The organism is Ruegeria sp. BG3 (assembly GCF_056538485.1).
The window spans coordinates 230687-288357 of record NZ_JBQFTE010000003.1; the positions used below are offsets into that span (position 1 = coordinate 230687).

42 protein-coding genes (2 of these 42 running past the window's edge) are annotated in these 57671 nt (G+C 55.6%); 25 read left to right on the top strand and 17 right to left on the bottom strand.

Annotated elements, in window-relative coordinates; all coding sequences use genetic code 11:
* On the top strand, positions 1-459 hold the 3' portion of the coding sequence (locus tag ACR0AI_RS07010; RefSeq protein WP_480672713.1) for a hypothetical protein. 15 nt of this gene lie to the left of the window's left edge; 459 of the gene's 474 nt are visible here — the last part of the coding sequence; its start codon lies beyond the left edge, outside the window; it ends in the stop codon at positions 457-459.
* 12 nt (positions 460-471) lie between these two features.
* Positions 472-1530, top strand: a complete 1059-nt coding sequence (locus tag ACR0AI_RS07015) for a 2Fe-2S iron-sulfur cluster-binding protein (protein WP_480672715.1) — start codon at positions 472-474, stop codon at positions 1528-1530.
* A 396-nt stretch (positions 1531-1926) separates the two neighbouring features.
* Here ACR0AI_RS07015 and guaD read toward each other — a convergent pair whose 3' ends face one another.
* The 5 genes from guaD to xdhA form a co-directional block, all read right to left on the bottom strand.
* Complete coding sequence (guaD, locus tag ACR0AI_RS07020; protein WP_480672717.1) at positions 1927-3255, bottom strand: guanine deaminase; 1329 nt, start codon at positions 3253-3255, stop codon at positions 1927-1929.
* A gap of 64 nt (positions 3256-3319) precedes the next feature.
* Positions 3320-4921: a xanthine/uracil/vitamin C permease gene (locus ACR0AI_RS07025; protein WP_480672719.1), complete on the bottom strand. Its 1602-nt coding sequence runs from the start codon at positions 4919-4921 to the stop codon at positions 3320-3322.
* 43 nt (positions 4922-4964) lie between these two features.
* Entirely contained in the window at positions 4965-5843 is an 879-nt protein-coding gene (gene xdhC, locus ACR0AI_RS07030) for a xanthine dehydrogenase accessory protein XdhC (protein WP_480672721.1), read from the bottom strand.
* 3 nt (positions 5844-5846) lie between these two features.
* Positions 5847-8165, bottom strand: a complete 2319-nt coding sequence (xdhB, locus tag ACR0AI_RS07035) for a xanthine dehydrogenase molybdopterin binding subunit (RefSeq protein WP_480672723.1) — start codon at positions 8163-8165, stop codon at positions 5847-5849.
* A 15-nt stretch (positions 8166-8180) separates the two neighbouring features.
* Complete coding sequence (gene xdhA, locus ACR0AI_RS07040; RefSeq protein WP_480672725.1) at positions 8181-9644, bottom strand: xanthine dehydrogenase small subunit; 1464 nt, start codon at positions 9642-9644, stop codon at positions 8181-8183.
* Between the two features lie 154 nt (positions 9645-9798).
* On the opposite strand from xdhA, the gene ACR0AI_RS07045 reads away from it, so the two are divergent.
* Positions 9799-10701, top strand: coding sequence for a LysR family transcriptional regulator (locus ACR0AI_RS07045; protein ID WP_480672727.1), 903 nt, complete (start codon positions 9799-9801; stop codon positions 10699-10701).
* A gap of 41 nt (positions 10702-10742) precedes the next feature.
* Here ACR0AI_RS07045 and ACR0AI_RS07050 read toward each other — a convergent pair whose 3' ends face one another.
* Positions 10743-11975: a urate hydroxylase PuuD gene (locus tag ACR0AI_RS07050; protein WP_480672729.1), complete on the bottom strand. Its 1233-nt coding sequence runs from the start codon at positions 11973-11975 to the stop codon at positions 10743-10745.
* Positions 11976-12076: 101 nt separating this feature from the next.
* Here ACR0AI_RS07050 and ACR0AI_RS07055 point away from each other — a divergent pair, with 101 nt between their 5' ends.
* Positions 12077-12988: a LysR family transcriptional regulator gene (locus ACR0AI_RS07055; protein ID WP_480672731.1), complete on the top strand. Its 912-nt coding sequence runs from the start codon at positions 12077-12079 to the stop codon at positions 12986-12988.
* A gap of 10 nt (positions 12989-12998) precedes the next feature.
* Here ACR0AI_RS07055 and uraH read toward each other — a convergent pair whose 3' ends face one another.
* Positions 12999-13352, bottom strand: coding sequence for a hydroxyisourate hydrolase (gene uraH / locus ACR0AI_RS07060; RefSeq protein WP_170378283.1), 354 nt, complete (start codon positions 13350-13352; stop codon positions 12999-13001).
* Between the two features lie 146 nt (positions 13353-13498).
* Between uraH and puuE the strand changes: the two genes are divergently transcribed.
* Genes puuE through ACR0AI_RS07075 form a run of 3 tightly spaced genes read left to right on the top strand, consistent with a single transcriptional unit; the run spans position 13499 to position 16872 of the window.
* On the top strand, positions 13499-14911 hold the full coding sequence (puuE, locus tag ACR0AI_RS07065) for an allantoinase PuuE (protein WP_480672733.1): 1413 nt from the start codon (positions 13499-13501) through the stop codon (positions 14909-14911).
* Positions 14908-15393, top strand: coding sequence for an ureidoglycolate lyase (locus tag ACR0AI_RS07070; RefSeq protein WP_480672735.1), 486 nt, complete (start codon positions 14908-14910; stop codon positions 15391-15393). Before puuE ends, ACR0AI_RS07070 begins: the two co-directional genes overlap by 4 nt.
* A gap of 54 nt (positions 15394-15447) precedes the next feature.
* On the top strand, positions 15448-16872 hold the full coding sequence (locus ACR0AI_RS07075) for a uracil-xanthine permease family protein (RefSeq protein ID WP_480672737.1): 1425 nt from the start codon (positions 15448-15450) through the stop codon (positions 16870-16872).
* 196 nt (positions 16873-17068) lie between these two features.
* On the opposite strand, the gene bhcD is transcribed toward ACR0AI_RS07075, so the two are convergent.
* The 4 genes from bhcD to bhcA all read right to left on the bottom strand — a co-directional run bounded on the left by bhcD (position 17069) and on the right by bhcA (position 21509).
* Complete coding sequence (bhcD, locus tag ACR0AI_RS07080; protein WP_480672739.1) at positions 17069-18034, bottom strand: iminosuccinate reductase BhcD; 966 nt, start codon at positions 18032-18034, stop codon at positions 17069-17071.
* Between the two features lie 110 nt (positions 18035-18144).
* The gene (bhcC, locus tag ACR0AI_RS07085) at positions 18145-19308 is read right to left on the bottom strand and encodes a 3-hydroxy-D-aspartate aldolase BhcC (RefSeq protein WP_480672741.1); all 1164 of its coding nucleotides are present in this window, start codon (positions 19306-19308) and stop codon (positions 18145-18147) included.
* Between the two features lie 42 nt (positions 19309-19350).
* Positions 19351-20319: a beta-hydroxyaspartate dehydratase BhcB gene (gene bhcB / locus ACR0AI_RS07090; RefSeq protein WP_480672743.1), complete on the bottom strand. Its 969-nt coding sequence runs from the start codon at positions 20317-20319 to the stop codon at positions 19351-19353.
* Positions 20319-21509 (bottom strand): L-aspartate--glyoxylate aminotransferase BhcA, encoded by a 1191-nt coding sequence (gene bhcA / locus ACR0AI_RS07095; protein WP_480672745.1) that lies wholly within the window; start codon positions 21507-21509, stop codon positions 20319-20321. The genes bhcB and bhcA overlap by 1 nt, the downstream gene beginning before the upstream one ends.
* Positions 21510-21677: 168 nt before the next feature.
* Here bhcA and bhcR point away from each other — a divergent pair, with 168 nt between their 5' ends.
* Positions 21678-22514 carry an HTH-type transcriptional regulator BhcR gene (gene bhcR, locus ACR0AI_RS07100; protein ID WP_480672747.1) on the top strand — a complete coding sequence of 279 codons (837 nt, stop codon included), beginning with the start codon at positions 21678-21680 and terminating at the stop codon, positions 22512-22514.
* A gap of 7 nt (positions 22515-22521) precedes the next feature.
* Here bhcR and ACR0AI_RS07105 read toward each other — a convergent pair whose 3' ends face one another.
* Complete coding sequence (locus ACR0AI_RS07105) at positions 22522-23364, bottom strand: bifunctional allantoicase/(S)-ureidoglycine aminohydrolase (RefSeq protein WP_480672749.1); 843 nt, start codon at positions 23362-23364, stop codon at positions 22522-22524.
* A 1101-nt stretch (positions 23365-24465) separates the two neighbouring features.
* Complete coding sequence (locus ACR0AI_RS07110; protein ID WP_480672751.1) at positions 24466-26061, bottom strand: GMC family oxidoreductase; 1596 nt, start codon at positions 26059-26061, stop codon at positions 24466-24468.
* A gap of 108 nt (positions 26062-26169) precedes the next feature.
* On the opposite strand from ACR0AI_RS07110, the gene ACR0AI_RS07115 reads away from it, so the two are divergent.
* The 4 genes from ACR0AI_RS07115 to ACR0AI_RS07130 all read left to right on the top strand — a co-directional run bounded on the left by ACR0AI_RS07115 (position 26170) and on the right by ACR0AI_RS07130 (position 30292).
* The gene (locus ACR0AI_RS07115) at positions 26170-27408 is read left to right on the top strand and encodes a TRAP transporter substrate-binding protein (protein ID WP_170380876.1); all 1239 of its coding nucleotides are present in this window, start codon (positions 26170-26172) and stop codon (positions 27406-27408) included.
* 69 nt (positions 27409-27477) lie between these two features.
* Complete coding sequence (locus ACR0AI_RS07120) at positions 27478-28143, top strand: TRAP transporter small permease subunit (RefSeq protein ID WP_170689707.1); 666 nt, start codon at positions 27478-27480, stop codon at positions 28141-28143.
* Positions 28143-29501: a TRAP transporter large permease gene (locus tag ACR0AI_RS07125; RefSeq protein WP_170380872.1), complete on the top strand. Its 1359-nt coding sequence runs from the start codon at positions 28143-28145 to the stop codon at positions 29499-29501. Before ACR0AI_RS07120 ends, ACR0AI_RS07125 begins: the two co-directional genes overlap by 1 nt.
* Before the next feature lie 11 nt (positions 29502-29512).
* A complete protein-coding gene (locus tag ACR0AI_RS07130; protein WP_480672753.1) occupies positions 29513-30292 on the top strand; it encodes an IclR family transcriptional regulator in 780 nt (259 codons plus the stop codon).
* A gap of 403 nt (positions 30293-30695) precedes the next feature.
* Here ACR0AI_RS07130 and ACR0AI_RS07135 read toward each other — a convergent pair whose 3' ends face one another.
* The 4 genes from ACR0AI_RS07135 to ACR0AI_RS07150 form a co-directional block, all read right to left on the bottom strand.
* A complete protein-coding gene (locus tag ACR0AI_RS07135) occupies positions 30696-31541 on the bottom strand; it encodes an enoyl-CoA hydratase/isomerase family protein (protein WP_480672755.1) in 846 nt (281 codons plus the stop codon).
* A gap of 92 nt (positions 31542-31633) precedes the next feature.
* Positions 31634-32422 carry an SDR family NAD(P)-dependent oxidoreductase gene (locus ACR0AI_RS07140; protein ID WP_480672757.1) on the bottom strand — a complete coding sequence of 263 codons (789 nt, stop codon included), beginning with the start codon at positions 32420-32422 and terminating at the stop codon, positions 31634-31636.
* A gap of 12 nt (positions 32423-32434) precedes the next feature.
* The gene (locus ACR0AI_RS07145; RefSeq protein ID WP_480672759.1) at positions 32435-33400 is read right to left on the bottom strand and encodes an LLM class oxidoreductase; all 966 of its coding nucleotides are present in this window, start codon (positions 33398-33400) and stop codon (positions 32435-32437) included.
* A gap of 13 nt (positions 33401-33413) precedes the next feature.
* Positions 33414-34190, bottom strand: a complete 777-nt coding sequence (locus ACR0AI_RS07150) for a CmcJ/NvfI family oxidoreductase (RefSeq protein WP_480672761.1) — start codon at positions 34188-34190, stop codon at positions 33414-33416.
* A gap of 107 nt (positions 34191-34297) precedes the next feature.
* On the opposite strand from ACR0AI_RS07150, the gene ACR0AI_RS07155 reads away from it, so the two are divergent.
* The 13 genes from ACR0AI_RS07155 to ACR0AI_RS07215 form a co-directional block, all read left to right on the top strand.
* Positions 34298-35209, top strand: a complete 912-nt coding sequence (locus ACR0AI_RS07155) for a LysR family transcriptional regulator (RefSeq protein ID WP_480672763.1) — start codon at positions 34298-34300, stop codon at positions 35207-35209.
* A gap of 950 nt (positions 35210-36159) precedes the next feature.
* Positions 36160-41304, top strand: coding sequence for a RecQ family ATP-dependent DNA helicase (locus ACR0AI_RS07160; protein ID WP_480672765.1), 5145 nt, complete (start codon positions 36160-36162; stop codon positions 41302-41304).
* Between the two features lie 966 nt (positions 41305-42270).
* Positions 42271-43617 (top strand): substrate-binding protein, encoded by a 1347-nt coding sequence (locus ACR0AI_RS07165; RefSeq protein ID WP_170659324.1) that lies wholly within the window; start codon positions 42271-42273, stop codon positions 43615-43617.
* A gap of 106 nt (positions 43618-43723) precedes the next feature.
* Complete coding sequence (locus tag ACR0AI_RS07170) at positions 43724-44755, top strand: branched-chain amino acid ABC transporter permease (RefSeq protein WP_170764849.1); 1032 nt, start codon at positions 43724-43726, stop codon at positions 44753-44755.
* A 3-nt stretch (positions 44756-44758) separates the two neighbouring features.
* Complete coding sequence (locus tag ACR0AI_RS07175) at positions 44759-45964, top strand: branched-chain amino acid ABC transporter permease (RefSeq protein ID WP_480672767.1); 1206 nt, start codon at positions 44759-44761, stop codon at positions 45962-45964.
* A 10-nt stretch (positions 45965-45974) separates the two neighbouring features.
* Entirely contained in the window at positions 45975-46730 is a 756-nt protein-coding gene (locus tag ACR0AI_RS07180) for an ABC transporter ATP-binding protein (RefSeq protein WP_480672769.1), read from the top strand.
* Between the two features lie 9 nt (positions 46731-46739).
* Positions 46740-47495, top strand: coding sequence for an ABC transporter ATP-binding protein (locus tag ACR0AI_RS07185; protein WP_425084939.1), 756 nt, complete (start codon positions 46740-46742; stop codon positions 47493-47495).
* Between the two features lie 698 nt (positions 47496-48193).
* Positions 48194-51964, top strand: a complete 3771-nt coding sequence (locus tag ACR0AI_RS07190; protein ID WP_480701284.1) for an autotransporter domain-containing protein — start codon at positions 48194-48196, stop codon at positions 51962-51964.
* 8 nt (positions 51965-51972) lie between these two features.
* Positions 51973-52566 carry a TniQ family protein gene (locus tag ACR0AI_RS07195; protein WP_480672774.1) on the top strand — a complete coding sequence of 198 codons (594 nt, stop codon included), beginning with the start codon at positions 51973-51975 and terminating at the stop codon, positions 52564-52566.
* Between the two features lie 1074 nt (positions 52567-53640).
* Positions 53641-54690, top strand: coding sequence for a hypothetical protein (locus ACR0AI_RS07200; RefSeq protein WP_480672776.1), 1050 nt, complete (start codon positions 53641-53643; stop codon positions 54688-54690).
* Positions 54691-55516: 826 nt separating this feature from the next.
* The gene (locus ACR0AI_RS07205) at positions 55517-55969 is read left to right on the top strand and encodes a hypothetical protein (RefSeq protein ID WP_480672778.1); all 453 of its coding nucleotides are present in this window, start codon (positions 55517-55519) and stop codon (positions 55967-55969) included.
* Between the two features lie 21 nt (positions 55970-55990).
* Positions 55991-57292 (top strand): hypothetical protein, encoded by a 1302-nt coding sequence (locus ACR0AI_RS07210; protein ID WP_480672780.1) that lies wholly within the window; start codon positions 55991-55993, stop codon positions 57290-57292.
* A protein-coding gene (locus ACR0AI_RS07215) for a Dyp-type peroxidase (protein ID WP_480701286.1) crosses the window boundary here: on the top strand, positions 57274-57671 show its 5' portion. Its footprint extends 1087 nt past the window's final position; only the first 398 of its 1485 coding nucleotides appear in the window; it begins with the start codon at positions 57274-57276; its stop codon lies beyond the right edge, outside the window. Before ACR0AI_RS07210 ends, ACR0AI_RS07215 begins: the two co-directional genes overlap by 19 nt.

A 57671-nucleotide genomic window follows, 5' to 3' on the forward strand; every position in this document is an offset into this window, starting at 1 on the left:
GCCACCCTAATTGGCGTGGCTATCGCGTCGGCTTTGGTGCTGACAGCGCAAGCAGAAACGCCTGAGGAGATCTCTGCCCGTGTCCTAGCGGCTCAAGACGAAGATAGCCTTCTGGCTACGTGGGAAATCTGGCATCCCGAAGCTACTCATCGGATCGTTCTCAAATACGGTGCCGGGCAGGAAGATGATGTCTTCACTTACCGTGTGGGGGACGTTACCGCCGCTACCGATGCTGAACTCCCCAAGGATCTGGCGGACTACAAGGAAACTGAGCGATCCAAGCCTAAAATGACCACCCGCACTGAAGATGAGGTCCACCACGTAACCGCGGTTACGGATGTTGAATATGATTGGCAGGGATATGAAGGAAAAATGCGTCAAACAGATGAGTTTGCCTTTGAACCTTACCTTGGCGGGATGGTGATCCGCTCATTGACCACCACATATGACTACCGATGATTGGGTGTTTTAATGCGACGCGACTTCTATCCATTGACCGTATCTGACATCCGCACAGAGATCGGCGGTGTAGCCACAAGTGTCACTTTAGATGTCCCTGCCAGACTGGCTGATCTGTTTAAATGGACGGCAGGACAACATCTGACGGTCAGATTTCTGATCGAAGGACAGGAGCATAGGCGCAGCTACACGATCTCCAACCCTCCTGGATCCGCACTGCGCATGACTGTGAAACGTGTGAAAGACGGGATCGTGTCGAACCATATCGGTGATGCTCTGTCGGTAGGGGATACCATCGAAGTCATGCGCCCCTTTGGACAGTTCACCTTAACGCCGGGAGCCTTGAAACGCCGCACGCACTATTTCTTTGGCGCGGGCAGTGGCATCACGCCTCTATACGCGATGATCAATGCCGTTTTGACGGACGAGCCGCATTCCGTCGCCCATTTGATCTTTGGCAATACCAACGCGAACAACATCCTTTTTCGGGACGAGTTGGAGCATTTTCAAGCGCGATACCCGAAACGTTTTTCTGTGCGACATGTTCTGTCACACCCGTCATTGCTCAGTTGGTTCAGCCCTTGGCGCACGGGTCGGTTGGATGCAAACGCTGTTCAGGCCGCTATTGCCGAGACCCCACCGGTGGCGCAGGACACGCAATACTGGATTTGCGGTCCGGGCAGCATGAACTCGGACCTGCGGGCGGCGCTTAAGAATTTGGACGTGCCAGACGATCGTATTCACACGGAAAGCTTTGGCGGCGATGTCAAACCCGATCTCAGCGCGTCGGGGGTCGCGGCGACAGCACGCATAAATCTGTATGGTGCATGGCATGACGTACCGGTGGCTGCGGGTCAAACCATACTGGAAGCTGCCCAATTGAAAGGCTTAGATCCACCATACAGTTGCCAGTCCGGTGTCTGTGGTGCCTGTGTTGCCCGCCTTACCGAAGGGGCCGTCCATATGCGGAACCGCGTTGCACTCGAAGACGGAGATATCTCGAAAGGGCTCATCCTCTGCTGTCAAAGCGTTGCGACGCAAAAAAGCATCGCCTTGAAGTTTGAGGCGTAGATTTGGGATCACGAAAAACGCAGGCAGAAGCCAAGCAAACAAATCGAAACTCCACACCGCAAGTTGAAGGATTGGAAGTGGTGGCTGCGAGAAGATCAAATCTCCTTGCAGACCCGCGTTTTAACCTAAAACACTGGTACTCGCAGCCAAGTCAGAGGATTTTGCCGTCACCTGCCTTGTTACTCGAAGTGCGTAAGGACGGATTACAGACCAATTTGTAGTCGAACCCGAAGGATCTTTTGGAGACCAGAAGCATCCTGCGCTCTTTGCCTTGCGCGGCAACGGGCTTGGACGTGTTGTTTTGAAGGGTCTAGCCCGGATCGAGAATGTCGACTGATCGGGGCTTTCAATCAAAGACCGTTGCGGGCTGGAAATAGGCCCGTGTTCCAGGTGCCGCTAGGCAGGGACTTTGGCTCGTTCAAGTTGCGGCCCTGCAACCTTGCTGGGTGTCCCCGACACATAGACTTCCTCGACCGCGCGGTCGTCTCCCATCATCTGCAGAACGAAAAGCTCTTGCGCTAGGCTTTCCACGCGGTCCATGCGAAGAGCCATGGCCGGGGTGCTGCGTGCGTTCAGAATAACGACATCCGCTTCACTTCCCGGGGCGAGCGTGCCGATTTTGTCTTCGAGACCCAGAACGCAGGCATTGCCACGTGTTGCCCAATGGAACGCTTGCAAAGGGTGCAGGGCTGTCCCTTGCAATTGCAAGATTTTGTAACCTTCGTTTAGGGTTTGCAGCATTGAATAGCTGGTGCCTGCACCGACATCCGTTGCGATCCCATTGGCGATTCCGCGCGCGCTCAGCCCGGCATGATCAAACAGTCCGCTGCCTAGAAACAGGTTCGAGGTCGGGCAGAACACGGGATGTGCGCCGGTTTCAGCAAGTGCGTCGATCTCGCGCGGTTCAAGATGGATGGAGTGCCCGAGCAGGGTTTTTCGTCCCAGCAGACCGTAAGACTGATAGACATCCAGATAGTCACGGGCTTGCGGGTAGAGTTGTCTGGTGAAGGCGATCTCGTCCTTGTTTTCCGACAGGTGTGTCTGGATGTGGCAGTCGGGATGCTCTTGCGCCAGCGCTTGGGCCATGGCCATCTGGTCCGGGGTCGAGGTGATCGCAAACCGGGGCGTAATGACATAGCCGTTGCGACCCTTCCCATGCCAGTCAGCGATCAGAGCTTTGGTGTCGTCATATCCGGATTGCGGCGTATCCTGCAGCGCCTCGGGCGCGTTGCGGTCCATTAGGACCTTTCCTCCGAGCATACGCATGTTGCGTCTGGTTGCCTCGGTAAAGAACGCGTCAGCCGAGGTTTTGTGGACCGAGCAATAGGCGACCGCCGTCGTTGTGCCATGCGCGATCAGCTGGTCGTAGAACGCCCGCGCCATGGTCGCGCTATGTCCGTCCGAGGCAAAGCGGGTTTCTTCTGGGAATGTGTAGGTGTTGAGCCAGTCCAAGAGTTGTGCGCCCCACGAGGCAATGACCTGCACTTGCGGAAAGTGAATGTGGGTGTCGATAAAACCCGCCATCATCAGATGAGGGCGATGGTCTGCTACAGGCACATCTCCGGCCTTTGCGCTAATCGCCGAGAATGGGCCGGTGTCCTGAATGATCCCGTCCCGGATCAGCAGCGCGCCGTCCTCAAGATAGGTATAGGCGCCGGTATCTTCGCCGTTCTGGGGCTCACGATGAAAGGTCAGCAGACGACCGCGCAGCAATCTCTGTGTCATGGGAAGTCTCGTATGTCATGGGAAAACGGGGAGAGGGGCAGCCCCGAGGCTGCCCCGCCATGGGTCAGGCCTGTTGCGCAGGTGTGTCGTCGTCGATGAGATCGGGCTCATCTGGAACGATCACGCGATGCTCAAGATCCTCTTTCGGGGCTAGCATTGGGTAGAGGTAGAGGAACCCGCCGACGATCAGATAGCCGATGGTAATCCCGTCGAACTGTGGCATCTGCAGCGTGTAAGAGTGGATGATCCCCACCGCCGACATCAGCCCGCCTGCGACGGCAAACGCCCCTGCCATGCGGAACCGGCCGTCAATCACGTCGGCAACAATTGCCCCCCAGATCAGACCGGTGATGATCGCACCCTGGCTTAGCGCTAAGTGTCCTTCGTAATGAGCACCCTCCATCAACAGCGCCGCGGTCAGGCCTTCGTCACCCAGCGCAGGCAGGCCTTCGACACCGCTACTGCGCAGCGCGTTCATCAGCGACCCCCATTTGACCATCAGGAAGGCCGAGATATGTGGCAGGATCGCGAAGGAGACCGCAGCCATGTGCATCGGCTTCACCGCCCAGGCCGTATTGGTGATCAGGCTGACCGAGACAAAGACCAGAACAGGCGCCGCAGCCGCAATCGGGACAAGACCCGCAAGGAAGGACAGGAAGCCCAAGAAAGCGGCAGCCGCGATTACGACGGCCACACCCACGATGTAGCCCGCATGTGCATCAAGCCGCTTGTAGGCCGGATGACCGATATAGACTGTCGTCGGGAATGGAGAGCCAAACAGCGCGCCCAGCATCGTGCCCGCGCCATCCGTTACCTGGCACAGCCCGACGGGGTAGTGATCGCCCGCGGCCTCGGCGGATTCCACGTTGTTCATGGTTTCGATGAAGTTGTAGATCTGGACCGGGATTAGCACCAGAAACAGCTCAGGGTTGGCGAACAGGTACTGAACACCGGCGATTAGGTCACCGAAATAGGGGATTGGTGGGTAGAAGCCGATGCCGCTTGTGTCGATTTTCGATTCACCAAGGATGATGGCAATCACCGTGCCCGCCGCAATCGCGACCAGACCGGCAGGCACGTTGCCCGGCAGGCGGAACCGCCCGATCAGACCCCAAAGGATGAACAGCAACGAGGTAAAACCGATGATCGGGTTCTCAAACACCTCGGCCAGCGGGACGGAGCCGATAAAGACCAGCGCGATACCGCACAGCGTGCCGAGCATCCCGGCGCGCGGTGTAATCCGCTTGAGGCAGGGGCCTACAAACGCGCCAAGGGCCGCAACGATCCCTCCCATGAAGCCCGCGCCGATACCTACCTGCCAGGCCAGCATCGGGTCGTTGGTGGCCCAGTAAATGGGTCCAATCACGCCAAAAAGATAGACGAACATGACCGGCGTCGAGATGCCGTAGGGCAAGGCGGTGACATCTTCGCCCTTCCTGGTGGCCGCCCATTTGGCGAGAAACGTATACACTCCGACACCGGCCAGGATTGCTATGGCGGCACCGGGTACGATGCGGCCAAAGACGATCTCGGCTGGCATCTGGAACACGAACTGACAGACCCCGGACAGGATCAGCAGGTTCACAAGATTATCCGTAAAAAGCGCCCAGAAAGCGCTGAAGTCGCTGCGGGTAAACAGCTTGTATTCGTAGGTCCTCCCGTCCATGACGGTCTCCTCCTCTGATAGGACCGGAATTGCCTGGTGGATGTCAGGCGGATCTCCCTCTCCGGTCGTGATGTTGGCCCGCATGGGGCGCCTTGGTTGCCCCGGTTGGGGCGGTCGCGGCAGTTTCAGAGGTCAGTTCAGCCATCACCTCGGCCACCACGAAGGCGGCGATGACGCTGGGCCGCTTGTCGCGGCTACCGCTTGCCCCGATGGGGCATCTCAAATGTTCGATGGATTGTCCGTCACACTGTTTATGTGCCCAGTTCCTCAGCTTGATCCGCTTGGTCGCGGATCCGATCATGCCAACATAGGCCGCGTCCTGACGTTCAAGCGCGGCGGTGGTCAGCAGGAAATCAAGCCCGTGATCATGGGTCAGAACGATAAAGGCGCTGCCCGCAGGCGCGCTGTAGATTTCGGCTTCGGGGATTGCACTCAGCCGGGTTTCAACATCCGCAGTGCAGAGGTCGATCTCCTCGGCCCGTGTGTCGACAAGGATGCAGCGCACAGGCAAGTGCTGAAAAAGATCCGCAAGTGCGCGTCCCACATGACCCGCCCCCATCACGTAGATATGCGGTAAGGCATCGTCGCGCCGCGCCGCTCGGTCGGTTGCGGCCCCCTTGTCCGAGGACCGCATACGGGTCAGTTGCAATTCAACCCGTCCCCCGCAGCATTGGCCGATTTCGGGCCCGAGCGGCACATCCATATCCCGGTGTAGCGACCCGTCCCGGAGCATGTCTCGCGCGGCATTGATGGCCATGAACTCCAATTGCCCACCGCCGATCGTCCCCCAAAGCGCATTTGGCGCCACGAACATCTCAGTCCCTTCGTTGCGCGGCGAAGACCCGCGCACACGCGTCAGCGCGATGCGGATCACGCTGCTTTGTTCGGACAGAAACGTCTTGAGGGATTGCGCGGCAGGCATCGCTTAGGCACCGTTTTGCAGGCGGGCAACGGCCATCAAGACACGCTCGGGCGTGGCTGGGGCGTCGAGGCGCGGACATTCCCGGTAGTCGGCGACGGATGCCACAGCCATTGACAGGGCCTCGAACACCGAAATTCCCAGCATGAAGGGCGGCTCGCCCACGGCTTTGGAGCGTTTGATCGTCAACTCTCGATTCTCCGACCAATCGGCGAGTTTCACGTTGAAGATACGCGGGCGGTCCGAGGCCAGCGGGATCTTGTATGTCGACGGAGCATGGGTGCGCAGGCGACCGGCATCATCCCACCAAAGCTCTTCGGTGGTCAGCCAGCCCATGCCCTGAACAAAGGCCCCTTCAACCTGACCCTTATCGAGAACGGGATTCAGTGAGCGTCCGACATCGTGCAGCACATCCGTGCGATCGACCCGATATTCTCCTGTCAGGGTATCTATGGTCACTTCCGAACAGGATGCCCCATAGGCGTAGTAGTAGAACGGGCGGCCTTGCCCCTTGTCCCGGTCCCAGTGGATCTTGGGGGTCTTGTAGAAACCGGCAGCCGACAGCTGCACACGCGCCAGATAGGCCTGTTTGATGAAGGCATCGAAGGGCAGAACATCTTCGCCGATATGGACATGATTGGCGAGGAAGATCACCTGCTCGGGGCTTACATCCCATGTTTCCGAGGCGAATTTCACCAACCGTTCCTTGATCTGCTCAACCGCATTCAACGCGGCCATTCCGTTCAGATCGGTTCCGCTTGAGGCTGCGGTGGCGGATGTGTTTGGGACCTTCTCGGTCGTGGTTTTGGTGATTTTGATCCGGCTGAAATCAACCTGAAAGGCCCCAGCCACCACCTGCGCGACCTTGGTGTTGAGGCCTTGCCCCATTTCGGTGCCGCCGTGGTTCAGATGGATCGAACCATCTTTGTAGACATGCACCAGCGCGCCGGCCTGATTGTACCACGTCGCTGTGAACGAGATGCCGAATTTCACCGGCGTCAGCGCGATGCCTTTTTTCAGGATCGGGGAGGATTGGTTGAATGCGATAATGTCCTGACGGCGCTGGCGGTAGTCTGAGGTCTGCTCCAGCTCTCCAACCAGCCGCTCCAGAATGCTGTCTTCGACCACCTGATGATAAGGCGTCACATTCCGCTCTTCGGTGCCATAGAAATTGGCCTTGCGCACATCCAGAGGGTCTTGTCCCGTGGCGTATGCAATTTCCTCGATCATCCTTTCCGCCGCGATCACCCCCTGCGGCCCGCCAAATCCGCGGAAAGCGGTGTTTGAGACCGTGTTGGTTTTCATCGGGTGGCTGTTAAGGCGCACATTCGGGTAGAAATAGGCGTTATCCGCATGAAACAGCGCCCGGTCGGTCACCGGTCCCGACAGGTCAGCCGAGAACCCGCAGCGTGCGGCAAAGCTGCTTTCAACAGCCTGAATGCGACCGGCATCGTCAAAGGCCACGTCATAGTCGACCACAAAGTCATGGCGTTTGCCGGTCGCCGTCATATCCTGATCCCGGTCGGGTCTGATTTTGACGGCCCGGTTCCACTTTTTCGCGGCCATGGCGGCCACAACGCAGAACAGGTTCATTTGGCTTTCCTTGCCGCCAAAGCCGCCACCCATGCGGCGGACATCGACCACAACCGCATTGGACGGCACCCCAAGAACATGGGCCACCATATGCTGCGCCTCAGATGGATGTTGGGTCGAACAATGCACGACCACATCGTCATCTTCGCCCGGAATGGCAAAGGCGATGTGACCTTCAAGGTACATGTGGTCCTGACCGCCAACGCGCATCCGGCCTTGGATCCGATTGGGGGCCGCAGCCTGAGCGGGGGCAACATCCCCGCGCTCTAGCTTAAGAGGGGCGGTGACATGCGGGTAGCCGGCGTTCTGGGCCTCAATGGGGTCAAGCGCATGGGGCAGGGTTTCGTATTCGATCTCTGCCAGCTCGGCGGCACGGCGTGCGATGTCGCGAGTCTCGGCTATGACGGCAAACAGGGGTTGGCCGTGAAATTGAATGGCGTCAGTTGGGAAAACCGGCTCGTCGTTCAGATGCGTTGGGCTGATGTCATTGACCCCCGGCACGTCATCTGCCGTCAGAACACCAACAACGCCGGGTGTCGCCAGAACCTTCGCAAAATCGATGCCCAACAGTTTGGCATGGGCCACATCGGACACGCCAAGATAGGCGTGCAGCGCGCCTTGGGGCAGGGTGATATCGTCGGTGTAATCGGCCCCTCCGGTAACATGCTTGATCGCGCTGTCGTGGTTGACGTCGGTGTGGGCGGCCCCAACGATGGAAACGGTGTCTTTCATGGTGTCGTCTCCTTGTTACGCACAGGCCAGTTGAACGGGGGTGTCGGTCTGGGCGTCATGTTCGAGGAAGAACCGACGCAGCAGGTTCTGGGCCGTTAGCATCCGATAGTCGGACGAGGCGCGCCAATCGGTCAGGGGCGAGAAATCCTGAGCCAGAGCCGTTGCCGCCGCTTCGAAACTTTCGCGCGACCAGGGTTGACCGTTCAGAGCAGCCTCGGCAGCAGCTGCGCGCTTTGGCGTCGCGGCCATGCCACCCATGGCGATGCGGGCGTCGCAGATGATGCCATCTTCAACCGACATATGAATACCTGCCGCCACCGATGAGATATCCTCATCGCGGCGCTTCGAGATCTTGTAGGCAGCGTTCATTTCCTTTGGCTGGGGTAGAGGAACACGTATGCTTTCCACAAACTCGTCCGGTTGGCGATCTTGCTTGCCGTAGTCAATGAAGAATGCGTCCAGCGGCAAGGTCCGCACATCCGACCCTCGCCGCAGTGTGATTTCCGCTCCAAGCGCGATCAGCACAGGCGGCGTGTCCCCGATGGGAGAGCCGTTGGCGATGTTGCCGCCCACTGTGCCCATGTTGCGCACCTGCCACCCGGCAATACGATCCCAGTATGAGGTGAGGTGCGGTAGATGCTCGGACAGTAGGTCCTGGCAATCGGTGTAGCTGGCACCTGCACCGATCCGCAGGTGCTGGCCCTGTTTTTCGACCGCTTTCAGGTCTTCGAGATGTCCGGTAAAGATCGCCGGTCCGATTTTGCGCAGGAATTTCGTGACCCAAAGGCCCACATCCGTTGCACCCGCGACAATGGTGGCCTCTGGGTAAGTCTGCAGGCACTCGGCCAGATCATCCACGCTGGAGGGAAGGATGCTCAGATTGTCCTGCGGTCCCGAGACGACGCGCCGCTCGTCTTTCAACGCTGCCAGACGCGCGGTCATGGCCTCACGTTCGGTGTTCAGGTGGTCCGAGGCCGGAATGCCGTAGCGACTGACTGCAACGGCCGCCCGAATGATCGGCTCATACCCGGTGCAGCGGCACAAATTGCCCTGCAACGCGGTTTCGACCTGCGCCTCTGTTGGCTCGGGCGTTTGCATCCACAGCGCATAAAGCGCCATGACGAAGCCCGGCGTGCAGAACCCGCATTGGCTGCCGTGATGGTCCACCATGGCTTGCTGTACCGGATGCAGGCGACCGTCGGGGCCGGACAGATGCTCAACCGTCACGACATGGCAGCCGTCTAAAGAGGCGAGGAACCGAATGCACGCATTCACCGGAGCATAGGAAAGACCCGCCTGCCCAAGCCGCCCGACAAGCACGGTACATGCACCGCAATCCCCTTCGGCGCAGCCTTCCTTGGTGCCGGTCAGCCGTCGTTCGAGACGTAGAAAATCCAGAAGAGTCTGGTCGGCTGATACGTCTGGAACAGATACATCCTTGCCATTCAGGACAAATCGGATGTCAGTGCGCGGCGTCATGCTAGTCTCCCTCTAAACCTGCCTTCGGGTGGGTCGCCGCAGGACCATAGAGTCAGAGATTGAGTCTTAAAATCGTCGGAAATGACAAATACTTTCAACAAAACGTTGAAAAAGAAATCCCGCCATCGCAGTCTTCCCGCAGTGGGAGGAATGAATGTCATACATCGAAAGCTTGCGGGTCTTCGTTAGGGTGATGGAGCTGGGCAGCATCACGTCCGGTGGCCGTGATCTGCGCCTGACACCCGCGGTGGCAAGCAAACGTCTGAAAGAGCTGGAAAACCACTTGGGCGTGCGCCTGTTCAACAGAACGACTCGCTCGATGACGGCAACAGAGGTCGGCGAGGTCTTCTATGATGAGGCCAAAGCCGTTTTGCTGGCGCTGGACCACGCCGAGGCGCGCGTCGCCAGTTTTTCGGACGCTCCCCGCGGGGCGATCCGCATCACCGCGCCGCTGGGGGTTGGGCGCAGAATCGTTGCGCCGCTGGTGCCGGATTTCTCGGAGCGTTATCCAGAGACTGAGATCCGTATGCGCCTGTCTGACCGCAAAGTGGACATTATGGCCGATGGTTTGGATATCGCGTTCTTTATCGGAGAGCCGGGTGATTCCACGATGAAACTGCGGAAATTTGCGGATTGTGACCGGCTGCTATGTGCCTCGCCCGAATATCTTTCGAATTTCGGCGTACCCAAAACGCCGGATGACCTATTGCACTCTCCGCACAATTGCCTGCTGCTGCGCTATCCCAGATCGCCCGAGTATTTCTGGACTTTGAACACCGACATGGGCCCGCGCAAACTGGAGGTTCGGGGCAAATACGATGCGGATGATGGCGATGTCCTGACGGATTGGGCTTTGGCAGGCAAAGGGATCGTCAACAAACCGCGCTTTGATGTGAAAGAGTATCTCGCGTCAGGCCAGTTGGTTGAGGTTCTACCCGCGACACCGCCATTGCCGACCATCTTCGGCTGCCTCTATCCGCATAAGAAACTTCAGGATCCCAAAGTACGCCTGTTCGTCGAACACATCGCGAAAAACAGCAAAAGGTTCTTTGGATAAAGCAGCAGGCGGGGCCTGTATCACTTGTTACAAGTCTGGGCTTACTGGCCCCTGACTTCACGCACCCATGCGATGATGGTCTGACGGGCTTCGTCATCCATTTGAACCGCGGCTGGCGGAGGCATCGCGTGGCTGATCCCGGCCTGCAGATAGATTTGATCAGCCTGACGGGCGACATCGCCGGGCGTTTCAAGATACACTTTCTTGGGCGCCCATTTCAATGTGCCGTAGACCGGCTCGCGTGCGTGACACATGGAGCAATTGCCCAGAACCGTGTCATAAGCGGCCTCGAACCCCTCGGCCGAGGCGAATTTCTGTTCATAGGGTGTTAGTTCGCGCGCTTCGGCCTCTTCCCATGTCTCGCCGGATCGGACTGAGGACAGCCATGCAATCGCGATCATCAGCAGGACCGTGACTGCCCAGGTCCAATGCGGGCCTGTTCCGGTCGCATGCATCGTGTTGAAATAGTGGCGAATGGTGACCCCGGTCAGGAAGATCAGGCTTGCAATGATCCATGAATACTCAGTGCCGAACGCCAGCGGGTAGTGGTTCGACAGCATCAGGAACACGACCGGCAAGGTCAGATAGTTGTTATGCGTCGAACGCACCTTGGCAATTTTGCCGTACTTGGCGTCCGGGGTCCGACCGGCCTTGAGATCGGCGACCACGACGCGCTGGTTCGGCATGATCTGAAAGAACACATTCGCCGTCATGATCGTTGCGGTAAACGCCCCAAGATGCAGTAGCGCGGCCCGTCCGGTGAATATCTGGTTATAGCCCCAGGACATGATCACCAGGATCACGAACAACAACAGCATCAGCAAAGTGGGATGATCGCTCAGCTTGGATTTGCACATTTGGTCATAGAGCAGCCAACCGATGGTCAGCGAACCGCCTGAGATCAGAATTCCCTGCCACAGCGCCAGATCGACCTTGGTTGGGTCTAGAAGGAACAGCTCTCCTCCGACCCAGTAAATGATCATCAGAAGCGCGGCGCCGGACAGCCATGTCGTGTAGCTTTGCCATTTGTGCCAGGTCAGATGTTCGGGCATCCGGGCGGGGGCCACGAGGTATTTTACGGTGTGGTAAAATCCGCCGCCATGGACTTCCCATTCCTCGCCATAGGCCCCATCCGGCAGCGCTGGGTTCGGCTTAAGCATCAGGTCCAAAGCGATAAAGTAGAAAGATGCCCCAATCCACGCCATAGCAGTGATCACATGCAGCCAGCGGACCGAAAAGGCAATCCACTCCCACATTACGGCCAGATCATACATGGGTTTGCTCCTAAGATTCTTTGCTTCCGCTCACTCTATGCGAGACTGCTTTGTTCTGGTATTGCTAGCAAAGACCAAGCAGTATCAAAAAATGCAAAAAAATGTCCTATCTAGATAACATCAGAACCTTTGTCCGAGTCTACGAGTTGGGCAGCATGTCGGCCGCTGGTCGTGACCTAAGGGTTTCTCCGGCTGTCACCTCGGCGCGAATATCGCAACTGGAAGAGCATCTGGGTGTGCGACTGTTTCAACGCACGACGCGCAGCCTAACGCCGACCGAACAAGGGCAATCGTTTTATCGGGGGGCCGCTGAGATCCTTGAGGCCGTCGAAAACGCCGAGGCGCAGATCGTCAATATTACCGAGAATCTAAAAGGATCTCTCTATGTCGCTGCGCCATTGGGTGTCGGTCGCAGGCTGATCGCGCCACAGGTTCCAAAGTTTTTGGCCGATTACCCAGAGGTCAATGTCAGGCTGAGGCTGACAGATCGAAAAGTCGACCTGACAACAGAAGGTCTGGATCTTGCGTTTTTCCTAGGGCAGCCCGAGGATAGTAATTTGCGCATTCGCAAGATCGCCGATGTGGAAAGGGTTCTGTGCGCCTCTCCGAAATACATCAAGAAACGTGGGATGCCGGCAAGTGGAGACGATTTGATCGCCGACAATCACGAATGTCTCAACCTGCGCTTTCCAGGCGCGACCGAGTTTCAATGGCTGCTCAGGACCGCTTCGGGGCCAAAGCGATTCCGCGTCTCTGGTCGCTATGAATCGGACGATGGGGATGTGTTGACGGATTGGGCCCTTGCGGGTCAAGGGATCGCGCTCAAGCCGATCTTTGAGATTGCACAGCACCTTAAGGCCGGAAATCTGGTTCCGGTTGCAACAGAAACGCCGCCGGAACCTATTCAGATGGCGTGCCTGTTTACGCACCGCCGCATGCAAGACCCCAAAACGCGGCTTTTCATGGAGTTCATTATAGAGCGTATCGGGTCCTCGATATCCGCGAATGCCTAAATCGGAGAGCTTAGCTGCCGCGATAGGTCGAGTATCCAAATGGGGATAGAAGAAGCGGCACGTGATAGTGAGACTGCTCGGACATCCCGAACCGGATAGGTATCACATCCAGAAAGCGAGGATCTTCGGGTGGCGTGCCCGATGCATCAAGGTACGCGCCGGCATAGAAGATCAGCTCGTATTCGCCCGTTGAAAACTCGGATTGCGGCAGAATCTGTTCGTCGGTTCTGCCGTCGTCATTTGTTACCAGTGCTTTCAGCAAGGTGCGGTCTGTGCCATTGATGCGGTACAGCTCGATTTTCAGCCCCTCGGCGGGGCATCCCCGTGCAGTATCTAGAACATGTGTGGTAAGGTAACCGGTCATTTGTGCCACTCCTAAAGTTGCTTATTCCTTAGTCTGTTTTCTCCTCCGAGGGCAAAGCCAGACTATCCGAAGCTGCTTTTCGTATTTTTTGAAAAATTTCTTTGATTATCCGGAGTATTGAGGAACTCAAGAAGAAGGAAACAGATGTGAAGCCTTATCCACGAGATATGACCGGCTATGGCAGTCAAATGCCCAAAGCCAACTGGCCCAATGGGGCCCGGATCGCGATTCAGATCGTATTGAACTATGAAGAAGGTGGCGAAAACAACATCTTGCACGGTGACGCGGCCTCTGAGGCGTTTCTGTCCGAGATCACTGGTGCGGCCCCCTGGCCGGGACAGCGGCACTGGAACATGGAATCGATCTACGAATACGGCAGCCGTGCCGGGTTCTGGCGTATTCACCACCTTTTGCAGGACCTGCCAGTGACCGTTTATGGCGTGGCGACCGCTCTGGCACGTGCCCCGGCGCAGGTTGCGGCGATGAAAAATGCTGGCTGGGAGATCGCGAGCCACGGGCTGAAATGGATCGAACACAAGGATATGGACCCACAAGACGAGCGTGCCCAAATCCGCGAAGCCATCCGTTTGCACAAGGAAGTCACCGGCCAGCCTCCGCGCGGTTGGTATACTGGTCGGTGTTCAATGAACACGATCAAACTTGCCGCCGAAGAGGGTGACTTTGCCTATATCGCGGACAGCTACGCCGATGATCTGCCCTATTGGATCAAGGCAGGGGGCAAGGATCAGCTGATCGTGCCCTATACGATGGATTGCAACGATATGCGTTTCGCGATTCAGGCCGGATACACAAATGGTGAGCAGTTCGAAAGCTATCTAAAAGACAGTTTCGACATGCTCTATGCCGAGGGCACAGCGGGTATGCCGAAAATGCTCTCGATCGGGTTGCACTGCCGCTTGATCGGTCGTCCGGGTCGCGCCATGGCGCTGAAACGCGCGCTTGAGTACTTTAGAAAACACGACGGCGTCTGGTTCGCGACACGCGAACAGATTGCCGATCACTGGGCAAGGGAGCACCCACCGATGCAACGCCTCACCCCGTCCGAAATGGACCTGCCGACCTTTGTGTCCGAATTTGGCGGCGTGTTCGAACACAGCCCTTGGATTGCCGAAGGCGCGTTTGACTTTGAATTGGGACCGACCCATGACAATGCCGCTGGTGTCCACAATGCGCTTGCGCGTGTATTCCGTACCGCCACGACCGAGCAACGCCTTCACGTTCTGACGGCGCACCCGGATCTGGCGGGCAAGCTTGCCGCCGCCGGGCGGCTGACCAAGGAAAGCACGGCGGAACAGGCTGGGGCCGGTCTGGACATGCTGACAGATGAAGAACGCGAAACCTTTACCGCGTTGAATGAGGCCTACACGGCCAAATTCGGCTTTCCTTTCATCATCGCCGTCAAGGACAACACGAAGGCCAGCATCCTGGAGGCCTTTCACCGTCGCATTGACAGTGATCGGAACACCGAGTTCGACGAAGCTTGCAGACAGGTCGAACGGATCGCCGAGCTGCGCTTGATCGAGAAGTTCTCGGAATGACCATCGAGCTGAAGTTGCAGCCCCTGACCCCAGAAGCCCTTGCGCCGTTTGGAGATGTGATCCAAGCGGCGGGTGAGGTGGATAAGTACATCAATCAGGGTAAGTGCGCCCGCTATCACGACCGCGCGGAATTGGATTTCCAAGACGGCCGTGCGGGGATCAGCGTGTTCCAGTCCGAGGCTTTCAGCCTGCCAATCAGGCTGGATATGATGGAGCGTCACCCTGACGGCAGTCAGGCGTTTCTACCATTGTACGAAAAGCCGTTCGTTGTGGTTGTCGCGCCAGATGAAGATGGAAAACCCGGCCTCCCAATCGCCTTCAAAACCGCACCGGGGCAGGGGGTGAATTATCATCGCAACACTTGGCACGGAGTTCTGACCCCGCTCCATGATCCGGGGCTTTTTGCGGTCGTGGATAGAATTGGAACTGGACCCAACCTACAGGAGCATTGGTTCGAGGTGCCGTTCTCGATCATTGAATAAGAAAAAGCGCCGACAAAAGGCGCAGACTATCGTCATTTCAAGGAGGGAAACACAGTGTCAGATGCATCGATCGGTACGCCCGAGCAGCTCCGAGATCCGAATTACTCACCCCCGCTCGTCAAGGCAGTGCCACTAGGAATTCAGCATGTGCTGGCGATGTTCGTATCAAACGTCACGCCAGCTATCATCGTTTGTGGTGCCGCAGGATTTGGTTTCGGATCAGACAGCCCCGATTTCCCTCAGATGATCTACATGATCCAGATGTCTATGTTCTTCGCGGGCGTCGCTACTTTATTGCAATCCATTGGCGTGGGTCCTGTTGGCGCAAGGCTACCGATCGTTCAGGGGACTTCGTTTGCCTTCATCCCAATCATGATCCCGCTGGTGGTCGGTAAAGGCGTGGATGCCATTGCGGTCCTGATGGGCGGCGTTGTGGTTGGTGGGCTATTCCACGCTTTTCTGGGGATGTTCATTGGGCGTATCCGCTTTGCCCTTCCACCTCTGGTGACTGGCCTAGTGGTCACCATGATCGGCCTGGCACTGGTGAAAGTGGGTGTCCAATACGCCGCTGGTGGTGTTCCCGCCATCGGAACTGATGAATATGGCTCGGGTTTGAACTGGTTCATGGCTGGGGTTGTCATCGTCGTGACCCTCGGGCTCAAGTTTTTCGCGCGGGGGATGTTGTCGGTTTCCGCGGTACTGATCGGCCTCTTGGTCGGGTATACCGTGGCCTTTGTTTTTGGCCAAGTGAGTTTGGGCAGTGTTGGGCGTGCCGCCTCTTTCGCACTGCCCAATCCGTTGCATTTTGGGATCGAGTTCTCGGTCGCGGCCATTGTCGGCTTCTGTGCGATGTCTTTTGTGTCAGCGGTTGAAACTGTCGGGGATGTTTCCGGTATCACTAAAGGAGGTGCGGGACGTGAGGCAACCGACAGCGAAATTCAAGGTGCGACCTTCGCCGATGGGATAGGCACCGCGCTGTCTGGCCTGTTCGGAGCTTTGCCGAATACATCATTCAGTCAGAACGTTGGCCTGATTGCCATGACCGGGGTCATGAGCAGATCGGTCGTGACGATCGGTGCGCTTTTCCTGATCGTATGCGGCCTTGTTCCGAAAATCGGTGCGATTATCTCGTCCATCCCGATCGAGGTTCTGGGCGGCGGCGTCATCGTCATGTTCGGCATGGTCGTTGCGGCGGGTGTGTCGATGCTGTCAGACGTGAACTGGAGCCGCCGCAATATGGTGATCTTTGCGATATCCTTGAGCCTGGGGCTGGGTCTGCAGCTAGAGCCGGGTGCATTGCAGCATCTTCCTGGGACCATCAAGGTTCTGGCCACATCGGGTATCCTGCCCGCCGCCGTCATCGCAATTGTCTTAAACCTGGTTCTTCCAGAGGAACTATCCGACGAAGCGACCGAAGAAGTGTCCGGCGGCCTGTCCGGGCATGGTTTTGGCTCGGTCGGTCGCGATGATCATCAGTGAGTTTTACGAGGCCATCGAAAACGGCGTGTTGAGGCACGCCGTTTTGTTGTGGAAAAATCTAATTGGTCTTTGAAGCGGATGTTGTCAAAGGCACTGTTCCCAGCAGCAGGTCGATACGTCTATTCCAGCGTTAGCTACGATGTGCAGAGGGCCGCGTGCTGCAAGTAAGACGATAGCAGGACGTGGCCCAATGGCGTTAGAAATCGACCTCGATAGCGATCCCTTTTTCTACGGCAAGGTCGACCACCGCTGCGGCCACCGCAAGATCCTGCAGGCCTACGCCTGTGCCGTCGAACAATGTGATCTGATCATCTGCCGAGCGGCCCTCATGCGTTCCATTGATGACCGCGCCAAGCTGCGCGACATCGCTTTGGCTGATCAGTCCCTCGGCGACGGCGTGCTGTGCCTCGCCAATGGTGACGGATTGCGTGACCTCGTCGGTAAAAACACGCGCCTTGGCCAGCAGGGAAGGTTCGACCTCTTGCTTGCCTTTGGTGTCTGTCCCCATGCAAGCAACATGCGTTCCGGGGCTGACATGGTGCGACATCAACGACGGCGCAAAGGCCGAAGTGATTGAGATGATCACATCCGCTTCGGTCATTCCGTCAAGTTCGACCGCCTCAAACGGGACGCCTGCCTCTACAGCGACTTTCTCGATATTGGGCAGCATTTCCGGGTGGTAGTTCCAGCCAATGACCTTTTCAAAGCTACGCTGTTCCAGCGCGGCGCGTAGTTGAAAGGCGGCCTGATGGCCCGCCCCGATCATGCCAATCACGTTGGCATCTGCGCGGGCCAGATGTTTGATCGACACGGACGAGGCCGCCGCTGTGCGCAGCGCCGTCAGCAGGTTGCCGCCCACCATCGCCGAAGGTTTGCCTGTGTCGGGATCGAACAGGAAAACCGTGGATTGGTGGTTGATCAACCCGCGTTTCTCAAGATTGTTCGGCCAGTAGCCGCCAGCCTTCAGGCCCAAAGTCAGGCCGGCGCGGTCAAAACCACCCTTGAAGCCATACAGAGCGTCCTCGTGGCCGATGGCCTCTCGCACGACAGGGAAGTTATAGGCATCGCCAGCGGCCATCGCTGCAAAGACGCTTTCGACGGCGTCAAAGGCCGCTTGGCGGGTCATCAATCCGGCGATCTCACGCTCGGGTACGATCAACATTTCAGTCTCCACTTGGAATTCGATCGCCCATGCGCTTGTCCCGAAGGGAGCGGAGGCGCACGGGCGAGGATCAGGCTTCTGTCGAGCCAGGTTTCTTTGATTGTTTGGCCTTAGTAGGCGCGGCCGCGTGCGGATACGGGCCAGACCGCCTCGACCTTGCCGTTGCGCACGCCGACATACCAATCATGCACATTGGCTGTCGGATCGCAGTGACCGGGCACCAGCTTGAGCTTGTCGTTGACCTTAAGGACACCATCCGTATCCATCACAACGCCATGCTCGTCCGAGCATTTGATGTACTCAACATCGTCGCGCCCAAACACGACGGGTAAGCCGCTGTCTACCGATTGCGCCTTGAGGCCCGCATCGACGATCGCCTTGTCAGCCTTGGCGTGGCTCATGACGCTCGTCAGGATGAACAGAGCGTTCTCCCACTCTCCACGGTCGATGCGGTTACCGTCCTTGTCCAGAATGCGACCGTAGTCGGCATCCATGAAGGCATAGGACCCGCATTGAAGCTCATTGTATACGCCCGAGTTGGACTCGAAGTAGTAAGAGCCGGTGCCGCCGCCTGAAACCAGCTCGCAATCGATGCCTTCGGCTTTCAGGCCGTCAACGGCGTCTTTGACCATCGCAATTGCGGTATCCAGCTTTTCCTTGCGCGCCTCGTAGCTGTCGAGATGCTGCATCGCACCCTGATAGGCTTGAATGCCGGTGAATTTGAGACTGTCGGCCGCCTCGACGGCTTTGGCAATTTCAATCACCTGAGGCGTAGTGGTCACACCGCACCGTCCCGCTCCGCAGTCGATCTCGACGAAGACCTCAAGCTGAGTGCCGTGATCGACGGCTGCTCTGGAAAGATCTGCGACATTGTCAACATCGTCGACACATACGATAATGCGGCTGCCGAGTTTTGGCAGGCTGGCCAGGCGGTCGATCTTGGCAGGGTCGCGCACCTGGTTCGACACCAACACGTCCTTGATCCCACCGCGCACGAAAACTTCGGCCTCTGAGACCTTCTGACAGCACACGCCCACTGCTCCGCCGATGCGTTCCTGAAGTTTCGCCACATCGACGGATTTGTGCATTTTACCGTGGACTCGGTGGCGCATACCGTGGGCCTTGGCATAGTCGCCCATCTTCTTGATGTTGCGTTCAAGTGCATCGAGATCCAGCACAAGGCTGGGGGTCTGGATATCTGCTTCATCCATTCCGGGCTTGGCCGGAATGTCATAGCCTACTTCGAATGCGTCGAGATTGGTCATATCTTTCATGTCCGTATTCCTGTGTCGGGATTGATGTCTGTTGCGACTGGGTCAGGTGTTCAGCCAGGGCAGCTTGTCCAGATCGACATTGCCACCGGTGATGATCAGGCCGACCCGCTTGCCTTTAAACGCGTCGGGGTTCTTGAGGATCGTAGCCAGAGGCACGGCCGAGGACGGCTCCATCACGATCCGAAGGTGTTTCCATGTTAGCTTCATCGCGTCGATGATCTCTTGTTCAGAGGCCGTGTAGATATCGGAGACGTGGTTCGAGACGAAGTGCCATGTTAGATCTTTCAGGGGCACCAACAGGCCGTCAGCAATGGTCTTCGGCGCATCATCGGCGATGATGTGGCCCGCCTTGAAACTGCGATAGGCGTCATCCGCCTGTTCGGGTTCCGCCGCAATGATATCGGTTTCAGGCGCAAGGGTGGACAGGGTCAGGCACGTGCCGGACACCATGCCGCCGCCGCCGATGGGGGCAACCACCGCGTCCAGACCATCGGTCTGTTCGATGAATTCGCGCGAACAGGTGCCCTGTCCGGCGATCACCCGCGGATCGTTGTAGGGATGGACGAAATCCCCGCCCGTGGCCGCCTGAACCTGGGCGAAGGTCGCCTCGCGAGAGGTGGTTGAAGGCTCACACTCGGTGATTTTTCCTCCGTAGCGACGCACCGTGTCTTTCTTGGCCTGCGGTGCCGTGCGCGGCATCACCACGTTGCACGGAATGCCGCGCCTCGATGCGGCGTAGGACAGGCACGACGCGTGGTTGCCGGAGGAATGGGTGGCAACACCTTTCTGCGCCTGTTCCTCGTCAAGGCCGAACACTGCGTTGGTGGCACCGCGTACCTTGAAGGCACCCGGTTCCTGAAAGTTCTCGCATTTGAAGAACAGTTGGGCGCCCGTCAATTCGTTCAGGTAGTCCGAGGTCCGAACCGGGGTCCGTCGGATGTGAGGCTCGATCCGGTCATGCGCTTCGAGCATGTCCTCATAGGTCGGGATGTACATGGAGAGGTCCTTCATCATGCAGCGTCCTTCTGAACGGCGGCTGGATGGCCGCGATAGTATTCCTGCGCCGCCGCCACGCCCGAGCCCAGTTGGATGTTGAGGCCCAGATCGACCATGCACATTTCGGCCGTCGCGATCCCCGACAGGGCCATGACATCCGTCAGGCTGCCCAGATGTCCGATCCGGAAGACCTTGCCGGCGACTTTGCCAAGGCCGACGCCAAAGGCGACACCGTATTTCTCGGCGGCATGGGTGACGATATCGGTCGCGTTGAAGCCATCCGGCGTGAGGATCGCGCTGACCGTGTCGGAATAAACCGCAGGGTTCGCGGCACAAAGCTCCAGCCCCCATGCGCCTACAGCGGCACGCACCCCTTCGGCGATGCGGGTATGGCGGGCAAAGACGTTCTCCAACCCTTCCTTGAGCAACATGTCGCAGGCTTGGTTTAGGCCGTTCATCAAGCCGACGGCAGGCGTGTAAGGATAGGCGCTGTTTGCGTAGCCCTTGGCCATGTCGTGTACGTCAAAGAAGGTGCGGGGCAGGGTGCCAGTTTTGGTCGCCTCCATCGCCTTCTGGCTAAAGCCGACGATTGCGAGACCAGCAGGCAGCATGAACCCTTTTTGCGATCCGGTGACGGCCACATCGACGCCCCACTCATCAAAGCGGAAATCCATCGACGCGATGGACGAAACACCATCAACGAACAGCAATGCAGGATGCCCTGCCGCGTTCAGCGCCTTGCGAACGGCAGCGATGTCCGACTTTACGCCAGTCGCGGTTTCGTTGTGCGTGGCAAGCACGGCTTTGATCTCGTGGTTCGCGTCGGCAGTCAGAATCTCTTTGTAGCGGTCGGCAGGCAGGCCCTGGCCCCACGGGGTTTCGACGATCTCGACATTTAGCCCGTGGCGCTGGCACATGTCGATCCAGCGATGGCTGAACATGCCGTTGCGCGCGGCCAGAACCTTGTCTCCGGCGGATAGGGTATTGGTCAACGCTGTTTCCCAGCCGCCTGTCCCGGTCGAGGGGAAGATGAACACCTCGGCGCTGTCGCTTTTCAGAACTTTCCGAACACCTGCGCGGGCAGGATGCAGGATTTGCCCAAACAGCGGCGACCGGTGGTCGATCGTGGGCATGTCACAAGCCTTGCGCAGGCTTTCAGGGATATTGGTCGGGCCCGGAATGAAAACGGGGTTTTGAAAGCTCATGGATGGTCTCCTTCCGTCGTTGGAGACATCCTAAGGCCAAGCTTCTTGATTTTAAATTTTTTTGAAAACGATTTTCAAAAACTAATAGTCGCGATTTAAATTATAGTTGTCAGTATCTTATGTTTTTCATATGATGAATTAAAATTTCGAAAAAATCCGAAGGTTCTTATGGTTTCTCAAAAAAATGGCGCTGGCTCCCTTCGAAAAGCCAGGGGAAGGCCGCGAGGGTGGGATGACAAAACGGCTCAGAACACGATCAAATCCCTCGACCGAGCGATGGAGGTTTTCGAGTATCTGAGCGAGGCGCAAGGCAAGTCATTGACGATGCTGTCCGACGAAATGCAGCAGTCCCCGGCCACGGTCTATCGCATCCTTGTCACGCTTGAGGGCAGAGGCCTCGTAGAGTTCGATCCCGTCGAACAGATCTGGCATATCGGCCCCCGCGCCTTTGTCATAGGATCGCGATTTCTACGGCGCACCAGCCTTGTGGATCGGGCAAGGCCGGTGATGCGCAAGCTGATGGAAGCCACGGGTGAGACCGCCAATTTGGGCATTCAGAAAGAAGGCTCGGTTCTGTTTCTAAGCCAGGTGGAAACGCATGCCAGCATCCGGGCTTTTTTCCCGCCCGGAACACTGTCGCCAATGCACGCATCTGGGATCGGGAAGATTCTGCTGGCGCATATGGATGAGGACCGGTTGGACAGATTGCTGGCCTCGGTCCAGTTGCAGGCGTTCACGGGCCGGTCGATTACGACTGTAGAAAGTCTGAAGCAAGACCTGACTTCTATCCGCTCGCGAGGCTTTTCGATCGACAATGAAGAGAAGAACGAAGGCATGCGCTGTATCGCTGCGCCGGTGTTCGACGTGAACGGTGAAGCGGTTGCGGGGATTTCCGTTTCTGGACCCACCAGCCGGGTGCGCGAGGATGGGATCGAAAAGCTCAGCCGCCCCGTGATCGAGGCGGGCCAAGCGTTGACTCAGGCCATCGGAGGAATCGTGAACTGAGAGGCCTCTAACGCCGGTTGGCAGCAGATCCAAGGCGCAGAGGCATGTGTCGGTTCACATCCTTATAGAGCAGGTACCGGAACTTTCCCGGACCGCCGGCGTAACAGGCCTGAGGACAGAACGCGCGCAGCCACATATAGTCACCGGCCTCGACCTCTACCCAGTCATTGTTCAACCGGTACACCGCCTTACCCTCAAGCACATAGAGGCCGTGTTCCATGACATGAGTTTCGAGGAAAGGGATGACCGCACCGGGTTCGAACGTCACCACCGTTACATGCATGTCGTGGCGCAGGTCACTCGGGTCGACAAACCGCGTAGTCGCCCATTTTCCATCGGTGCCAGGCATTGGGGTCGGTGCGATGTCGTTTTCGTTCAGCACGAGGACATCCGGGGTCCCGAGCCCTTCAACGGCCTCATAGGCTTTGCGAATCCAATGGAACTTCAAGGTGTTTTCAGACTGATTGCGCAAGGTCCAGTCGCATCCGGGCGGCAGATAGGCATAGCCGCCTGGGGTCAGCTCATGGTGCGTTCCTTCAGCGATCAGCGTTGCGGCCCCTTCGACCACGAACAGAACACCTTGGGCATCTGGGTCGGTTTCGGGCCGGTCAGAACCTCCGCCCGGTTGCACCTCCATGATATATTGCGAGAATGTCTCGGCAAATCCTGTCAGTGGGCGCGAAATCACCCATAGGCGCGTATCTTCCCAGAACGGCAGAAAGCTCGTCACGATATCTCGCATGGTGCCTTTGGGGATCACGGCGTACGCGTCCGTAAACACGGCGCGGTCCGTCAGCAGCTGGTCTTGTCCGGGGTGTCCGCCATGGGGTGCGTAGTATTGCTTGCTCATCTGTGCTCCTGAAGAAAAGCCGTGCCCGTTTACATATGCTCCGGTTGTGAGGATCGAACCAGCCGTAAGGAGGCGACAGCTCTCTCTGTGAAAATTTGAAAAACGCAGTAATTGTTTGGGGATTTTTTGGTTTCAGCTGGTGTCGGAAGACTTCCCTATTTGATCCGCAATAGGTAGCTTCGCAACGAATTTGCGTTGGGATTCACGAACCGTTCGGCTTGTTCATAGTTTCAAAAGGAAATTTTAGGACACAGCCTACTGATGCGCCGCGCGTCGCTAATGACCGGTAGATACAGCGATTTTCCCTATTGATGCCTGTCATCGACCTTTAGGTGAATCCGAAAGCGGCGAGGATATTTTTCAAACCACGGTTCGAAATGATGACCATCCGGCTTCGAAAACACAATACATCGCGTCGGAGAATAATCTCGACTGCCTAGAAGGGGTCATCTTAGGTATCTCACATCGTATTGCCAGCAGCAGGACGAGCCTGGTGATGTAATCCGACGGATGCTGTACGGTCAAGCTTGAGGCAAGCATGACGAGCAGACCACTAGGTGGCGCTGCGAGCGTCGAAACGGATGGTCAATGAGTTGTGCGTTGTCACGGATCGCAGAGGCAGGTGGGGGTTCGGCAATGCTGCCGTTGGTACAGGCGTAGTTTCGCGAGGTCTACCTGATTATCTGGCGTCGCAGTGTACGACCTAAAAAGCCCCAGTTTGCTTGTGGTGTACGGAACAGATTGACCCGAGCCGCGCGTGGACGGGTTTGCGCTGCGAGCGATCATCCAGATCAATCGAACGAATGGTAGTCGAGCCCCGAGCTATTGATTTTCAACACAAGCCCGGCGCAGGGCACGGTTGCTGCCAAAGAGCGAAACTCCCGAGCGGATCAACTATCTTCCCAAGTTACGGAACCGCCGAAACAGCGGGACACCGGGCGTGAATTGACCTATTTGGGTCATGTTGAACAGTTCAATCCCAGCCAAAGCAGATGTCTCTAAGTAAATGACCTGAGGCCCAACGTCTGTCTTCCATCTTTTCCAGAGACAAGATCACACAGTCAAACCGAGGGATCAAACACTGTACGCTGTTTTGTCGTGTCACGCATCCGCCTGTATCAAGTCACTAGCCTTTTCTCCGATCATGATGGCTGGCGCATTGGTGTTACCACTTACGATTTCCGGCATGATTGAGCAGTCGGCCACTCGTAAGTTGGCTATGCCGTGTACTTTTAGTTTTGCATCTACGACCGATGCTTCGGTGCTTCCCATCGCGCAAGTGCCGGTTGGATGATAAATGGATGCGGTGTTTGATCTGACCCAGTCCAGCGTGCCTTCATAGTCGTCACAACTCAGCTGAGCCGTTGGCCGAAATTCCTCTGAAATCTTTGAGGCCAAAGGATTATGCTTGGCTATTCTGCGGGCGATGTTCACCCCGTCAACAATGGTTCGGCAGTCCGTTTCAGTGGACAGATAGTTCGGTATAATTTTGACATACTTAGATGGATCCGGGCCGTTCAAACGTAGCTCTCCCCGGCTTTCAGGGCGCAGTTGGCAAACCGACATGGTAAAGGCTGAGAACGGATGAACGCCCTCGCCAGGGCTGTCGGCAGACCAGGGCTGGACGTGAAATTGGATATCGGGCGTTTCTACATCCTCGCGCGTCTTCATGAACCCGGTGGCAAGGCTGGCGGCCATGGTCATAGGGCCGGCACGGAACAGTGCGTATTTCAGGGCGATACGGGCCTGATTGAACAGGCTGCGGACTTCATCATTCAGTGTCGGTTCATTGCATTTGAACACGAGCCGGGCCTGCAAGTGGTCCTGCAGTCCTTTGCCAACACCGGGCAAGGCGTGCAGGGGTTCGATGCCGTTTTCCTTCAGGTGGTCTGGGTCTCCGATCCCTGAAAGCATCAGGATTTGCGGCGAGTTTATCGCTCCGCCGGACAGAATGATTTCGCGCCGGACGGTCAGAGTTTTCTCTGTTCCAGAGCGATCCCGGTACACCAGACCGGTTGCTTTCTTTCCCTCCAGAACCACGCGCGTTACGAGCGCATTTGTAATGATGTTTAGGTTTTGTCGATCCCGAATGGGTTTCAGATAGGCAACGGCTGCACTGCACCGGCGGCCATTGCGGGTGGTTAGTTGGAAATACCCCACCCCCTCTTGTTCCGCGCCGTTGTAATCAGGGTTGAACGGATAGCCCGCCGCTTGGGCTGCGGCTACCCACGCGTCACAGATCGGGCGTTGAATACGCATATTGGATACGGACAACGGCCCACCTACGCCATGGAACTCGTCTTCACCTCGCTCCTGGTCCTCGCAGCGCTTGAACAGGGGCAGGACATCGTCCCAGGCCCAGCCCTCATTGCCCATTTGCCGCCAACGATCGTAGTCTTCTTTCTGCCCACGCACGTAGAGCAAACCGTTCAATGAGGACGACCCGCCCAGCACTTTACCACGTGGCCAGTCGATGGATCGACCGTTCAGCCCAGGATCAGGTTCGGTGCGATAACACCAGTCGACCGATGGGTTATGCATGGTTTTGAAGTAGCCAACGGGGATGTGAATCCATGGGTTTGTATCGCGGCCACCTGCCTCAAGTAGCGCAACGGTCGTGTTAGGATCAGCGCTCAGCCGGTTGGCAATGACGCAGCCCGAAGACCCGGCGCCCACAACCGCATAATCCACTTCCATGACTGCCTCCTCCTCACGCCGTCGAAAAAACTCTATGCAAGATGCAAGAAATATACTAGCCTTTTTTGATACAAAACGTCTCAATAATTGCGATCAGGGAGGTAAGCAATGGAGATCGGTAAGAAACTAAGTGGGATTTCGCGGCGGGATTTCTTCCGCGTGGCGGGCCGTTACGGTATGAGTTCTACTCTGCTGGCAGCCGGTGGGTTCGGTGGAGCGATGAGCTTGGCTAACTTGGCGCAAGCGGCTGAATCCACGTATGAAAAGCGGTTCTCAAAAGAGCCCAAGCACACGCTGAAGTTTGGCGCTTCAGGCTTCAACACTCGCAACCTTCTGATCGAACGCGCCGGGGCTATCGAGTTCGCGCGTGATCTGGAAGAACGCACAGATGGTGAGATTCGGATCGAGTTCATCGGCGACAATCAGATCTGCGGACAACTTAGCTGTGTTGAAAAAACCCAGCAGGGAATCGTCGATATCTACGCCGCCTCGACCCAAAACTCGGCTGGTGGCGCGCCTTATCTGAACGTGCTGGACTACGCTTATATGTTCCCAAGCCGCGCGGCGCAGTACCATTTCTTCTACAGCCCTGCGAGCCAGCGCATTCTCCGCGATCCCCTGGAGAAACGGCATGGGCTGAAGTTCCTGTTTACCCATTGCGAACTGCGCGGCCTGCAAATGGGCTCGACCTTTGCTGACAAGCCCACAGTAACCAAATTGGAAGAGTTGTTCGGCACCAAGAACCGTGTGACCGGCACGCAGTTGGGCCGGATTGCAATGCAGTTGCTGAACCTGAACCCGGTTCCGGTGGCTTGGGAAGAGACGTTGGACGCTCTAAAAACAGGTCTGATTGACGGGGCTGAAACTTGGGCCTCTGCTGTGGCTTACGCCAATATGGCGCCGGTGGTTTCGCAGTCGGTGAACCTGAAGTTCTTCTGTGGCACCGAGCACACCTCGATGTCCGCCAAGGTCTTCGATAGCCTCGGAGGCGAGTTGCAAGACGCAGTGATGGAGTCTTCCTACTTCACTCAGGCGTTGATCCAAGGTGCGAATGAGGCTGCGTTGTTGAACACGGTTGGCTTCTCGGAGCCGCAGCTTCCAAACACGATCTTTGCCGAAAACGGTGTCCGCCCGGCCTTCCTGCCGGACGATCAGATTAAACTGGCCGAAGAGATGTGCGCTCCGAATTACAACCCTGAGCCTTGGGCGCAGTGGCGTGAACGCCTGAATAAATGGGCTGGCGGCATCGATACGTATCAGGAAATCTACGACATCGCGCGTGAAATTCCGGCCGATACCCTGCCGGAAAATGTCGAGCCGCGCCGTTGGTGGATGGGCCAAGCCTGATAAGCTGATGTGAACCGGCCCTCAAACGGGCCGGTTCCAAAAAACACACCGACTGGGAGGACGGGGTACATGTCGTTATGGGCAGACATAGGCGCGATCTTCAGCGCCTTTCTCAGCCAGGATTCGTTCGAGATTCAATCCGCTCTGGAATCTGACGCTGCTTGGGTTCTGGGTGCAGTTGCCTCTGCACTCGGTGGGTTTCTGGTCATGCTGATCTATCGAAAGGTGCCCTTCATAGAACGCCATCTGGAACGATCAGTGATGGTTTATTCGTATCTTGCCATTGCACTGATCATCTTCTGGGGCGTGATCGACCGCTTCGTGTTTAACGATCAAGAGCCATGGTCAACGACCATTCCACCCTTGCTTTTTATGGTCATGGCGTGGTTCGGGGCGTCTTATAACGTGCGCCTTCGCACGCATCTGAGTTTCAGCGAGTTTCGCACCGCGATGCCGAGGGCAGGGCAACTCACTTGCCTCATCCTTGATGCGGTTCTGTGGTTTATTTTCGCGGTGATCGTCATTGTCACCACAACCCGACTGGTCGCCCTGTCTGCGTCAAATTTCCAGATCGTACTGGGTACCGACAACGTCATGCAGTGGTGGTTTCTTCTGGCTGCACCGCTGTCTTTCTTCTTGATGGTTGGACGCGTGTTTCAAAACCTCGCGGATGATCTGCACAATTGGAAAACAGGCGAGCCGCTCATCAAGCAGGCCGTGATCGGAGCAGACTAATGACAGATGGAACCATGGTCACACTGATCTCGCTTGGGGTCACTTTTCTCTTCATGCTGGGCGTGCCGGTTCTGCTGGTCATCGGCTACTGGGTCATCGGTTGTTCGTTTGTTCTCGGCTTGACGCTCGACAATATGGGCGCCGAGTTGCTGAACGTCTTCAACAAAGGTTTCGCCTTGCTCGCGATGCCGCTGTTCATCCTGACCGGAGACCTGATCAACAAATCCGGCATCGCTCGGAGGCTCAGCGACTTTGCCTATGCCTGTCTGGGTTGGATACGCGGCGGGCTGGCGATGGCCTCTCTGGGGGCGTGCGGGTTGTTCGCCGCTATCTCGGGCTCAAACTCGGCCACGACCGCCACCATTGGTTCCATGCTGCACCCAGAGATGGTCAAGGGCGGTTATGATGAGCGGTTCAGCGCGGCCACTGCGGCGGCGGGGGGCACGGTGGGGATAATCATTCCGCCGTCGATTATTTTCATCGTCTATGGGTTCCTGATGAACCTGCCGATTTCGGAGCTGTTCGTCGCGGGTATTCTGCCCGGTGCGTTGATGGTCTTTGGTATGCAGTTTGCCTGCTGGATCATCTGTCGCATGAACGGCTGGGGCCACTTGATCCCGCTGCAACTGAACCGGGTGCTGAAAACCGCGTTCGGAGCATGGCTGGGTTTCTTCGCCATCGGACTGGTGCTGTGGGGTATCTATACCGGTAAATTCTCACCCACCGAAGCGGCGGGTGTGACCGTGGGTTTCTGTGTGATCGCCGGGTTGGTCAGCTATCCGATCAACCGGATCATGGGCGCACGGAACGATATTCCGCCGACCGAAAAAAGCTATGCCGAGATGTTCGTGGTCGAAGGTTTTACGATCCCTGAGATCCCCTCAATTGTGATCCGGTCAGCCCAGATAACAGGCATTCTTGCACCACTAATCGCAATTTCAGTGGTGATGCAGCAAATCCTGTCGCTACTGGGCGCGCAAGAAACCATTGGGAATTTTGTAACCTCAATGGGCGGCTACCACGCGGTTCTGTTCACTTCGATGGTGATCGTCTTCTTCTCGGGAATGGTTTTGGAAAGCCTGCCCGTGACGATCATCCTTGCGCCGATCCTCGCGCCGATCGCAGCCTCGGTCGGGATAGATCCGATCCACTTCTCGGTGATCTTCCTGGTGGGCGCGTCTATCGGCTTTATCACTCCGCCCTACGGTTTGAACCTCTATGTGGCATCAGGCGTGACGGGTGTGCCCTATTTCCGGCTCTTGCGATACACGGTGCCTTATCTGGTGGCTTTGCTGTCGGTATGGATCTTGGTGTCGCTTGTACCCGATCTGGCCTTGATCCTGCTGCCAAATAACTAGATTGTTGCGGGATGGCCGAGGCGGAAACACAAGACAAGGAAACCCAGATCCCGACCAACCTGCGCCTTCTTCTCATCCTTGAGGAGGTGGCGCGGCGCGGGGTCGCCGTCAAACCATCGGACCTAATCGAGACATTGGGACTGGCCAAGCCCACAATCCACCGTCTGCTGCAAACCGCTGAGGCCGAAGGTTTCCTACAACGAGATCTGGATGGTCGCTCATTTGGTCCTGGGCGCCGGCTACGGTCGCTTTCGGTCAATACCATGTCTGCCGAACACTTGCGCACTGCGCGTTTGGCAATCTTGCGCAGTGTCGCCGAAAACGTGGGTGAGACTTGCAACTTAGCCATCCCAGACCGGGAAGGGATGATCTACCTCGACCGGGTCGAAACGAAATGGCCGCTGCGCATCCAGTTGCCAATCGGTACTCAGGTGCCGTTCCACTGCACAGCTAGCGGCAAGATGTACCTGTCTACTCTGCGTCAGAAGACGTTGGATGGGTTTCTCTCTGCAGGCAATTTACAACCGCAGACCGAACAATCCCTAACGAACCCTAGTGCACTGCGTGATGAAATCCGCGGAATCGCTGAGAACGGCTACGCGACAGATGATGAGGAGTTCATGGCCGGAATGACGGCCATCGCAGTGCCCATTCGTGATGGACAAGGTAGATTGGTGGGCACACTTTCGGTACATGCTCCAACCCAACGCCACGACGTCAACAGCCTGCTGTCCTTTCTGAACATCCTGCAAAAAGGAGCAGGTGAGCTATCGGAGATGCTGGCTAACTGATTTCTGCTTTTCACCATGGTCAAAGCTTTCGCCAAATCAGACAAAAAATGATCTTTTCAAGTCGGCTAAAGAAATCAGCTATCCGAGCAGTATCATTCGCCGCGTCACGGTCATTCGAACCGCACAAAGGGAGGCGCTCGCTGGCAGAAAGTACGAGTGCTATTGACGCTATCACCAAGGATCGTTCGATCTCGGCGAAGGATTGGGAGCGGGCTTTAAATGTTCGGCAAGATGATCCAACCGGACGGATCGTTTTTTTTAACCAGCTTGAAGATGAATTGTCCGGTTACATCGAATGTCGATGTCTGTGCGTTGCTCAATGCCCGCTATTCCTTTTGTGATGGAGTGTCAGGCCCACGTTGCAATAACGCATGCCTGACGAGTTCATTGTGTTGAGGTGTGATCACTTGATGTCCTGCACCTGCATCACCAGATCGCCCCATTTGCGCTGGTTCTCGATGTCGTGTTCCAAACCTTGTTCATCCGCGATCGTAAAACGTTTGACTGCCGGAGTTTTGCTGGTGGCCTGATACAGCCAATAGGCTTCGGCCTTAAGCGCCTCATCGATGGGCTTGTCGATGGATTCATAGACCATCTGCTTGCAGGCATTGATCGACTCTGCGGGGAATTGCGCGATGCGTTCGGCCAGAGCGGATACATACGGGCCGATCTCATTGGGCTCCAAAGCCTTGTTAATTGTGCCCAGACGTTCGGCATCATCCGCGTCGTAGTCTTGCGCGCTCAGGATGATCTCAAGCGCTTTGCCAAGACCGGTTTGACGGGCCATACGCGAGGCGCCACCTCCGCAGGGCAGGATGCCCATTCCGACCTCCATCTGCATGAACTTGTACTTTCCCCGCGCGGCAAAGCGCATATCCAAGGCCAAGGCCAGTTCGTGCCCGCCACCACGCGCAAAGCCTTCCAGCTTTGCAATGGTGGCCTGTGGCACCTTGCTGATCCGTTCGCAAACTGATTGCAGGTCCAAAAGCTGAGCGTCCTCGCGGGACACGGCTTCGGTCGACATGTCCTTGAGTAACTCGGTATCGTAGTGACAAACCCAGATTTCCGGATTGGCAGATTGAAAGATCACGACCTTGGTGTCGCGGTCTCGCTCGAGCCGCATGGCCAGACTATTGAGGTCGGCCAGCATTTCCTGGCCCTGCACGTTCACGGAGCCAAAGTTGAAGGTGACCGTGGCGATGCCGTTTTTGACGGCTACGTCAAAGGTTTGGAAGTTCTCATACTTCATCAGGCAGTCCTTTCTTGGGCCTCGACGCGGTATGCGTGAGGGGTAGAGACGAGTTGAAGGTGGAAGTGCGCGGCGCTTTCGCGCCGGGATGGTCAGCCCGTCTGGCTGAGCAAGTCTTTGATGGTGCTCATGACGTCGGCAGCGTGGTTTTCGTCGAGCGCTGCGGCATGGGGATCAGCGAAAGCCCCACTGTCATTGTCGAAATAGGCTCCTGCGGCATTCGCAAACCGCACACCCAAGGCTGCGTCAATCAAGATATCAGCTCCAATATTCATATCGTTCCCTGCGAGGCCAAAGCCCTCTTTCACCATTTTTGATGCCAAAAGGGATCCGGGATTTACGGCGACCATCACTGGTGCATTCGACAGCGATTTGGCCCATTCGCGGGTCCAGATGGTGATCGCTAACTTACTTTGGGCATAGGCTTCCATGTCAGCCATTGGCACATTGCCCTGCATGGCCTTGAGGTTTACCGGGGCCTGTGCCGCCGATGACAGATTCACGACCCGCCCGTCAGCAGGAATGATCGGCAAAAGCAATTCGGTCAGCAGATATGGTGCAAGGGTGTTGACGACAAAGCGGATGTCCTGACCATTTTCCAGCACGGATTGCGGGGCTTTCAGCACACCTGCGTTGTTGATCAACACATCCAGTTTGTCATGCTTGGCCCGAACGTTTTCGGCCAGTTTTCGAACCGCGGACAGATCGCTGAGATCAGCGGCATAGGTTTCAACATCGCCTCCGACGGCGGCAGCCGCGCTCTCCAATTTGGATGCACTGCGTCCATGGAGGAGCACTTTGTGCCCATCGGCAGCCAGCTTCTTCGCTGTCAGCAGGCCAATGCCGTCGGTTGAACCTGTAATGAGAATAGTCTTGGTCATCGGTCTGATCCTTCAGGAAAAGTCAGGCAGCACAGTATCCGCCAGATGTTTGAGGGTTGTATCGATGGGCGCGTGATTGAACCTTAGGTTCAGCGCGACGTGATTGACGCCAAGCGTTTCAATCTCGCGCAGATAGCTGCGTAGGAAATCAGTTCCCGACTGAAATCCAAGATGGATCGGGCGCGGAGATGCGGCAGCGTCGGCAACAACATCGACATAGAGCGATTGCATAACAGGCTTATCCGGTTGACCCGCCGCCTTCACACGTCTTCGGTAATCCGCGATGACTTGACCCTGAGCCGCCGCATTGCGCGGATATGTCATCCAGCCATCTCCGTTCTGAGCGACCCAATCAGGTGATTGTTGGCTGCCACCGGTAATGAGCATCGGCAGGCGCTTCCCGTGCGGTTTTGGCAATAGATCAATCCCGCCATGCAGTTTGCCCTGTGCATTTTGATGCGTCGGGTAAGCCGATCCAACGGCGCGGATGTACTCAACGCTATCGCGGAAACGTGCCCCGCGATCTTCAAAGCTCTGGTTCATCGCCGGGTACTCCTCGGGCCGGTCGCCGGAGGCGACACCCAAAAGCAACCGCCCGGCAGAGAGCACATCTGCCGTCGCTGCTGCCTTGGCGACATGAGCGGGGTGACGCAATGGCAGGATCACGCTCGACGTTCCAAGCGCAATCCGATCCGTCGCCGTTGCCAACGCTCCCAGATAGACAAATGGATCGAAAACCTGCCCGGGGTCGCCAAAGCTTGGAACATTGAAGGGGACGTCCCGCAGCCAAAGTGCTGGGAACCCAAGCTCCTCGGCTTTCTGCGCCGCTTCCAAGTGCCCTCGTAGCGTCGGTTCTGCGCCGACGGCATAGGCTTCGAGAGGCAATACAAGGCCGACGCTCAGTCGTCCGGGACGGAATACCTGGTTGTAGGCCAAATTGATTTGCTCAAACCCAGCCGGCTGCGTTTCATCCAACATGTCTGGCCCTCCTTCAATAGCGCACCAAAGTGCGGCTTTCGATGCTTTTGCGAATGGTAGTGATGTTTGGATCCTCGACCATATCGAGTGCGCTATGAGCAATCGAAGCCAGGCCTTGATTGTCATATATGTTGAAGACCGCGACCTCATCCGGTGTCATTTTGGATTGATAGATCCACTCATGTTTGGGGTTTCCCGCCAGCCCCATGATTTGCCCCACGCGGTCAGGATAGATCAGGTCCACTAGAATCCAGTCAGACGGGTCGACAGACGATGGCCGTACAAAGCCCAGAGGTGCCGAATTGATCCGATGATCCAAAGGGCGCCACACGTTGACAAAAGCGTAGTGACCTTGCGCCCACTCTGCTGCGGTCTCGGCGCCCAGCAAGTCGACAAGCCGCTGTTCGGCTCCGTCCTTGCTGTAGTCGCTATGAACATTGCGCACCGGTTTACGCGTTGCTTCAGGGTCATCCACTCGAAGTGTGTGATCAAAAACTACAACCTCTCTGGCGCCCAGCTTGTCCTTCAGCATAGCCTTGAGTTCGGCATCGTAAATTGGTTTCCAGCTGTCGCCTGCAAAGTCTCGGACCTGCGTTTCAAGTGGCATGATTTCAACGGCATCACACGCAAAAGAAACCGACGGGGTCGTTGCGCGGTTGTCTGATAGCACAACGGATGTCGCGACCAGTTCAGGGGAAATCAGGTTGCCAGCGACCCCGCCAGCATCAAGCTCAAAAGCTTGCCGGTAGGATTTGTGAACATGGTAGTTGACCGTGGCCGTCCGTGTCATTTGCGCCTCCTGCCTAAGCTGTGCTGCCTCTGTGAAAGGGATTTAACCTTGATTAAATTGAAGATAAACTGCCCATTCATGTATTTATAATTCGGAAAATGAATATAATGGGCTTAGACACAGACGCGCTTCGATTGTTTATAAGGGCAGCAGACATGCTGAACATCAGCGCGGCGGGGCGTGATCTGGGCATGGCCCCAGCGGTCTCCAGCGCAAGGCTTGCCAAGTTGGAGCAGAACCTCGGTTTCGAGCTTTTGCACCGCACGACACGCAAAGTGTCGTTGTCGGTGGAAGGAGCGGATTTCCTGCCCTTCGCTCGTGAGATCATTGCGCAGGAAGAGGCGGCATTTGCTGCTTTGGGCAAGCAAACGACAACGGTCAAGGGTACATTGCGTTTTGCTGCGCCAAGCAGTTTTGCACAGCTCTACATCGCGCCAATCCTTCCAAAGTTCTTTGAACGGCACCCCGATCTCACACTCGATCTGCGCCTGTCCGATGTACAGTTCGATCTGATCGAAGGAAGCTATGATTTGGCGCTCAGGAATGCGCCACTGGTCGACACCAGCCTGAAGGGCCGCAAACTGGCTGATGACCAGCGTATCCTTTGTGCCGCGCCACACTACCTCGAAACGCATGGCGTTCCCGATACACCAGCCGATTTGACAAACCACCGTTTGATCGCTTTCCAAAACCTCCAACCGCGGTCGCTGACAGGACCGGCAGGCGAAAACGCTGTTTTCGATCCTACCTCAGCCAAAGGCCAATTGATTATCGATGACGGTCAAAGCCAGGTCCGCGCCACACTAGCAGGAGCAGGTATTTCTTTGAATGCTCGATGGAGCGTGCATGATCAACTGAAGTCAGGCCGTTTGGTTCGGGTTCTTCCAAACTTTGAGGCCAGTGAAGACAATGTCTTGTGGCTGATCTACCCCAAGTCCAACGTATTGTCCCCCAAAGTGCGGGTGTTCATGGACTTTCTAGTTGCAGAGATAGGCGCAAAGCCTCCTTGGGAAACGTGAATGCTATAGGACAATGCGCGTTTTCAGACATCGTGACACTGAGGTCGGGAACAGACGCCAAGCGGACATGCCTTGTCCGATCGCAAATGTCTGGATTGTCCTGCGATATCGTTTTTCAACTTAAGCCCGACGTATGACCTGTTCGTGCCACCGAACGAAGTGGCCGAAAAGAGTAAGCTACGCTAGCTGAAACTACCCGGCAAGACGAACGACTGCTATGGACCGGAGCATTCAAAGCTAGTGTTTCCTTACGTCGGCAATACTTCCCGCTTTCACCTTAGCTTTCCATTCCTCAGACTTGGCTTGGCTTCCAAGTTCACAATCAATTAGTGAAAATGCTTCTTTATCGGTATTTTGAGTGAACAAGACGTACACTGAAAACTCTTCGGACAATCCTCTGAGGATGAATTCATCATCTTATGCCAAATGCGCTTCGCTGACAGTTTCGACGACGCCTTCTACGACGGTCAAGTGATAGAGCACTATCATATCTGAAAAGCGGCTACGCCGTGTTTAGACCATCACATCCTGCGCAAGCAAAAAGTTGTTTTTAAACAGAACGGGCGGAAACTGGAAGTTCGCTGCGTTCGAAAAAGACCGACGAACCATGGTACTAGCGAACTTTGATCAACGGGCCTGTCTGGAACCTACCAGTTCCAGCCTCGCAACAAGGTGCCGAGCGATGTTGTCGACCGGCAGTTGGTTCCACATGGGAAGATCTGGAAGCCCGAAGAAAAATGAAACTGGCCGCACCCAGCAAATCTGGCATGGCATCGAGAGAACACTTTTTGGTCAAATGGCTGCCGCAGGTTCCGCTCCATGGGAATAAATATTAACCTGCGAATATGAAAAGCTTAATTTCCCGTGGCATATCAAAGGCCCTTGGCCGTGGCAGACGAGAGCCGCTTGAAAAGCCTGAGTCTAATCCGCCAGGAATTAAGAGTACTCCAATGTCGCGGGAACAATCCGAAATTTTGTCGCGCTGTCTGTCGATTGATTTGGAGATCGATCCCAAGGAAGCCAAGTTGTTCGCCTTTGCAGCCGTGCCAGACGGCGATGGAGAGGGGATAATTCATCGGAAAGGTGACCCAAAGGCAGCGCTTGAAAAGCTCGATCTGTTTTGCGCCGGTTTCGCACATGTCATTGGGCACAATATTCTTCGTCATGACCTGCCACATCTCATGGCGGTCTCGCCGCGCTTCGCAAAACTCGCGGACGGACCGATTGACACGCTGTGGCTCAACCCTTTGGCGTTCCCACGCAATCCCTATCATCGTCTGGTCAAGCACTACCGCGATGGGCGACTTCAAAGTGGTCACGTCAACGATCCCGAGCTCGACGCGCGTCTTGTGTTCGAGGTGCTTCGCAACCAGATCAACGCCTTCGTATCGCTGAACACATTGTCGCCAGAAACGATGATGGCCTATCACTGGCTGTGCTGCCGAGGTCCCAGTAGCGTCGGATTTGATCGGTTATTCAGCGACGTGCGCGGGGCGCCCATCCCGACGGAAGCGGAAGCGCACGAGGCCATTCAGATGCTGCTAAAAGACGTGGCCTGTGGCGCGCAAGTGGACGTTCTGCTCGAGCGGCTCTCGGACACCGGACTGGGTTGGCCGATGGCATATGCCCTTGCATGGATTTCGGTCGCTGGTGGGGATTCTGTCATGCCCCCTTGGGTGCGGGCGCAATTCCGTGATGCAGCGCGGCTCGTCAAAGACCTGAGAGATACGAATTGTCGTGATCCGCACTGTGCCTATTGCGCAGAGCACAATGATCCCACCCGTGCGCTCGAGCGCTGGTTCGGCTTTCCAAGTTTCCGCCCGGAACCAGTCGACGAGAACGGACGCCCGCTTCAAGAAAAGATTGTGGCAACGGCCATGGAAGGCGAAAATTTGTTGGGCATCCTTCCGACGGGCACGGGTAAATCCATCTGTTATCAGATCCCCGCGCTGTCTCGGTTCGACAAGACCGGGGCCTTGACCGTTGTTATATCGCCGCTTGTGGCGCTTATGGCAGACCAGGTTCAGGGCTTGGTACGGGCCGGAATTTCCTCGGCGGTCACGATTAACGGGTTATTGTCTTTGCCCGAGCGTCAGGATGCGCTCGACAAAGTGCGGCTTGGGGATGCTGCGATCCTTTTGATTTCGCCGGAACAACTGCGCAGCACAACAGTTCGGTCCGCTCTGGCACAGCGCGAGGTGGGGCTGTGGGTGCTGGACGAGGCGCACTGCGTGTCTAAATGGGGGCACGATTTCCGACCCGACTATCGCTATGTTTCGCGGTTTATCAAGGAAAGCTCAGCCGATGAGCCGGCTCCGGTACTTTGCTTGACCGCAACGGCAAAGCCGGACGTCGTGCAGGACATCCGCAGTCATTTCAAAGAGCGGTTGGGGTCCGAACTGGCGTTGATCGATGGTGGCGCGTCGCGTTCAAACCTGAGCTTCCAGGTGCTGCCAACGCAGCGGGCGACCAAGATGACCGATATCCTCGACACGATCGAGGCCCAACTTCCTCGCGAGGGCGTGTCTGGGGCGGTCGTCTATTGTGCGACCCGAAACGCTACAGAGCGCGTGGCGGAGTTCTTAAAACAACAAGGCATCGCCGCTGAACGGTATCACTCGGGCCTTAGCGCCGATGACAAGCGTGAGATTCAAGAGGACTTCCGCGTCGGCAATCTGCGCGTGATCGCGGCCACCAACGCCTTTGGGATGGGCGTCGACAAGCCGGACATCCGTCTGGTGGTACACGGAGACGTGCCGGGGTCACTGGAAAACTACTTGCAGGAGGCGGGTCGCGCCGGACGGGACCGCGAGCCTGCAAACTGCGTCCTGTTGTTCAATACTGAAGACGTTGATCGTCAGTTCAGCCTCAGTGCGCGTTCTCGACTCGCGCGGCACGAAATCGGCGCGATCCTGAAGGCGCTTCGGCGTCTTGATGCTCGGACAGGAAAAGGCGGTGAAATTGTCGCAACACCCGGTGAGATCGTTCATGAGGAGAAAGAACGAGATTTCCAGCGGGACAGCAATACCGACGATACGCGAGTTAAGACGGCCGTCGCCTGGCTGGAAGAAGCGCATCTTCTGAACCGCGAAGAAAACCGGGTGCAGGTGTTCCCCGCCTCGCTCCGAGTAAGAAGCATGAAGGAAGTCCGCGAAATCCTTGCATCCGCTGAGATCACCGAGCGGCGGCGCAAGGATCTGGCCGCAATCGTGCAGCATATCATCGACGCGCCGCAGGAAGAGGGCATCACCACGGACGAGCTCTGCGGCGTCAGCGGGCTTACGATGTCGAGCCTGCGTAAAGCCTTGGCGGATCTCGAGGCCCTGGGGATCGCAAAGGACGATACAAACATCACCATCTTCGTGCATGCAGGTGTCGAGAATGCCTCGTCGAAGCGGTTTCAAGCGGCATCCCGGTTGGAAGCTGACCTGATTGCAGTCCTTAGGGAGCAAGCGCCAGACGCGGACATCAATGAGGCTGTGCCCTGCCATCTGGCCTCAGTGGCGCAGGCCTTGCGGGAGGGGGGACACGCCTCCGTGCGGCCCGATATAGTCGAGGGGTTGCTCCGTGGGATGGCGCAGGATGGCCGCGACATCGACGGCGGAAAAGGCAACATTGGCCTGCGCAAGGTGTCCAAAGGCAGTGTCATGATGCGAATCCAAAGATCATGGGGGGTAATCGAACAGACCGCTCAACTTCGCAGGCAGGCAGCAGAGCGTTTGGTTTCACACTTGATAAACAAGGTTCAGGCAGGTCTGCGTCGGAAAGATGTTCCTGTTGAGACCACGCTTGGCGACCTACTTGCAGCAATCAACAGCGATGCGCTGTTGCGAGCATCTGTCAATGATCCAGCAAAACTGATGGACCGTGCGCTTCTGTGGTTGCACGAACAGCAGGTGGTGACACTGGGCAAGGGTTTGTCCGTGTTCCGCTCGGCCATGACGTTGCACATCAATCGGAAAGGCGGCGCATTTACCACTCAGCATTTCGCGCCGCTCGAAGACCACTACACCGAACAGACCGTCCAGACCCACGTGATGGCGGCCTATGCGAGCAAGGGCATCAACGATATCGATCAGGCCCAGCGGCTCGCGCATGACTATTTCGCAATGGAGCAGTCCGACTTCATGAAAGCTTGGATGCCGGGGAAAATTTCGGAGTTCAGACGGCAGGCAACGCCTCAGTCTTACGCTGAGATCGTCGACAATCTGGGGAATTCGACACAAGAACAGATCGTTCGTGACAACCGCGAACAGACCAATGTGCTGGTGCTCGCGGGGCCGGGATCGGGCAAGACACGCGTATTGGTCCATCGCGTTGCCTATCTGGTCAGGATTAAACGCGAAGATCCAAACGGAATACTGGTGCTCGCTTACAATCGCCACGCGGCCGCCGAGATCCGGGAACGCTTGCGTCTACTAATCGGCGAAGATGCTCGCTTCGTCACGGTCTTGACCATCCATGCCTTAGCCATGAGGTTGATTGGCGCGAGTTTCGCCGGACGGGTGGCGGCCGATGAACCTGATTTCCAGACGCTTCTGATCGATGCGGCACGTCTCTTGCGTGGCGACGGGCTTGACAAAATCGAGGCCGAAGCCTTGCGAGAGACCTTGATCCAAGGGTTCCGATGGATTCTCGTGGACGAATATCAGGACGTGGGACCCGAAGAATACGCCTTGATCGCAGCGGTGGCCGGTCGCAGTATCGACGACCCCGATCAAAGGATCAGCTTGTTCGCGGTCGGCGATGACGACCAGAATATCTACGCGTTTGCCGGCGCATCGGTGCGCCACATCCGGCAATTCGAACAGGATTATTCAGCCAAGCCGGTCTTTCTGACCGACAATTACCGCTCGTCGAAAAACGTCATCAGCGCAGCGAACGCCGTGATCGAAGGATCCCGGGAACGTATGAAAACAGGGCATGGGATTACTGTCGACAAATCGCGGCAAAAGGACCCCACCGGGGGTATCATGGAAAGCCTCGACCCGGTTGCGCAGGGGCGGGTCCAAATCCTAGGCTGCCCAGCCGGAAATGACGCTCAGGCCCTTGCGGCGGTCAACGAGATGATCCGCCTGTCAAAACTGATCCCGGATTGGAGCTGGAAGGGCGCGGCAATCATTTCTCGCGATTGGCGCAAGCTTCTGCCAGTACGCGACTTTGCCGAGGCGCATGGAATTCCAGTCGAAATGGCGAACGAAAACTTGCCAAGTGTTTGGCGCACCCGTGAGATGCGGAGGTTCATCGACGGTCTGCGCGAGAGGCACGCAGCCTTGTTTAGCTTGAGCGACCTTACCGAAACCCTGAATACGATACCCTCAAGCCGTTGGACTGACCGGATTGGCGAGGGACTTGGCCAACTTGCGCGTGAAGTTGATGGTAAAGCAATCTCGAGTCCTGATGTGATCGAATGGTTTGCTGAATGGTCGAAGGATTCATGGGGCGAGCAGCGCGGCCTCAAATTGTTGACGGCGCACAGCGCGAAAGGTCTCGAATTTGACGATGTCGTGATCCTTGATGGCGGTTGGGAACGGCCCTCGCGAAACGAAGATCAAGACGCCCCGAGGCGTTTGTTCTATGTCGCCATGACACGTGCGCGGCGCAATTTGATCGTCATGAGTAACGACAATCACGAATACCTTCCTACCGAATCGCCTTCCGTCGTCACGCGGCACGTGGTGCCCGACTTGGCGACAGTCCCCGGCCCGCGTCGGTTTTTTCAATCGCCCGAAATGAGGATGGTCGACCTGTCATTTGCAGGCCGCCAAGGTGATCGGCACATTGTTCACCAGGCGATCTCTGAAGCGCAGGTCGGCGCGCCAATCAGGCTCTCCAGTGTCGGAGATCGGTGGCAGGTCGAGGATCTTCAAGGGCGGCCCCTCGGGCGGATGGCAAAGGCATTCGCGCCCCCGATGGGCACGAAATTTGTCACCGGCGAGATCGCGGCCATTATATACCGGCGCAAGGAAGATGCTGATGAGCGTTTTCGTCACCTGATGAAACGGGCCAGTTGGGAAGTCGTTGTGCCTGAACTTATCTTCGAAGAGGTCAAGGGGGCTGAAAGGGTTTTCGGGAAGCGTCAGAACGGCAAGTAAGTCGGTCAAGACGTCGTTCGCTGCAATCGCAATTGATGTCCACTAAGGGCCGGTTCCGAATTTTCTATCATCAATAGTACAAAGCTCCATCCAATGCCGCTGTGCAGTGTATCAGAGCGGTGTCGAAAACAGGAACTGCGACGTTGCGTTGGTTGAATAACATACCAACCTCGATGCATCCAAGAACCAGCGAGTCCGCTTCTGCGTCCACTATGCATGAGGCGATCTCGATGTAGCTCACGCGGGCTATGCACCTCTATTGCTAAGCCCGAGACCAACCAACCAAGCACCGACTTAAAGTTCGCGAAAACGGCCGCACATTCAACCATGGCTGAATTTCGGGTTGGTTGCGGTCTCGGCTATCTGAATTGGTCGAAGCGAAAAGGGCTGTTTAGAGTTTAGCCGTCTTTTTCTATAAAACCGACCCACTGAAATCCAATGCGTCAAAACTAGTGACTGCCGCAAATGCATAGTGTTTTCAATTGAAAGAAAGCTATTTAATCCAAAGCGAATTATGTCCGCAAAACGAACTTTGTCCGCAAAGCGAATACTCATGCCGATTGCAGTGAATGACCGCTACGAGCGCAAACCGGACATCTCGGTTAGCAGGCTCTGGTGAGTGAATTAGAACGCCTTGTGCCGAATTTGAACACCGAAGACTGCCTCGAACTTGCGAACTACCTTTAGCTACTGCCCGCCAAAGTGGGCGAAAATATTGACGGCGGAGAAGCAAAAGAACTTATTTTCATCTAACCGGCGGAAATATAGTTCGATAACTTATCGAAAATTTAATTTTTTTACAAAAAAAAATCAAATATGCAAATAAGTTGACACAATATTATTTCAATTTCAGTAATTTGTTGTGAAATTTTCCTTCGGCTTTCCATTATTGATTTGCACATAAGTGCGCTTTCGTCTGCTGGAAGAGGAGCCAAACGACGAAAGAAAGGGAAATGGGAGGAATTAATGACCAATAAATCTGTCACACGCCGCGGCGTGTTGAAGTCTGGTGCCGTCGCAGGTACCGGTCTGGCCCTGCCTACGATCTTTACGGCTTCGTCGGCTGCTGCTTACACCAACGAACCTACTGGAGGTTCCGTAACCCTGGGTTTCAACGTTCCCCAGACCGGTCCGTATGCTGAAGAGGGTAATGACGAGCTACTGGCGCAACAGTTGGCCGTCGAACATCTCAATGGTGAGGGAGATGGCGGTTGCTTGAATACATTCACCTCGAAGGCGCTGAAAGGTAACGGTATCCTTGGCAAGAAGGTCGAATTCGTCACAGGCGACACGCAGACTAAATCAGACGCTGCACGTGCATCGGCGAAGTCGATGATCGAAAAAGACGGTGCCATCATGATCAACGGCGGCTCGTCATCGGGCGTAGCCGTTGCTGTGCAGGGCCTCTGTCAAGAAGCAGGCGTGATCTTTATGGCAGGCCTGACCCACGCCAACGACACGACTGGCAAAGACAAGAAGGCCAATGGTTTCCGTCATTTCTTCAACGCATACATGTCAGGAGCTGCGCTCGCGCCGGTGTTGGCCGCCGAGATGGGTAAAGAGCGCCGTGCCTATCACTTGACGGCTGACTACAACTGGGGTTGGACCCAGGAGGAGTCGATTGTTGCTTCGACCGAAGCCTTGGGATGGGAAACTGTCAACACTGTCAAGACACCGCTCGCCTCGACGGACTTCTCGTCCTACATCACCCCCGTATTGAACTCGGGTGCTGATGTTCTGGTTCTGAACCACTACGGCGGCAACATGGTGAACTCGCTCACCAATGCGATTCAGTTCGGCTTGCTCGACAAAGTTGCCAACGGAAAGGACTTCAAGATCGTCGTTCCGCTATATTCGGAACTGATGGCCGCTGGTGCGGGCGAGAACATCAAGGGCGTGCTGGGTTCCATGAACTGGAACTGGCAGCTGCAAGATGAGGGCACCAAGGCCTTTGTGAAGTCCTTTGGTGAGAAGTACGGCAAACCGCCGTCCAACTCTGCACAGACCTGCTATGCACAAGTTCTGCTTTACGCGGATGCCTGTGAGCGTGCTGGTACATTCAACCCATGCGGTGTTGTTGAAGCTCTGGAAGACTTCGAGTTCGACGGTCTGGGCAACGGCCCGACCTGGTATCGCGGCGCCGACCACCAGTGCTTCAAAGACGTGTTGGTTGTGCGTGGCAACGAAAACCCGACCAACGCCTATGACACTCTGGAAATCGTCGAGATCACGCCACGTGCGCAGGTCGAATACGACCCAGAGCATCCAATGTTCTCGGGTGGCTCACTGGGTGAGTGTAATCCAGGCGCGTAATTCCGCGTGTCTGAGTCTGGCCGCCACAGCGGTGGCCAGACATCTGCAACAGGGTTGATCCTGTTACACCACTCTATTCACACTGACCAATCCTGAGGTGGGGCCAATGGACGCCATCCTATTGCAAATTTTGAACGGTCTGGACAAAGGGTCGGCCTATGCGTTGATTGCGCTGGGGCTGACGCTCATTTTTGGTACGCTGGGCGTCGTGAACTTCGCCCATGGCGCACTGTTCATGATCGGTGCGTTCTGTGCCGTTACTCTGCAAAAGCTCATGAACCTGAGCTTTGTGACCATCGACGAGAGTCAGACCGACTTCCTAGGTAACCCGCTGAAGGTTGAAACACCCTACGTCGAGGCTTGGTTCGGCCCAGAGACCGGTGCGACGATCATCGATTGGTCTGTTCCACTGGCTGTCCTGTTCGCGATCCCGATCATGTTAGCAGTGGGCTACGTGATGGAACGCGGGTTAATCAAGCACTTCTACAAGCGTCCTCACGCTGACCAGATCCTTGTAACGTTTGGTCTGGCGATCGTGTTGCAGGAAATCGTGAAGTATTTCTTCGGCGCCAATCCAATCCAAACTCCACCGCCTGACGCGTTGAGCGGTTCCATCGATCTTGGCATAATGGTTGGCTTTGACCCTAACGCCATAATCTATCCAATTTGGCGTCTTGTGTACTTCGGATTTGCCGTTGCGATTATCGGTGCTGTTTTCTCATTCCTGCAATTTACTACGTTCGGTATGGTCGTGCGCGCCGGAATGGCGGACCGCGAGACCGTAGGTTTGCTGGGTATCAATATCGACCGGCGCTTTACGATTATGTTCGGTATCGCCGCAGCGGTGGCCGGTTTGGCCGGTGTAATGTACGGGCCCTTAAATCCGCCAAATTATCACATGGGTATGGACTTTCTGGTCCTAAGCTTCGTTGTGGTTGTTGTCGGCGGCATGGGCTCACTGCCCGGAGCCGTGCTGGCTGGCTTTCTTTTGGGCATCCTGGAGAGTTTTGCTTCAACAACCTGGGCCACCACAACTATCCCCGGGATTAACCAAATCATCATCTACCTTGTTGCCATCATTGTGCTTCTGACACGCCCGCGTGGGTTGATGGGACGCAAAGGCGTGATGGAGGAATAATCGATGTTTGGATTGAACAAAAAAGACACCAGCCTTCTGATCATCGTCGGCCTTCTCACTCTGCTGGCCCCGTTCATCCTGAACCCGTTCCCAGAAGGCAGCGCCATGGCGCAATTCAACGCGGGTTATCCGGACTTGATGCAGCGCTTCGTGATCTTTGGCATCTTTGCCATCGGGTTCAACATTCTGTTCGGCCTTACAGGCTACCTGTCATTCGGTCACGCAGCCTTTTTGGGTGTCGGATCGTATTCAGCCGTATGGATGTTCAAGTTGCTGAGCTACAATATCATTCCGGCTATCGCGCTCAGTGTTGTGGTCGCTGGAGTGTTCTCACTGCTGATTGGTTATGTCAGTCTGCGTCGGTCGGGCATCTACTTTTCGATCCTGACTCTGGCTTTTGCGCAAATGAGTTTCGCATTGGCCTACTCTGTCCTGTCGAATCCCAAGTTCAACCTAACCAACGGTGAAACTGGTCTGCAGGTCTACGCAGACGATCCACAAATCTTGCAAGGTGCCAACTCACCGGACCTGCCACATCTATTCGGGCTGCCGATGCGCGCAACCTATACTATGGACGTGGGAGCTTGGAGTTTTGATTTTAACGCGGGATACTATCTGTGTGCGATAGTCATGATGGTGGTATTCTACCTGTCCATCCGCATCTTCCGCTCGCCCTTTGGCATGATGCTTAGGGCTGTCAAATCAAACCAGCAACGGATGAACTATACCGGCCTAAACTCAAAGCCCTACACATTGGCGGCGTTTGTTATCTCTGGCATGTATGCCGGTCTAGCTGGCGGTCTGATGGCCGCAATGGACCCGCTGGCAGGCGCAGAGCGTATGCAGTGGACCGCTTCGGGTGAGGTCGTTTTGATGACGATCCTCGGTGGTACGGGCACTTTGATCGGGCCAGTACTCGGTGCGGGCTTTATCAAATACTTCGAGAATATTTTCTCGAAGATCAACGACAATGTGTTGCACAGTTGGTTTGCATTCCTGCCTGACGGTTTGGAGGACGCGGTCGTATTCGTGATCCATCCGTTCATTGGAAAAGGTTGGCATCTGACGCTTGGCATCCTTTTCATGCTGGTCGTGATCTACCTGCCGGGTGGCCTTGTCGAAGGTGGTCAGCGTTTGCTTAACCGGATGAAGCGCAAGAAATCAAAAGCCGACAATGCAAAGTCAGGCAAGACGGAACCAGCGGAATAAGGGGCAAGCGATGGCAATTCTAAAAGTCAAAGACGTCAGCAAGCGCTTCGGCGGCCTCAAGGCATTGACGGACGTAAACCTAAGTGTAGAGGAAAACTCAGTTCACGCGATCATCGGACCAAATGGTGCTGGGAAGTCGACTTTGCTTAACTGTCTGGTGGGCAAACTTATGCCAGACACAGGATACGTACTGTTCGACAACGCCTCGGTGTTAGGCCTTGAACCCTTCCAGATTAACCAGATGGGTATTAGCCGCGTGTTCCAGACACCGGAGATTTTTGGTGAGCTGACGGTTATGGAAAACATGTTGATCCCGATTTTCGCAATGCGGGACGGTGCATTTCGGATGCATGCATACGAGACCATCGCAAACGAACGCGAGATCGTCGAACAAGCCGAAGCCATGCTGGAAGAGATGAACATGGCGGACAAACGCCAAATGCATGCGGCCTCGCTGTCGCGTGGTGACAAGCGGCGGCTTGAGATTGGTATGTGTCTCAGCCAAAACCCACGGCTTTTGCTGCTGGATGAACCCACGGCGGGGATGGCGAGGGCGGATACAAACAACACAATCGACCTACTTAAACAAATTAAGGATGAGCGCGACATCACAATCGCGATCATCGAGCATGACATGCATGTGGTCTTCAGTCTTGCCGAACGTATCACAGTTCTGGCTCAGGGTACTCCATTGGTTGAAGACACTCCCGAAAACATCCGCGGGAACCCGAAGGTTCGTGAGGCCTATCTGGGCGAGGCTGCGTAAGGAAAAGCTATGAACGAGAAACCTGACTTTTCGAAAAATGCCAATTTAGCCAGCACCGCCCCTGCGTTTCTCTCCGTTTGGGATATGCATTCCTACTATGGAGAAAGCTACATCGTGCAAGGCGTCAGCTTCAATGTGCATGAAGGTGAAATTCTTGCTCTTCTTGGGCGCAATGGTGCGGGTAAAACCTCAACACTTCGTTCGATAGCGAGAGTTGGAGAACCCGAAGTAAGACATGGCGAAATTTGGCTAGATCATAAGCCCTTACACAACATGAGTAGCTACGAAGCCGCGGCGGCAGGCCTAGGTCTTGTACCGGAAGATAGGCGCATTATTCCTGGCCTTACCGTTGAAGAAAACCTACAGCTTGCCCAAATTGCCCCGCCAATCGGATGGTCACTAGAACGGCTTTACGAGCTATTCCCACGTTTGGGAGAACGCAGAAAACAAGAGGGGATTACGCTGTCAGGAGGTGAACAGCAAATGCTGTCAATCGCCAGAGCCTTGGCAAGGGACATCAAGGTCCTGCTCTTGGATGAACCATATGAAGGATTGGCGCCCGTTATCGTAGATGAAATCGAAAAGACTCTCATTCACGTCAAGCAACAGGGTATGACCACGATCATTGTTGAGCAGAACGCCGTACGCGCTTTGGAATTGGCAGACCGTGCGATCATACTAGATACCGGAACGATAGTATTTGATGGTACCGCTAAAGAGGTACTTGAGGACAGCAACCTTCGCGAGGAATACCTTGCGATCTAGTTCGTGTTTTCCACGTTAGTCAGACAAGAAAGTGCATTCTATGAACTTGTCCAAAGCAATAAATTGCTGCGCTAGTAAATCCATTGACTTGCGCGAAAAGAACACGTTGAAGCCGTTGGGTGAGTAGTCCAAGCCATAAGCTGAAGTCTTGAGGACACGTTGTTTTGCTGGATCTGTTTGCTGATTACGTCCGCGTAGCAGACGTTCAGATCACTGCCTACTGCTGTGCGGCAGCAGACGTCTGATTTGCCCGCATTGCCGACATACACTGAATTCCGATGAACGGCCGAATTTAGCGAAGAGCCGTCACTTGATAAACAATACTGGACCGCTCCGTAGCGATCGGATGCTCTGAACCCTTCTCAGAACTCCATGCGTTTCGCGGCGAACGGCTGTATCGAGCTTAAAATGGCAAATACCGCGTAACGGCTTAACTGATCCGAAGCACGCATTGCGGCCCTTGACGTGACAAAAGACGGTTCAAAGCTGCCGCTTATCGGTTTTTTCAGATCATACATGTGTTCAAATTGCATCATACAAAAGGCCATTCAGAAGTTTGTTAATACATCGTTAATTGGAACATCAAAAAGCCATCATTTTTTTGCCTCTGACATATGCGCGGAGAGCTCCGCGCAAAAAAATGGTAGTGGTTTCCAAACCACCCTTAAGTGGTGAACAAGATGTTTCGAGTATGCGGTTTGAACCGTAGAGCGCGCCGTCATGCGGCGGCGCTTTCCAAAGCACAGTCCAATAACAACCATCGGGTTAGACCTGCCTTATTTTGCGTCTTCGCGGTTCCGGTTGCGGCTAGCGCGGTAGCTTTGGGGGCAACGATCGGAGTGGCAACTCCATTAGGCGCACAAACGGTTGTTCCTCCGTCTAGCGGTCCGTGCACTGTTGCGGGGGACGTCGCCACCTGCACGGGAGATGTTTCTACGGGTGTTCAGGCAAGCGGACCCACAATCGAAACGCTCAATATCAATAGTGTTACTGCACCTGGAATTGCACCTGGCGGTGGAACCGACGGCGTTGCCTTTGCCACACCATCAGGGAACGCAACCCTTAGTATCCAGACGAATGGAACCGGCGGAATTGTTACCACGGGCAATGGCGCGGATGGGATTGTTGTAGATGCAAACGGCGCCGGGGAAGTTTCGATCACTTCGACCGGCGACATTGCAACAAACGGACGGCGCTCCTTTGGTATTCGATCCGAACTTGAGGGTGACGGCACCGTTTCGGTGAACTCGACTGGCAACGTTACAACATCCGGACGCAGCCGAAGCGTCGGAATCGGCGTCACTCAACAAGGTAGTGATGGCAATGTGTCAGTCGTATCGGATGGTCGGATCAGCACATCGGGCAGCCGTTCAGACGGAATTAACGCCAATCAAGACGGTGGAGACGGCGCGGTATCAGTCAACTCAGTGGGCGACATCAGCACAGCTGGAAGTCGGTCTACAGGCATCACCGCTCTTCAGAGTGGCGGCGAAGGGGATGTCTCGGTGGTGTCGGATGGCAATATCTCTACGGAAGCTAACAACTCTGGCGGGATAGTTGGACAGCAAAGCGATGACGATGGCGATATCGCGATCCAATCGACGGGAAATATCACAACAGAAGGCAACAACTCGAATGCCATCTTGGCGCGCCAAAATGGCGGCGAAGGGAATATTACGGTTGAGTCCGAGGGCGACCTCTCGACTACCCGTAGAAACGCCCGCGGGATATTTGCCCGGCAAGACAACGGCGATGGATTTATCACAATCCGTTCAACCGGAAACATCACGACGTCCGGGAATAACGCTGATGGTATCTTAGCGCGTCAAAATGGCGGCGACGGGGATATCACCGTTGAATCTGAGGGCGACCTCTCGACTACCGGAAACAACGCCCGAGGGATCTTTGCCCGGCAGGACGACGGCGACGGTTCTATCACAATCCGTTCGACCGGAAATATCACGACAACCGGGAACAATGCGGATGGTATCTTTGCCCGCCAGAGGGGCGGAGAGGGTGATATCAATGTCACCTCTTCGGGCAACATTTCGTCGGCACGGGACGCCATCCGCGCGCTTGTGACCAATGACGGCGACATTTCCATTACGAACCGGGGCAACATCAGCGGTGAAGCAGCAGGCGACAGCATCAACGCAACGGTGAATGGCGTGGGTGACGTCGTCATCGACAGCTCCGGGCATGTTACCGGCAGGGAATATGGGATTTACGGTGCAGCCAATGGAACGGGCAACGTAACGATCACCTCCAACGGCAACATTTCGGCTGATGAAGAACATGCGATCTTCGCCAACGCAGAGGACGGGAACGTAACCGTCGATGCGACGGGCGATATTGAATCCCGCGACAGTGATGCGATTGATGTGGAAACCGGCAGCCCCGGAGGCGTAATTGACGTCACAGTGGCGGGCAATATCTCTGGCAGCGCTATTGGCATTGACGCAGATGCCGAGGATTCCGGCGATATCAGTATTCAGGTCACGGGCGATATTCGCGCTGGTTCGGATGACGGTATCGAAGCCGAAGTTGATGGAGACGGCAATATCTCGATCACGATGAATGGCGATATCGATGCAAACGAACACGGGATCCGGAGTTTTGTGGCTGGTGACGGAATCATCTCGGTTGAAGCGTCTGGTGATATAGCGGCTGATGGCATTGACGGCATCAACGCGGAAATTGACGGAAGCGGCGATATTGCCATTTCGGCAACCGGCACCATCGATGCCGAAGTTGACGGAATCTTTGCCCATGTGACCGACAACGGAAATATACGCATTACAAATTCCGCATCCATAACCGCCAGAAACGACGAGGGAATTGACGCCGAAGTCTTCGGAGACGGCGATGTCTTCATAGAAAACTCGGGTCAGGTTACCTCTCGCGAAGACGATGCGATTGAAGTGGATGTCGAAGGAAGTGGCAACGTCAGCATTGAAAATTCTGCCCAGCTTACCGCCGATTCCGACGCGATCGATATTGAGCTAAACGGTGATGGAAACGCGAGGGTCACCAATAGCGGGGCGTTGCGTTCGCTGGACAATAACGGGATCGAAGTGGACGTAGATGGAACGGGTTGGATCACCATTGTGAACACAGGAAATATTGATGCGTTCGAATACGGTATCGAAGTCGAAGATCGTGACAACAATGCCGCCGCAACCATCACAAACTCGGCTCGCATCACCGGTCGCGAAGGCTTTTCCATCGTATTCGGCGGGGACGGGAACGACACGTTGACGCTCGAACCCGGCTCAGCCCTGACCGGTTCGGTCGATTTCGGCAATGGCAATGATGGCATCGGGGGCACGAACCCGAATGACATTGACACGCTGAACTTTGCGCCCGGGGTGAATGCGATTGTTAACTTTGCAGATGCATCGGGTAGAGATAGTGATCTTGCGTCCGCCCCCGAAGTCGTCAATTTCGATGGTGCAGGCGTTTTGATCAACAATGGCCTCACGGCGGTTTCGGTGGATACGACAGGATTTGTGGCCCAAGGCACCTTTATCAGCGATCTGACCGACGCAGTGTTCAATACGATTGAAACCGCCAGCCCCTATGACTTTGGCTCATCCGATGGTCAGGTCAGCAGGAACCGGAGTGCCTTCGGGTATGCCGAACAGGATGGTGGTCCCTATGTTTGGGGTACAGCCTTCGGCGGAGATCGCGATGTTGAAGAAGAAGGCTCAAGTCTTGGTTTCAGCCATAGAATGTACGGTTTTGTGATTGGTGCTGAAACGAATGAGCTTATCGGAAACAGCGATTTTGGCATTCTTGTTGGGTATGACGATAGCCGCATCTCGCTGGATCAGGATGCAGGTGATACTGATATCAAGTCATATTTTGGCGGCGTTTACCTCGAAAGGGACTACGGACAATATAGCATCAACGCAGCTCTTCTTGCTGGCATAACCGACAATGAAGTGACTCGAAACGTTGATGGCGGCGAAGCGCAGGGCGATTTTGATGGGACGTTCGTTTCTCCATCGCTTTCGATCTCGGCCCCTATCAACGCTTTGCCAATTCCTGCCTTCTTCAGTGCTCGCGCAAGCTATGTATTTCTGAAACTTGACGAGTATACCGAAACAGGAACCGCGTTCCCCCTAACGGTCGAAGATCGGAACGTCTCGGTCTTCAACACGCGGGCTCAATTGAACTTGCCCCGCCTCTATGAGGGTGCAAATGGATCGAGCACCTACCTGAACTGGGCAGTCGGAATTGACGCAACTTTCGATGCAGGGTCCGATGATGTAGACGCGATCGTAGCGGCGACGCCCTTTTCTTTCGTAGCGTCCACAGAAGATGCAGCTGCTGGGTTTCTTGGCTTTACGCTTGAACATATTTCTGCAGATGGAAATAGGTCGGTAGGCTTCAGCGGTGAATTTCAATCAACCTTTGGTGGTGGATCCAGTATTGTTGGAGAACTCACAGCTTCCATAAGGTTTTGAACCTATGGATGGAGAGCTTGAATTCGTTCGTAGGTCGCGCGGCTTCGATGAATTCTAGTGATCCTTTGTCCTATCTTGGGGAGCGGTTCCCGTCAGCGAATCATAAGAGTTTCGCGAGACTCCCCGCAGGTCTAGATACAATGGATCATGTTGTCTTTTTGGCTGGCTTGAACGATGCACGGGACCCGGAACAACGCAGGCTGGAACTGCTAACCTTTCCAAGTACAAACCACAGGGTTCACACCAAGTGGCTGAGGCGGGCAGTGGGAAATCATCTGGGCTCAGACTGCTTCAGCAAATCGCCTTCGTTTGCATGGTGTCCGCGCTGCCTGCTTCGCGACCAGCTCAACGGCCATGACCAATTCATGCGATTGGCTTGGAGGATGATCACCCACACGTTCTGTGTGGCTCTTAGGAGGCTGCTTACCACCCATTGCGTAAAATGCCATGATCGCGATGCAGAACCGGCATTCGTATTCGACGGCAGCAATATCGTTTCGCATGTAATAATTGCGGCTGATTCTATTCGACACAGCTTGGATTACCCGACATGTCTTCTTCGACGGTCTTGCAGCTGCGCGAAAACCAAAATGCGCAGATAGCTTGGAATGAGGTACGCCACTTGGAAATGGCACTTTAGAAGAGCTTGTCGGAGCGATCAAGTACCAACAAAAAATGCGAATTCCGAGACCTCACTATAGCATTGGCCGATGATCTGATGAAACCAGTCCGGCTGGGCCGCGTGCCTATAGGCCTCTTTTCCAATACAGCGTACCCGGCACAACCAAACCGTTGCAGCGTCAACTCAATGGAACGGCCCTACCGCGCTGCTTCTATTGCTTTAGGCCGAAAAACTACGGGCTGATAGTAACCATTCTAAAACGCCGAAAGAACCTGTTTTCCATCCAAAGCGTGAACGACAAGCGTTGGGGAGGGCGCCGACTATGCAGGGACTAAGATCCGAGCTCGAGCCGGAGCAAAACAATGAACTTGATCGTCTATTGCTACGGTTATCGGTAAAACGAACTTGAAAACAGGGCGGAAAGCCGACTTTCGCAATTGGCGCAAAGTGATCTCAAAAACCTAACACAAGCGGGCATTGACGATAAGCACAAGTTCTGGTGTATCTACAATACCTCAGGTGTTGGCTGGAGTTCCAATTGCAACGACCTTCTATGTAGTCGTCGAACTACAAGAAATTGCTACCTAACTAGTGTAATTGACCTATTCATTTTGCGGGTCGACCAATAGTGACCACTGAGTTGGGTTGGCGGCCTGCCAATGACTTTATACCAAAAACTCCCGTAGTGAGTTTCATTGCCTCCAGATGTTAGATGGTTGGTTGGATCGCTTTGGTTCGCGCAAAATAAAAAGTCGTTCCGTCGATGAGTAATAGTGACCGGGTAATTGATTGGATGCTCGACGACCGTGGCGGCGTCTAAGGGTTCGCGTTGCAGAATTGGTGCGTTATCGAATTGCGAGCGCTCAGCACATCGTCGATAAGCCTTGGCAACAATTGTTCTTGTATCCAAACGGGCGACGAGACAAAACTGAACGTTACGCGGTACAAGTTGTTCGACATCCAAGCGTTTGCAGAACATCCCTCGCTGAATTTGGCATGCGAGTAGTTCATCTTAATTGAAGAATAGGTATCACGTCTATGATATCTGTTCTTCATGAATACTAAAAAGAAGCGAAATCCTGCACTGGTCAACCGCGAGGTGAAAACTCGCTATTTCAGCATTGCCTTCGCTCCCGTTATCATCTTCGTGCTTCATTCTATCATTACCAATCACCTACTAGCGACTGACATCGATGTACCTATAGACATTCTTCAAACTGAGCGCCCTTGGCTGGAGGCGGTGGGTCGCTACAGATTTCTTGCGGCTACATGGTTTTTTGCGTCGCTCGCCTTTTTTGCGGTCGCAATGCTGGCTCGAAACCTAGCCCGGCCAACTTCGCCAAAAACGAGGGCGGCAGCGATGATCACCCTGGCAACAATACTTTTGCTAGCCCTTCTCCCAACGATTCAGCAAAACTTGAACCCCGATGGCTCAAGGGTTTACCGTCGCCTAGGTGCCGCTTTTTTTGAGGCTGCGCTGTCACGTGGCGGTTTGCCCGGTTGTACTCGACCAGAAGACTATTGGCTTTTGGGGCGCTGCGGCGAAATTCCCGCCATAGCTTTGTTCAATCGCATACTGGATGTCATGAACGTCATTGCGGGCCTCTCTGTCGGCGCGTTGGTCGTGGGAATGGTGCTCTGCCTGGAAACACGCGACAGTGATGATGTTGAGGATCAAGCCGCACTTTTGGCGCGAAACCTCAAACAAATGCGCCAACAACTGTACCTGTCCAGCATCGTGCTTACGTTTGGGATGTTGTTTGCGACGAGTTGGATGTACTGGCCTCTTCCGATAGTTAAGGAGACAGAACAAGCCGCTTACAGCGCTCTCGTTCTGGCATCCGCATTGTTCAGCGGTACTTATTTTAGTTTACTGATGTTAAGCTACTATTTGCCGGTAGCGTTAATTCTAGATGGCCGCACTCAGAATTTAGCTGAGAAGGCGGGCCAAATTGGCCAATCTGGCGAGCAATTTGATTCGGTGGCGTGGAGAACATCGAGGGGCCTTCAGGAAGGGGCGGTGGACTACCTTAGAGCCGGCTTCGCAGTAACGGCACCGATTCTGGCGGCTTTCGCGGGCGGTATTTCACCGATTGCACTATAGTTTCGGGATCAGGGTTTTTTCTGCAACTTATGACACTTTAGCGTCTAGTTAAGCCAGTGAGAGTGTACGGCTCAGAGCCGGAAGGACTAGAACATATGTTGCCTTTGAGCAGTCGGCGAGCAGATCGCAGCTATAGACCTGACCGAAAAACCGCGGAAACCCATGTATGCGTAGCACTCATGAACCGCTTCAGTGCTCTCATTACCGCCGAAAGCAATCGCATGGCTTGAGATCAGAGGGGAAAAGGGGCCGACTCGCCTTGAGCTTGAGTTATGCTACAATGCCCCGCCGATCACATGCGATGATGTAGAATCGGAATCTGAACACGATATACGAAGGTAGGCCTGTACCGCGCAAAACGACGGTGAAGCAACTCGATCCAATTCCCGACATCCAGCCTAAGCCCGCGACACAGGCTCGGCCTTGGCAACGCGTACCCAACAACACGCAAACACTGGCACAGTCGATAGCGCGACTGATAGCAGTACACGCCGGTGCGGCGGACGAGTGGAGCGATCATGAAGCACTACAGATCAGGGCATGTCTACTTCATCAAAACCGTTTCTAACGCATAATTTAAGCCGCGGCTACAGTTGCGGGCATCGAGACCAACAGCATGGTTCGCAAGCGGGATCTTGGAACTTCGGCAAGCAGATTCTTTCAATTTGATGAGCTCGATGGCTAAATCTACCCACTCATAGCGACAGTTTTGAAACACACCAAAATTTGTGATATCACATATCTTTCGCTTACATAGTCGTCGAAAAGGCCGTGCAGGTCATTCTGGAGGACGCCCTACAACACACTTTCATGGAAGGAGGCCACAATGGCACATAGCGTCGAATCCCTCATGGACTTGAGTCAGGAGGAACTGGACGAATTGTTCTCTAGCGTGGCGGCTGGGGATATTCCGGACGGTGAGGCTGAAGGGACTGCCATTGTGGCTCCGGGCACCAGGTTCACTCCGCTGATCTCGCGCTTCATCAACAGCTTTGCCTGGCAGGGCAAAGTCTTCGACCAGCAAAAGGGCGTTTTGCGCAATCGCATTCTGCCGTTCGGACTGAATGCGATTCTGGCCAAAGTATACACGGACAAAAGCTGGCTCGACGGAAAGGAATGCATCGTTTTGGATTACTCCGACACGTCGCTTCTCGCCCAATGGATTCGTGATGAAATACGCGCCATTGGTCCCGGTCTCTATCTTGGGAAAGTCTATTGGGACGATAATCGATTGATCGATTTTGCGCTGGACTTCAATGTCGAAACGTCATCGCCCTAAGTGTGTTAGACTCGTCCCGCCATGACGCAGCAAACCACATTTCTGATTTTGGCCCCCGTCGATGAAGGGCGGATTGATGATTTGCTCGCGCTGCTGTCCGAAATGGTCGTCAAACCCGGGATTGCGGACCCGAAGAATCCAATTGTGCCCTTTGCAGAGTTTGACCGCCTTCACGTCGCGCGGTTCTTCCTTACTCGGGTAGATACATGGCGCGACATCGAAGCCTACAATGTAGAAGCGCGCCCATTTCCACCGCACCTGGCCTTTTTGGGCGACATGGACGGAGATCGGGACAGTTTTCTGGACGAGTTGGCAGATCAGGCGAGTGAAGGACTGCGGCGGATCTTTTCGCATTGCGAGAGCTTCCGCGAAGATACGGACCTTAGCGATTGGATGGCTCAGCACAACGTGGTTGAGGCCGCTAACTACGTGAACATGCGCGGCCGCACCGTGCAGCAGGTTCACGAAGAAGCGGCACTTGCCCGGGCACTGAAATCGGAATTGCGCGCGCTGGTAGACGCGCATGGTACGGATGATGCCATTCTGCTGCACGAGCGTTTGCAGGAATTCGTCTCGACCGAACAGCGGGCAGGGCGTCTCCGCCTGACGCCTCCGCAGCCAGCGCCATTGTTACAGGTTGCCGCCGATTGGATCGAAAAGATCGCGGTGCCCATGGTGCTGCTGGCTATTTCGCCGCTCGTTCTGCTGGCTTCGCCGCTGCTGCTCTGGTGGGTACGTCGGCTTGAACGGTCGGACCCCGAAATCCTGCCGCGCCCGGACGATGCCCATATTGCTGAGATGGGCACGTTTGAAGATCAAGATGTGACCAACCCTTTTTCGGCGGTTGGCGACCTAAAGCCCGGCGGTTTCCGGCGCGCGATCACGACGGTCGCGCTGTATCTGCTGAACTACGCAGCCAAACATATCTTTCCGCGCGGTTATCTGACTCGCGTGCAGACGATCCATTTCGCGCGTTGGGTTTATTTCGACAACAAGCGCCGCGTGATGTTTTGCAGCAATTACGACGGGGCGTTGGAAAGCTACATGGACGATTTCGTCAACAAGGTTGCCTGGGGGCTCAACCTCGTGTTTTCGAATGGTGTCGGGTATCCAAGCACACGGTTTCTGATCAAGGATGGGGCCGAGCAAGAGAGCAAGTTCAAGCGGTTCCTGCGAAACCGTCAGCAAGCCACTTTGGTGTGGTACAAGGCTTATCCCGGTCTGACGGCAATCGACCTCGACAGGCATTCTCAGATACGCGCTGGGCTTGAGCGGCGGCCGCTCGGGCTCAGGGCATTGCGAAAATGGCTGGCAAAGATATGACACAGAACGGGGATATCCCGGTCACACGGCCCAAGTTTTCCGACATGCAGGGCTTGGTCCGGTTTGGTCATGGCAATCTGACCGAAGCCGAGTTCCTATTGCTGACCATCTCGAACGTACAAGCTGCGCGGGATTGGCTGGCGACTGCCCCGATCACATCAGCCGAGTGGATGGACACCCCACCGGAGACTGCGCTGCAGGTCGCGTTCACAGCCAGCGGATTGCAGGCGCTTGGGTTGCCGGGTGAAGTTCTTTCACAATTTTCACAACCGTTTCTGGCGGGGATAGCGGGCGAAGAAAGCCGCACCAGGCGGCTTGGCGACACCGGCGGGAACGCACCGGAGAATTGGGTCTGGGATGGTGGCGAGCTCCACGTTCT

Coding starts and splice junctions, on each gene's coding strand:
- ACR0AI_RS07015 (WP_480672715.1), top strand. CDS start 472: ATGCGACGCGACTTCTATCCATTGACCGTATCTGACATCCGCACAGAG.
- guaD (WP_480672717.1), bottom strand. CDS start 3,255: ATGACACAGAGATTGCTGCGCGGTCGTCTGCTGACCTTTCATCGTGAG.
- ACR0AI_RS07025 (WP_480672719.1), bottom strand. CDS start 4,921: ATGGACGGGAGGACCTACGAATACAAGCTGTTTACCCGCAGCGACTTC.
- xdhC (WP_480672721.1), bottom strand. CDS start 5,843: ATGCCTGCCGCGCAATCCCTCAAGACGTTTCTGTCCGAACAAAGCAGC.
- xdhB (WP_480672723.1), bottom strand. CDS start 8,165: ATGAAAGACACCGTTTCCATCGTTGGGGCCGCCCACACCGACGTCAAC.
- xdhA (WP_480672725.1), bottom strand. CDS start 9,644: ATGACGCCGCGCACTGACATCCGATTTGTCCTGAATGGCAAGGATGTA.
- ACR0AI_RS07045 (WP_480672727.1), top strand. CDS start 9,799: ATGTCATACATCGAAAGCTTGCGGGTCTTCGTTAGGGTGATGGAGCTG.
- ACR0AI_RS07050 (WP_480672729.1), bottom strand. CDS start 11,975: ATGTATGATCTGGCCGTAATGTGGGAGTGGATTGCCTTTTCGGTCCGC.
- ACR0AI_RS07055 (WP_480672731.1), top strand. CDS start 12,077: ATGTCCTATCTAGATAACATCAGAACCTTTGTCCGAGTCTACGAGTTG.
- uraH (WP_170378283.1), bottom strand. CDS start 13,352: ATGACCGGTTACCTTACCACACATGTTCTAGATACTGCACGGGGATGC.
- ACR0AI_RS07070 (WP_480672735.1), top strand. CDS start 14,908: ATGACCATCGAGCTGAAGTTGCAGCCCCTGACCCCAGAAGCCCTTGCG.
- bhcD (WP_480672739.1), bottom strand. CDS start 18,034: ATGTTGATCGTACCCGAGCGTGAGATCGCCGGATTGATGACCCGCCAA.
- bhcC (WP_480672741.1), bottom strand. CDS start 19,308: ATGAAAGATATGACCAATCTCGACGCATTCGAAGTAGGCTATGACATT.
- bhcB (WP_480672743.1), bottom strand. CDS start 20,319: ATGAAGGACCTCTCCATGTACATCCCGACCTATGAGGACATGCTCGAA.
- bhcA (WP_480672745.1), bottom strand. CDS start 21,509: ATGAGCTTTCAAAACCCCGTTTTCATTCCGGGCCCGACCAATATCCCT.
- bhcR (WP_480672747.1), top strand. CDS start 21,678: ATGGTTTCTCAAAAAAATGGCGCTGGCTCCCTTCGAAAAGCCAGGGGA.
- ACR0AI_RS07105 (WP_480672749.1), bottom strand. CDS start 23,364: ATGAGCAAGCAATACTACGCACCCCATGGCGGACACCCCGGACAAGAC.
- ACR0AI_RS07110 (WP_480672751.1), bottom strand. CDS start 26,061: ATGGAAGTGGATTATGCGGTTGTGGGCGCCGGGTCTTCGGGCTGCGTC.
- ACR0AI_RS07115 (WP_170380876.1), top strand. CDS start 26,170: ATGGAGATCGGTAAGAAACTAAGTGGGATTTCGCGGCGGGATTTCTTC.
- ACR0AI_RS07120 (WP_170689707.1), top strand. CDS start 27,478: ATGTCGTTATGGGCAGACATAGGCGCGATCTTCAGCGCCTTTCTCAGC.
- ACR0AI_RS07125 (WP_170380872.1), top strand. CDS start 28,143: ATGACAGATGGAACCATGGTCACACTGATCTCGCTTGGGGTCACTTTT.
- ACR0AI_RS07130 (WP_480672753.1), top strand. CDS start 29,513: ATGGCCGAGGCGGAAACACAAGACAAGGAAACCCAGATCCCGACCAAC.
- ACR0AI_RS07135 (WP_480672755.1), bottom strand. CDS start 31,541: ATGAAGTATGAGAACTTCCAAACCTTTGACGTAGCCGTCAAAAACGGC.
- ACR0AI_RS07140 (WP_480672757.1), bottom strand. CDS start 32,422: ATGACCAAGACTATTCTCATTACAGGTTCAACCGACGGCATTGGCCTG.
- ACR0AI_RS07145 (WP_480672759.1), bottom strand. CDS start 33,400: ATGTTGGATGAAACGCAGCCGGCTGGGTTTGAGCAAATCAATTTGGCC.
- ACR0AI_RS07150 (WP_480672761.1), bottom strand. CDS start 34,190: ATGACACGGACGGCCACGGTCAACTACCATGTTCACAAATCCTACCGG.
- ACR0AI_RS07155 (WP_480672763.1), top strand. CDS start 34,298: ATGGGCTTAGACACAGACGCGCTTCGATTGTTTATAAGGGCAGCAGAC.
- ACR0AI_RS07160 (WP_480672765.1), top strand. CDS start 36,160: ATGTCGCGGGAACAATCCGAAATTTTGTCGCGCTGTCTGTCGATTGAT.
- ACR0AI_RS07165 (WP_170659324.1), top strand. CDS start 42,271: ATGACCAATAAATCTGTCACACGCCGCGGCGTGTTGAAGTCTGGTGCC.
- ACR0AI_RS07170 (WP_170764849.1), top strand. CDS start 43,724: ATGGACGCCATCCTATTGCAAATTTTGAACGGTCTGGACAAAGGGTCG.
- ACR0AI_RS07175 (WP_480672767.1), top strand. CDS start 44,759: ATGTTTGGATTGAACAAAAAAGACACCAGCCTTCTGATCATCGTCGGC.
- ACR0AI_RS07180 (WP_480672769.1), top strand. CDS start 45,975: ATGGCAATTCTAAAAGTCAAAGACGTCAGCAAGCGCTTCGGCGGCCTC.
- ACR0AI_RS07185 (WP_425084939.1), top strand. CDS start 46,740: ATGAACGAGAAACCTGACTTTTCGAAAAATGCCAATTTAGCCAGCACC.
- ACR0AI_RS07195 (WP_480672774.1), top strand. CDS start 51,973: ATGGAGAGCTTGAATTCGTTCGTAGGTCGCGCGGCTTCGATGAATTCT.
- ACR0AI_RS07200 (WP_480672776.1), top strand. CDS start 53,641: ATGAATACTAAAAAGAAGCGAAATCCTGCACTGGTCAACCGCGAGGTG.
- ACR0AI_RS07205 (WP_480672778.1), top strand. CDS start 55,517: ATGGCACATAGCGTCGAATCCCTCATGGACTTGAGTCAGGAGGAACTG.
- ACR0AI_RS07210 (WP_480672780.1), top strand. CDS start 55,991: ATGACGCAGCAAACCACATTTCTGATTTTGGCCCCCGTCGATGAAGGG.